This window comes from Anabaena sp. UHCC 0399 (assembly GCF_034931465.1).
In the GTDB taxonomy this organism is placed as follows: domain Bacteria; phylum Cyanobacteriota; class Cyanobacteriia; order Cyanobacteriales; family Nostocaceae; genus Trichormus; species Trichormus minutissimus.
This window is the reverse complement of record NZ_JAYGGZ010000039.1, coordinates 1-57,671: the sequence shown is the minus strand read 5'-3', so window position 1 is coordinate 57,671 and position 57,671 is coordinate 1. Positions and strand designations below refer to the sequence as shown.

The following is a 57,671-nucleotide window of genomic DNA, read 5'->3' as shown; positions in this document are numbered from 1 at the left end:
TCACTAGCTTGTGGAGAAACTTGCTGGACAAATGACTCACGGTCTTTCTTTTGACGGTTTCCCCAGCTCCAGTACGCCCCAGATTTGCCGTATTCAGGATCAGCCGTTACCATTGCTACCCTTTCGCCTGCTAATTCCTCAGAGACAAAGCCGCCGGTAATGCGTCTTTGGAAGATGGGGAATAGCTTCTGGAATAAAGGATAGTGGTTACGGAATAGTGCTGTTGTCGCTACACATCCAGGATATAGAGAACTAAAGACAATTCCTGTAGATTCATGATATCGCCGATGCAGTTCTCGCATAGTCAGAATATTGCATACTTTGCTATCTTTATAAGCTTTCACAGGTTCAAACTTCTTACCATCAGCCATTGTAATCGGATCTTGGAAGCCCTCAGCAAAACCTCTCAAATCTCCCAAGTCTGGACGGGGTGGAATTTTTCCGCCGAGTTCGTTGGGGTTATGGGTGACAGTTCCTAAAATTACGAGTCTAGGTTGGGAAGATGATTTTTTCAAATCCTCCAGCATCAAGTTACACAGCAGAAAATGACCAAGATGATTTGTGGCCATGGTTAATTCATATCCTTCTGGGCTGCGGAGTGGCTCTTTAATTAAAGGCATATAAATTGCCGCGTTGCACACCAAAGCATCCAGGGTTCTACCAGTGGCGCGAAAGTTCTGCACAAAATAACGCACACTTCCTAAAGATGCTAAGTCAATGGGAATGATGGTGTAGCTACTCTGGGGAATTCCTACGGATTGGGCAACTTTTTGGGTTTTTTCTATATCCCGGCAGGCCATGACTACGTGCCAGTTTCTATCAGCCATAGCTTTGGCGGCGTACAACCCGACCCCTGAAGATGTACCTGTAATTACAACTGTTTTGCGTGCTTCCATTCTCTTGGGACTTCTCTAACTTGCATTGCGTTTAGTTTTTTTATGATCTCATACCATGTTTGCCGTCAGCTATTTTGTTTTTGGCAGGCAAGAGGTAGGAGACAGATGGGAGGAGGTGAAAAGGTAGAAGTTAAGAGGGTTTTATCGCTTAATATTTCTTTGCATAAGTTGTTAATTTTTTTGTTTATTGTCAATTTTTAAAATTCCTCAACATATCGATACATATTTACAAAAAATTTGTACCTTGTAGAAACTTCAGAATTGACTGATTGACTACTTTCGCTGCACCAGTTGAGGCATCATGACAGCAGTTATCCAAGATTTGGAATTGGGAACTGGGAATTAATTTGTGTAATCGTTCGCCATGAGTAGCAGGAAACCAACTATCGCGATCGCCCCACAAAATTAATGTGGGACAATTGATCCTATCCAAATCCTCTTGAATTTGAGTGAGCATATTGGGTTTGTTGGCTTGCCAATGCTTAATTTCTTTGGCTGCTATTTGTAATTCTTCAGCCACTTTGACCAAAGTACCAGGAAGTTCAATAAATGGATAAGTAATCCAATAAACATCTTCTTGGGTGAGAATAGAGGGATCAAATAGCACTTTGCGCCTTTCTATGGCCATAACCTCTCGCACTAGCGGCGCAAACAAATAAGCCAAACGTAAATCGTCAATTGCTTGTAATACTTCTATTGGGGTTTGAGCAAGTATTTCCATTGCCCAATGAGGTAGACGTTCCGTAAAAATTGGGGCATTAATTACAACTAACCGTCCTACCAATTGGGGATTTTTTTGAGCTAAAGCTAGAGAAATTAATGCCCCTATTGATTCCCCCACAATGATGGCTGGTTCATCACATAATGCTTGCACAATTCTTTCTAATTCAATCACTTGATGCCCATTTTTTTCTCGCCGCAACCAAGGTTTGTCAGAAAACCCGAATCCTTTGGCATCAAAACAAATAACTCGAAAATGTTTAGATAAGGGAGCTATAGTATAACGCCAATTATAGCTCCAACTACCCATGCCATGTAATAAAAATAGTGGTCTACCTGTACCTATTTCACCATATGCAATTTGCACAGGATAACCATGAACATCACTAATAACTAGACTTTGCCGCCCTTTGGGAAAAGTTGCTTGCCACCAATCTTTCATCAATAAATGATCTCAAAAATTTTCATGCCGTTTACAGAAGTCTCATTATTATCACGGCTGAGGTTGATCAGACAATGGTAAGAATAAATTATTTATCTACACTCTACTAACGCGGAAATTTTAAGTGTTGTTCTATTAACTTAATATTGTATTCATTAGCTGTCCAAGCGAAATCAAAAATATCGCCCAAAACAGGGATACTACCGATTAAACTATCAATAAAGATATTTAGTACCATTTTACTTAAGGTTTTTTTAGGGATACCAAGTCTTGCTGCTTCCACAACAATGTAACTAGCAAGTAATAGACCTAAAACATCACCACCAACTGGTATCAATCCGATCATTGGATCTAAACCAACGGCAATTGGTGTACCGGGAACAGCAATAACTTTATCTAAAAGGCGACTCACTTGACGCAGACGCTTTAAAGTTGCGGCTTGAGCATTATAGTCAACAGAAGAAGTATGGGGCATTATCGGCCACTTGTAATTAAATTGTTCAATATTTTACTGCTATGTGGCTAGTTTGCAATGGCTGGCTGTGATATTTGTAGTGATTTTTGGCAATTACTTTTTCAATATAAACGCGGTATATCACGTCTTTACAAAAGTTAAGAGTCAATATTTTTTCCTGCCTCATTGAGCAAATTAACGTTTTTTAGGGGATTTTTAGGCAATTTGGAGCGAATATCTTCACCAACAGTCACATTTAACTGATCGCCTATTAATAAAACAGCCGCACTCATCCACAGCCACAGCATTAAAACGATTACTGTGCCGACTGCACCATAAACTTTGTTATAGTTACCAAAATTCGCGACATATTGCCGAAATAAAGCAGATAAAATAGCCCAAATCACTGCTGCAACCATTGCCCCTGGAATTATTGGTGTGCCTGATTTCCAAACGCTAGTGCCGTAGCGGTAGATAAAGCTAAATGCTGTAGCCACAATACCTAAAGCCAAAGGCCAGCGCAACAATTTCCAGATAGACAGTAAGAAAATTAAAGATGAGTTACCACTGACGACAAATCCCAAGAGTAAGTCACTGAGAAATACTAAGAAAGAAGCTAATACTAGTAGCAAAATTGTGCCTACCGTCAATCCTAATGAGATGATTTTGGCTTTCCAAAAGGGACGAGTTTTTTCTGTTGGGATTTGATGAATTTGATCAAAGGCTGTCATGGCAGTGCTTACAGCCCCTGATGCTGTCCAAAGGGCAATGACAAAACTCAAAGAAAATAACCCACTATTCTTAGAGTGGGCAATTTCTTGGCTAGCAAAGTCTTTAATCAATGTCGTTGCTTCTTCTGGCGCGACTTGACTGACTTGTTCAGCTAGTTGCTTGAAGGTGTTTTGCAACGATTCTTCTAGTAAACCAATGGCTGTGAGGACTGCCAGAATTGCCGGAAATAAAGATAACATCGCATTAAAGGCAATTTCTGAAGCCAGTCCTAAAAGTCGCCTTTTGATGGTTCTAGCAATGGTTTTTTTGAATGCACGCCAATTTAGATGCCGAAAGAAGCTGACAAAGCGAGGCTGTGGCATATCTCCAATTCGTAATTCGTAATGGACTAACGTCCCGCTACGCTAACGTAATTCGTAATTTATTAAAATGTTTCGGGTATGGTTTCTATGGGTGGTCTTCTCAGTGATTTTACCGTAAGTTTGAGTATTGCGCGGCGTTGTGGTTCTGTTCCGACTCCTAAAATTAGGCGATCGCTATTAATTTGCCACTGGGTTTTGAGGTAATCTGTAATTGCTTGCGATCGCAGTTGGGCAATCTCTTGCTCTTCCTCTAGTTCTTGGTTAACCATGACTTCTAGTTGCAAGTTAGGAAATTGCTGTAAAATTTGCCCAGCCCGATCTAACAGCTTGGCGTTATCTGGTGTCAGTGTAGACTGATCTTGCTCAAAAGATATCACTCCCAAATTAGTTGCTATTCTCTGCATACTGACTAGCGCAGACTGGTAATCTAGCTTACTCCTGACATTATCAGCCAGTAAAACCTGGGCATCTTTTTCAATATCACGTTCACTCAAATACACCAACCGAATGCGTAATGGTTCGTAGGGGATAGTAATTAGCTCATAATTAATCATCTGCGCTGGTTGGGGAAGTCGCATTTCACCCAAGGCTGACTGGACTTCTTGCAGGAAACTTGATTGTAATTGCGCGATGTTAATTACAGGTTCAGGCGGTTTTTCTTCAGGTATTGGGCGTAAAAGTTCACTAGATGCTGTGGGAATTTCAACTAACTTGAGTGTTACTAATTCAGGTACTTTTCCCAGACGCGAGGCTAACTGTTGAATAAAATTATTTTTCTCCTCTGGTGTGTATTGCTTGCTACTAAAAACCTGAAGTTGCACTGTCAATTTATTATTTTTTTCTGATGTCGAAATGTTACCAATGTAAGAGCGTGTTTCACCACTAGAGAAAGTAGCAAATTGCTGTTGCCATAGGTCTATTGCCGACCGACGAACGCGGTTTTCTTGTTGCTGTAGAGTAATTTCCTTTCTAAGTTGGTTTAGAGATTGATTGAGTGGGAACATAATCGCCCCAATTGTCATAAAAATTAGCAGTAATCTGCCAGGTAAACTGCCGATTTTTTTCAGCTTTTGGTAAGCAGGTAGTCTTTCTAAAATACCCTGCATCCAGATACTTTCTGGATGTGTATTACGCCATTCCCTAACTTTTTCTTTAACCTGAAGATTGTCAATATGCAGACTCAGGAAAACTAACATTGCAGTGAAGGTAATAGCTACTAAGTTGGTAAAAAATAGTAAACCTCCACCACTAGCTACCTGTAATCCCTTCACAGGATTAATGCTGATGGCAACACCGATACCATAACCAACAACACATAACGGTGGCATTAAAGCAACTGCGATCGCTACACCAGGAATAGAAGTGGCTACCCCCTTCGCTTCTTTGCAAATTGCTACTGAACCCACCGCACCAGAAAATAAAGCCACGAACAAATCTAAAATATTCGGTCGAGTTCTAGCCGCAATTTCACTGGTCATTTCCTTAAATGGCAGCCAAGATACCAGTAAGACAGCAAAGGCGATCGCCAGCGCACAACTCAGCAACAGATTGAGCAACGCCCGCATGGCTAAAATCACATCACCCGCAGCTAGAGCCAGTCCATTGGCTAAAATACCCCCCATCAAGGGAGAAATCAACATCGCGCCAATAATCACTGCTGGGCTATTTAAGACCAGCCCCAAAGTAGCAATACCTGCTGCAAATAGCACCTGAATCCAATAGCTGGCATCTTCTAAGCTGATTGAACTGCATATATCTAGGTATACTTGTTCTTTGCGAGCTTGACTAACTCCCAAGTTGTCTGCAAACCAGTCTCTAAACATATATGTATTAGTACGACTCAACTGATTGCATGATAATGGGCAAAATGCCCTAAAAATATGACAGCCGTAAATTATTTATTTTGCCTGCAATAGTTTATAACTGCACTAAACACAAAATAACGGGCTATGAGTCAAGACTTAACACAACAATGGTTAGCTGAAATTGAATCACTTAAACAGCAGCTAGTAGAACAACAGCGCGATCGCGATGCTGCTTGGGAAAGTGCCGAAAAATGGCGTAAACTTTATAACACGGAGGCAGAACAACGCCGCACTGATGCTGATCTGACCCGAAAAACGATCGCATCCCTCCAAATAGAAATTCAAAAACTCAAAGGTATTGATGGAGCAACATTCCCCAACTCTACTGTGATCACAGCCATTCACCAGGAACTCGCCGCCATTAAGACTGTAGAAGACTTAAAAACCAAACTAGTGGCTGTCATTCAAGAACGCGATCGCTTGATTCACGCCTTAAAAATAGAGCAAGAAAACCATGCTCAAACCCGTAAAAGCCTTACTACTGCGTTGGGTGATGCAATTGATAGTCTGGCTAAAGAACGGGCGGGATAGGGTGATAAAATCTGTACTTTCTTCTCCGTGTCTCCGTGCCTCTGTGGCTTAAGGTATTTTATTTAACTACGGAAACATAGAGGCACAGAGAAAAATTAAACTGTTACACCTTCTAATTGTTCATCTGTCAATTCATACAATTGACGTAGTTTATCTAATCTATTTGTATCAGTTTGCCAAAAACCGCGCCCATGTGCTTCTAACATTCTGCTGACAATATTACGAAAAGCTTCTGGGTTGGCTTGGCGTAATCTCTCCGCCATTTCGGGATCTAACGCATAGGTATCTGCGGCTTGCTCATATACCCAATCATCTTTAAAATCAGCAGTACCACCCCAACCAATTAATGCTGTCATACGTTGGGAAATTTCAAATGCACCGCCAGAACCTTGACTCGCCATTGCTTGCGCCCATTTGGGATTTAGCAACTTGGTGCGGTATTCCATTCTGAGTAGATCATCTAAGTTGCGGGGTGTGGTGTCTTTGGAGAAACTTTCCACAAAGCTAGTAGTAACTTTCTTTCCGCTTTGCTTTTCGGCGGCTTTTTTCAATCCGCCGGTGTTGGCGTAATATTCCTGAATATCGGTTAAACCATATTCTACAGAGTCTATTTCTTGCACGATGCGATCGCTAGTCTTTAATAACTGATTTAATACTTCTGGTCTAGCTTGGCCTTTATCTTGTCTGCCATAGCTAAACACATTGCGACTTTGCCAAGTATTTCCTAGTTCTTCCCCAGATTCCCAGTTACCATCAACTACTCTATCATTTACTAATGAACCAAAATCACCAGCCGGGTTAGAAAACAATCTCGCTGATGTATTTTCTACACCTTGCGCCTTTAAAGCTAAAGCGTGTTTTTTAATAAAATTTTGCTCTTCTGGTTCATCAGCATCAGCCGCCCTTTGGAATAAATCATCTAACAATTCGATGATATTTACAAAACTATCCCTAAAGATTCCTGATAGATTACCTAACACATCAATGCGGGGGTGTCCTACTTCTACTAAAGGTTTCAATTCATAGCGAACAATTCGCCCTGTTCCTTCTTTTACAGGTTCAGCACCCACCAATTCTAAAAGTATTCCTAACGATTCACCCTTAGTTTTAATTGCATCTAACCCCCACAATAAAACTGCTACTGTTTCGGGATATGTGCCATGTTCTTGTAAATGCTGACTGATAATTTTTTGCCCAATTTCCCGTCCCCGTTCATAAGCGGCGGGGGAAGGCATTCTATAGGGGTCTAAAGCGTGAATATTTCTCCCCGTTGGTAACACTCCCGCACCATCTCGCAATAAATCACCACCAGGTGCAGGGGGGATGAATTCACCATTTAACCCCCTTAATAAATTGGTTAACTCATCTGTAGTTTGCATCAATAAATCTGTGATTTGCTGTTTTTCTTCTGGGTCACTTGGCTGTTCACTACCAAAATAAGCTTCTAAATAAGATGCTAATTCTTCTTCGTTTGGTGGTTCACCCAATGTATGCAGCCCTGAAGAAAATAAGCGATTTTCTATTACTTGCAAATACTCATATAATTTCACCAGATAATCATCAAAAGCATGACTACTAAACATTCTGATATTTTCTGGTGTAAAGGGAATACCCAATTTTTTCGCATCTTCAAATGGGCAATCAGCATCTAAACCAGTATCGGCAATCTTTTTACAAATCCCTTCCTTTAGTACATAATTCTTTGTCTTATCTTCTCGATATTCTGCAATTAAATCCCGCAGCGATACCAATTCTTTATACAAACCAGCACGACCATAGGGGGGAACATTATGAGAAATCAACACCCCATAACCGCGACGTTTTGCTAATATCGACTCGGAAGGATTATTGGCGGCGTATATATATAAATTAGGCAAATCTCCTAATAAAATATCTGACCAAGAATAACCTGTATTTCCTAACGGTGAACCGGGCAACCATTCTACAGTACCGTGCATACCAAAGTGAACTACAGCATCAGCTTGCAGTTCATTTTGTAACCATTTATAAAAGGCTGCATATTGAGGATGAGGTGTTAAATCCCGTTCAAACATTAACCGCATGGGGTCGCCTTGTATCCCCAAAGGTGGCTGTATACCTATCCACACATTTCCTAACTGCACTCCACCAATATGGAGTTCATCACCGTAGGTTTTTATTCCGCTTCCTGTTAAAGATTTCCATTGTTTTTCGATGCGCGATGTCAGGAGATATCCTAACCATTTTTCTAGTTTCCGGGCGTTAACAGTATTCGCTGAGGAGGGAAAAGGCTGATTTATTTCCCATCGTTCCATCTCTTCATCGGCTTCTCTGACTCGGCGAATCAATTCTTCCCCATCTTCTGGGATGTCGCCGACGTTATAACCTTGGTCTTTGAGGGCGTGGAGTAATTTAATTAAACTGCGGGGGACATTCAATAATGCGGCTGTACCTACCGCACCATAACCAGGGGGGAAGCCATACAAAATAATGGCAATTTTCCTTTCTGCGGGGGGTTTTTGCCGTAATTCTACCCAATTTTTCACTCTCCCAATCAGACGCTGCATCCGTTCGGGAACTAAATAAATATCTTCCCCAACCAATCCACCCAGAGGAATAGTATCAATTGCACCGTCTAATTCTGGTAAGGCGTACAACACCACACTTTGCAAACCTCCTACACCTTGACGCGTCCAAGAGTGGATATCTTGAATTAACAAAGGTGCAGCGACGATGTAGGGGACATTTTTGGCGGTGAGGATGCGCTTGGCTACTTCTATTTGACGACCGGCTTCCATTGAACCGGCTGGGCCACCCACGAGAGGAAAGCCAATGGTGGAGACAATTGCATCTACTTTGACGGCTTCTTGGGAAAGTGAAAGGGTTTCAATATTACCTATTTTTCGTTGCTGAAGTTCGTAGTCGGTGGTCATCCAATCACGTACCGCCACATGACCTTCCACACCGTTGATAAAAATGGGTAAAGGTATCAAACCCGCTTCCTCAAAACGGCGAATCAGTTGGGGAATATAGGGTTGTTTGGTGATGACGTGTTTACGGTAGAGGAGAATGGCGGTGATTGGGGATTGGGGATTGCTTTTATTCCCTATTTTCCTCTTTTGATACCATTCTAGATATGCTTTGGGGGATTCAAAAAACCCTGGATAGTCGGGATGTAGTAAACCTATGTTGGGGGTTTCGATGGGTGGGGGGATGTCGCCGACTTTTAAATCTAAATATTTTTCTGCTAGTGTCCAAAATAATGACGCAACGTTTTCTGTCCCGCCGGCATTCCAGTAACCATAGATAATTAACCAATTGCGTAAGTCTTGGACTTTCTGGACTGGGACAAATTTCAGCAGTTTGGGGCCGATTTTTAAGAAGCTAATATAACCAGCGAGTTTGTCTTCTTCTCGTCCATTACTGAATTTATCGAGGATGAATTTAACTGGTTTGGGCATTCCTTTGGGTTTGTCACCGATCGCAAATCCACCGAGTTTGGTTAAACTCATCAGTTCTAAAGCTGACTCAAATACTAGGCGGATGGGGATTTGGGCGATGCGATCGCGCAACCACAAAACTTGGTCATAATCAAATATCAGGCTACCAAAAAACACATCCGCGCCTTGGAGTGCGGCTTCTACTTCTGGGCGAATGCTTGTAATATCGCGATCGCTAAATACTCGAATATCCAAATCAGCACAGCGAGATTTAGCCAATAAAGCGGCTTTTCTGTACAAGTCAGCGTTAAACGATTCAAAACCAGCAATCAAGACGATGCGTTTCATGCCTGTAAGCTAAGAAATATTTCTTTACTTTAAATTCTAAACTTGCTTGCAGGTTGATGGTTGAATATCTACCCAGAGAAGTTGGGCGTTTAAATGGTTTTACTATGTTCTTTCTGAGACTGTGATTGCTCAGTGGTTTTAAATTAGTGACAGTTTTTGAAGTATCATACACTTAACATTTATTTTTCTCTCAAAAAAGATATTATGTAATTAGTGCAAGGAGTGATACCACTTCACCTGATGTGTGTTACAACTTATCCTCGTAATACTTTCCTTTCAGAAGTGTTGCAGATGAAAAATGTTGCATTAAACCATGTGAATGGGTATATATCTACAAAAAAATGCTTAGATAAGCAAACTTCTAAGCGTTTTTTTGGATGAAAACTACAGCAAATTTCCACCATCACCAATCTACGCAACACCATATTCTGTATACTGTCGTTTATAAACAGGTTGCAAACCCAAAACAATATCCTCTCGTGGAACTCCCATTGCTACCAGCTCCTCTGCCGGATTTTGATCAGTTAAATTTTGCTGAAGCCAGATTTTTCCATCTTTAATATCAAAATGAATGATACATCGATAAACACGCTTTAAACCTTCCCATCCCACGTTCATCCACTGATAATGGTCGCGTTTTTCATCAAAAATCAATTGGACTTCTACCTCACTATCAGCTATATCTTCATTAGCGTAATGAGTTAATAAACTCTGCACATACTCCCGATACTTGGCTAATTTATCCATTGCACAATTACCTCATTTACAGGATCATAAACAATTAATAAAAGCTGATACCGTTGTATTGCCGCTTGTGTAAACTCAAGCTGAAAAAATGTTTGGTAAATATCGAAAGGCACAGCTAAATACAACAAGCGGTTGGGTTCAGTTGCTTCTAATGCTAATCTATAGCTTAAAAATTGACCTAACGCAGCATAAAAGTCAGTAACAGCCGAAGGATTGAGAAAACTTTTGATTTCTACAGCTATTTTCTTGCCTTGCCTTTCGGCTGCTAAAACTCGTTCTGCGCCTAAATCAATCTGAAAGTTAACGTTACCATATTTAAATTTTAATGGGTCGGCTGTAATCACCCATTGTTCTTTTTGAAGAGCTTTTTTGACGGTTTCATGAAATATATCTTTAGCAGACATCAGCGTTTCTCTACAAACCTAACTAATTATCGGTAACAAAACCTGAGAACCATCACAACTAACACTCAGCGTTATAATCTGAGCATTCATTAAACGGGTACTGCTTAAAACAGCCCCATTCCCAGAGTTCATTGCATAGGCTGGGTAACAAGCTAAACTCAAACTCAAACTCAAACAATTACCTTTTGCTATTCTTATACATATCGGTTGCAATTGTATATTTCTAGTAACCTTGTTTGTACCGTCTTGGCAATGTAAATAACCTTGCGTCACGTTGTACACGCTCCCATAAGGATATACCTGGGACAGTACAGCACATAAATCATAACTATCTTGGTCAGATTGACAACAGATTTTTACTAATACTTCCCCGGCTAGAGATAAATCTGCGGTTAAAGGTTCACTAGTGTAAGTTAACACATCAGAACGGCAATCAATTTGCGATCGCTCAAACACACCCGCCGGCATTGCTGCATGACCACCTATCGCTGGCACTGGTCGCCAAGGATCGTGGAGTAATATGTCTTGGGGACTGGGGATTGGGGACTGGGGACTGGGTATAAGGATTCCGGCATCTTCTCTGATGCTGGCTAGTCCGGTAGTTGACAAAAAGTAAGATTTCTGATTTGGTTTAGGTAAACTGGACAAATCTTGCCAAAGATTACTACCCATTTCAAACAGGCATACAGGAGACTCATCTAATAAACCTGTGTCTACACCTTTGAGAAATTGATTAAACCAACGAATCTGCATTTGATCTATTGGGCTAGTGGCTAACTTACCAAAATCAGCCGCACCAACTTTGCGTCCCCAGGGTAAATGCGCCCAAGGGCCAATTATTAAATGTTGGGGAGTATTAGCGCGGACTACCATATCTTTGTATAGGTGCAATGTACCGCGCAGATAAGTATCAAACCATCCGCCAATATGAAACATCGGCAAATCAACGCTTTGGAAGTGGCTTTTGGGTGACAGTTCTTGCCAATAAATATCGGGTTGCGGATGGGCTACCCAATCGTGATAAAAAGATTCTGGTGCAAGTTTTTGCAGAATTTCGGGATGATTTACCGGGAGATTGCGCGAGGCTGTAAGTAAAGCTTGATATGTTGATTGATCACCTCGTAACCGTGCAGTTTCTGTGGCTAATTGTATCGCCCAAGCTAAATTTGTTTGCAAACAGAATGCACCACCTTCATAAGCCCAATCTGTATATAAATCATAGCCAATCATCGCTGGGCAAATAGTTTTTAGGGCTGGTGGTTTAGCGATCGCAGCGTACAATTGAGTCATCCCCTGATAAGAAAAGCCATACATTCCCACCTGGCCATTACTCCTCGGTAGACTTGCAGCCCAATTAACGCTATCTGCACCATCAGCGATTTCATTGGCGAATAACTTAAACTCACCCTCCGAAGTACCCCGCCCCCGCACATCTTGAATCACTACAATGTAACCCTGGGCAGCGTACCAACTAGGATGAGCATAAACCACCGTAGACGCGATCGCTCTACCATAGGGTTGTCGCATTAATAATACAGGAAACTCACCTTCCTCATCAGGGCAATAGATATCTGCGTCGAGGCGTACACCGTCGCGTGTGTACATAGAGGCGATTTCTTTGGAGAGGATTTTGTACATTGTTTTCAGTCATCAAGAAAAAATTCAGCCATCATAATTGACGGCTGAATTCTTCTTCAAAATACCATCCGATTCCTCAAGAGAGTAGATCAGTTCAACCTTGTTGAACGCGACGCTCAAATTCCTCACGTGTTTTTTCTACTACAGTTAGGGCCGATGTATATATACAGGACTTACGCAACCCTAACGTATTTTCGTCATTGTGACTGTAGGGAAGCAATCTCAAGGCCTTTATTTTCGTAGCGAGTGCGTAAGTCCTAATATATTCTCATTTTCCTGCTTCAGCCAATTTAACAAACTAGCAATTTGGGCATTCCTTAAATCTAGGTCTGTCTGAAAAATAATGGAAGTCGCCATCACTTGAGCATATTGAGGTGGATGTCCTTGATCCACCAAAGCAGCAATTAGTCCCGCTAATGCGCCCTTCCGTATTGGATCAGAAGTAGCTTCTGTAGACATGATTTTTTACAAAGATGATTGCTAAAAATATCCTATGTTATCTTCCCAAAGCTTTAGTAACCGTATTATTACTTAAGTTTATTCATTCCTTTTTAAGGAAGATGTAATATATCTTTAGACAGCAAATAATACATTAAAATCAACAAAAAAAACAAAATGCAACATTAAAGCTTACATTTTTAATACAAAAACATTTTAAACGTATACAATTCAAACAATAAACTGCTGTTTTTTTGTTACATCGTTGGTATTTTTGCATTTCTTTACACTTTTCCTCCTGTCAAACTCTTTACATTACCGAAGAGCCGTGCCTAATATGAATGCAGTAAATAGCTAAAGCAAATGCCTAGCCAATACTAAAAATCAACAATGAGTTAAAGTTTAAAAATATGGCAGTCGAAAAAACCAATTCTTCCTCAAGCTTGGCTGAAGTTATTGACCGTATCTTAGATAAAGGTATCGTTGTAGATGCTTGGGTACGTGTTTCACTAGTTGGTATTGAATTGCTGGCGATTGAAGCTCGCATCGTTATCGCATCTGTTGAAACCTACCTGAAATATGCAGAAGCTGTAGGTCTAACTCAATCCGCCGCAATGCCTGCTTAAATATTAAGTAGCTTCCAGAAAATCAGTATTAATGAGTTTGTAATTCTGATATATATTCTGCTTTTATTCGTTGCTCCTGAGTTATCAAAAGAGAAAACGAAAAAAGCAGACATTCTTTAAACTGCATTTGCTGTATATCAATTATCCAGTGAATGTGGTTAATTCACGCTTTTAATAATATTCCGGAGAACCTCATGACGGCTTTAATGCAAAGAATCCGGCAAGAGCATCAGTCAATAGCTGAGGAAGTAGCTCAACTATGTAGAGACACTCATCAATTTTTGTCCACTACAACAGCAAACAGACAAGAGCAAGCTAAAATGCAAGCGCAAGAACTGCATATGTTTCACGAAGAACTTGAATACACAACTCAAGATTTTCTAGCTGAAACAGCTAAAGCAAGGGTTGCTCAAGCTCAAGCTCAATCGAAGTTTTTGCATCAGTTTCACAAAAATCTGGAGCAAACAACCCACGAATTTTTAGCAGAAACGGCAAAGGACAGAACAGAACAAGCTACAGCACAAAGGCAGAATCTGCGCCAATTCCGGCAAGATTTGTTTACTAGCGTTTTTGGCACATTTTAGTAGTAAGTCAACAATCCCAAACAATGGAGTTAATTTGTTGACCGGACTAAATAGTAAAACCCCCTAATCTTACAGTTTCAAAACTGGTCAGACCAGGGGGCAAATTCAACAATGAGTTTTAATGTAAAACTTTAGATATCTTACGCTATGACGGAATTGAATGCAAGGAGTTAATTAAACTTTAAAGTTTATTCTTCAAATTATTTTTCGTTTTTTTCTGGAAATACTATTTCTCTTCATCGTAATTTATGACTATCACCGCAAATCATAAGAAAAGAGCTGTGCTTCGTGTTCGCCCTGGTCAATTTGTAGTCACACCAGCAATTGAGCAGGTAGCAATTCGGGCATTGCGTTATCTTACATCAGGGTTTGCTATTCACTTACGCGGCCCAGCCGGTGCAGGTAAAACAACCTTAGCCATGCACTTGGCTAACTGTTTAGATAGGCCAATCATGTTGCTTTTCGGAGATGACGAATTTAAAAGCTCTGATTTGATTGGCAGTGAATCGGGTTACACCCATAAAAAGTTAACGGACAATTACATTCACAGTGTTCTAAAAGTCGAAGACGAATTTAAACAAACCTGGGTTGATTCTAGATTGACTTTAGCTTGTCGAGAAGGTTTTACCTTAGTCTATGACGAATTTAATCGTTCTAGACCTGAAGTTAATAACGTCTTGTTATCAGCTTTAGAAGAAAAAATTCTCACCCTTCCTCCCAGCAGCAATCAGCCAGAATACCTCCACGTTAATCCCGAATTTCGGGCGATTTTTACCTCCAATCCAGAAGAATACTGCGGAGTCCACTCGACTCAGGACGCTTTAATGGATAGGTTAGTAACGATTAATATGCCAGAACCGGATGAGCTAACTCAAACGGAGATATTGGTTCATAAAACTAGCATTTCTAGAGATGATGCTCAGTTAATAGTGCGGTTAGTTAGAGCATTCCGCCTGGGTACAGGTGCAGAAAAGACTTCCGGTTTGCGCTCTTGTTTGATGATTGCTAAAGTATGTGCGGAACACAATATTTTAGTATTACCAGAAAATACAGATTTTCGAGAAATTTGTGCAGATGTGCTATTCAATCGCACCAATTGGTCTGCTAGCGAAGCTACCACAATTTTCTTAGAATTACTCAATCACTTACATATACAAGCAATAGAGGAATCGCATCATAGCGTCGCCTCAGATGACGTAGTAGCGGATGATTCTTCCTTAAATCATAGACATCCTGATGTTTTGCAACAGCCAATTGAAAAAAATCCTGCGCCTTTCAAGCAGCAAGGCTTAGTGATTCACAAAAATACCATTGAAGAGTCGAATTAATCGTGACTACTACCCCATTACAGCCAACACGTCCTCAAACTAACTCCAGTCGAGTTATGCCCACATCTACGCAAGGTTCTACCTTAGCAGATATTCTCGAACGGGTTTTAGATAAAGGAATTGTGATTGCTGGTGATATTTCTATATCTATTGCCTCAACTGAACTGATACATATCCGCATTCGCCTGTTAATTTCTTCCGTTGATAAAGCGCGTGAGATGGGTATCAATTGGTGGGAAAATGACCCCTATCTCAGTAGCAAATCTCAACATTTAATTGAGGAAAACCAGCAACTTCATCAACGGCTAGAAAGTTTAGAAACACAGTTACGTTTACTCACATCTGCCAATGTAAAAGAGGCAGTTACATTAGCAGTTAATCCTGAAAATAATTGCCAGCCAATAAACGAGGCAAATGACCAATTAGTAAATGATTCCCAAGTGGACATCTAGACTCATAACTCATCATCGGCTAAACGCCGTGCTACCGCTAACATAACTCATAACTCAGCACTCAGCACATGGTTTGTACTCCAGTTGAAAATTCTTCCAACTTGCCACCTACCACTTCTAAAGCTAACAGCCAGGCGGGTTTAGTTCCTTTACTGTTAACTGTAGTAGAACTTGTACGTCAGCTGATGGAAGCACAAGTAATTCGGCGCATGGAACAGGAATGTCTGAGTGAATCTGAATTGGAGCGAGCAGCAGAAAGCTTGCAAAAGTTAGAGGAACAAGTTTTAAATTTGTGTCAGATTTTTGAGATTGACCCAGCAGACTTGAATATAAATTTAGGAGATGTTGGGACTCTTCTACCTTCACCTGGCTCTTATTATCCTGGTCAGCCGGGAACTCAACCTTCAGTCCTAGAACTACTAGACCGTCTTTTAAATACGGGAATTGTTGTAGACGGTGAAATAGATTTAGGTCTAGCTCAAATCAATCTTATTCATGCGAAGTTGCGATTAGTTTTGACTTCGCAACCAATGTAATTAACATAAGTATTTTTCATAATCATGGATTGCGGTTTTTATCTATACGGCATTTTTTCTGATTCAATCCCCGAAGAACTTGCTATTCAAGGATTGGATGCTCAACCTGTTTATAGTCAGGTCATTGATGGATTTACTTTTTTATATTCAGAGGCAAAAAAAGAAAAATATTTAGCTTCTCGTCGTAATTTAATTAGTCATGAAAAAGTCCTAGAAGAAGCAATGCAAGAAGGATTCCGAACTCTTCTTCCTTTGCGGTTTGGATTAGTAGTAAAAAATTGGGACACAGTAATTACACAACTAATCCAACCCTATAAGGATAAATTGCAAGAATTATTTCAAAAATTGAACGGGACACGAGAAGTAAGCGTCAAAATTTTTTGGGATACCAAGGCTGAATTACAAGCAATGATGGAGTCTAATCCAGACTTGAAGCAGCAGCGTGACCAAATGGAAGGGAAGACATTAAGCATGGAGGAGATAATTCATATTGGCCAGTTAATTGAAAGTAATTTAGCTGCTCGCAAGGACTCTGTAATTCAAGCCTTCTTTAATGAGCTAAAACCTCTAGCAAGTGAGGTGATAGAAAGTGACCCGATGACAGAAGAGATGATTTACAATGCTGCTTTTCTGATTCCTTGGGAAAACGAATCTCTATTTAGTGAACGAGTCGAAGCAATTGATCAAAACTTTACTGAACGCTTACGCATTCGCTACAACAACTTTACTGCACCCTATACATTTGCTCAAATTTCTGAATAGGAGTTGATAATTATGCTTGGAAAAATATTACTACTTCCAGTAATGGGGCCAATTAGTGGACTGATGTGGATTGGAGAACAAATTCAAGAGCGGACTAATACAGAATTTGATGCTCAAGAAAATCTGCATAAACAATTATTAAGCCTGCAATTATCATTTGACATGGGCGAAATTCCAGAAGATGAATTTGATGAGCAAGAAGAAGAACTTCTTTTAAAAATTCAAGCTTTGGAAGAGGAACTGCGTCTGGAGGCGGAATTAGAAGCAGAACAAGAAGAAAATGATGATTTTGTAATACAACCTGTGTTTATATCAGAATCTGAAGTGAATGACATTTACCAAGAGCAACCCCAGTTTATAGCAGAATACGAAGATAATGAAAATCTAGTCTTATCGCCTTAAGGTGATTCATTATTTAGAAGCAAGATATATTAGTTGTCAATTTGTCAATGCTTTTAGTGTCATGAAACACCAATTTTTATGTTATTGGCATTGCTCACCCTACGGTTATTGAGAATGATGGAAGATATGAGTTAAACTATTAACCCGCAAATGTGGGTTAATAGTTGTTGTTATATTGTTTAATTAAGCAAATTTTAAAAGCTTAATATTCAATATCAAAAGCTTGGTAAGTATTGGGTTCAAACACTATTTTTGTCCGCGCTATAATAATAGGCACGTGTGACTCAGGACTACGTAAATGATGAATACTTTTTTCCGTATCTTCTATCTGGATCTTGAGTGTGATCAAGCGTTGTTTCAGTAGCACAGTACGCTGCTCAATAAACTCCAACTCTTGCTTAATTCGTTGCTGTTCTGTAACTAATTTATAAAGTTCTAATTGGTGAGATGACTCAGATTTACTCCGAGGCATTGTAGTAATCTTAGGTCTGATTGCTCCGCGATTACGTATTTTCTTCATTAGAAATACCTGGATAATTGATAGCATTATAACTAAGATTTTTATAATGTAAAGATTTTAATTAGAATCAGATTTCTTGAGTTTGATGCCCAGATATACATCTGGTTAATAGAGTTAAAAACTTAAATACTTTTGTTAGGTTAGTATCATGCGATCGCAGAATTTCTACACTTACGCTTTTATCAAAAATCCTGATTTTTCTTTAAACTTGCCCCAGGGTAATATTAGTCAGCTAGTGTTGATTAATGGTGCGAATATCTCAGCCGTTGTTGAACCGGAAATATCTTTAGAGTCATACCAAAATAATGATGATCAAGTCATCAAAATGGTTTTAAATCACGATCGCGTTGTTTGTGAACTATTTCGCCAAACTACAATTTTACCTTTACGGTTTGGGACTAACTTTACTTCCCAGGAAAGCTTGCTCAATCATCTTGAGGCTCATGCTCAAGAATATCTAGAAAAACTAGAGGATATTCGAGATAAAAATGAATATGCTTTAAAACTTATTCCCCAAGTGTTTGCAGAGTCGGCAAAGGTCTCTGTGGGAAGCGGTAGAGATTATTTTTTAGCCAAAAAACAACATTATGAAACTCAAAAAAGCTTTAGTATTGCCCAAAATGAGGAAAAAGATAGCCTGATTAATCTCATCACAGAGATTTATCAATCATCTGTGATATTTCAACAACAGGCAGAAGAATTAAGGGTTTATCTTTTAGTCAGTCGTTATGATAAATCCTTACTTTTAGAACAGGTTTTATCTTGGCAACAATATTGCCCACATTGGAATTTAATTTTGGGTGAATCTCTTCCCCCTTATCACTTTATTTAATTATTAAGTTTATTATGAACCACTACGATTCACTAAATCTAGTTATGTTTAGCGGCAAAGGTGGAGTTGGTAAAACTACCATCTCTTGCAGTTTTGCTCGTGATTGGGCTAGAAGGTTTCCTCAAGAAAAAATTCGGTTAATTTCTACAGATCCGGCTCATTCTTTAGGAGATGTATTGCTCTCAGAAGTTAACGATATTGCCTCACCATTAGCTGATTTACCTAATTTGAGCATTCAAGCATTGGATGCTCAAAAGCTGTTGTTGGAATTTAAAGCCAAATATAGCTACTTTTTAGAATTATTGGTTGAGCGAGGTAGTTTAGCAGATGGGGACGATTTAGCACCAGTTTGGGATTTAGACTGGCCTGGTTTAAATGAATTAATGGGTTTACTAGAAATTCAACGCCTGCTAGCAGAAAAAGAAGTAGATCGTGTAGTTGTAGACATGGCCCCTTCTGGGCATACATTAAATTTATTGCGCTTAAAAGATTTCTTAGATGTTATTTTAAATTCTTTAGAATTGTTCCAAGAAAAGCATCGGGTCATCACGAAAACTTTTAGAGGTAGTTATACGGCTGATGAAGTCGATAACTTTTTGGTAGAAATGAAAACCCAACTAGCAGAAGGTAGATGTTTACTGCAAGATGAAACATTTACTGGTTGCTTAGTAGTGGGTATTTCTGAACCTATGTGTTTCTTAGAAACTGAACGGTTCATCAATAGTTTAGAAACCTTAGAAGTTCCTTATGCTGGTTTATTCGTCAATCGAGTGTTGGCAAATGCAGATATAGAACTAGACCGTTATGCTGAACAGCAAAATCTCATTAAGAAATATTTAGAACTTGTTGCTAATCAACCTGTTTTCATCGTTCCTCAACAGAGAGTAGAACCCTTGGGTGGGGTATCTTTAGATGCTTTAGCATCCCAAATTCAAAAAATTGAAAGTGTGGAACTTGCTCCACCACCGACGATTCAATGGCCGAATAGAGTTTTACCTAGCTTCAATAATTTTTTAAATGAAGGATGTCAATTAATCATTGTTGGGGGTAAAGGAGGGGTAGGAAAAACAACAGTAGCAGCTGCGATCGCTTGGGCTTCTGCTCAACAACATCCCCAGAAAAGAGTCCGGGTAATTTCAATAGATCCAGCCCATTCTCTAGGCGATGCTTTTGGTAAAGAGTTTGGTCATGAACCTATGTCTCTAGCATCTAATTTGAGTGGGCAAGAAATTGATGCTAATAGAGTTTTAGAACAATTCCGCTCAGATTATCTGTGGGAATTAGCAGATATGATTAGCGGCGAAGGTTCACAAACAGATACAACAGTAAATGTTGCCTACGTTCCAGAGGCGTGGCGGCAAATTATGTCTCAGGCTTTACCGGGAATCGATGAGATATTATCCCTGGTGACTGTGATGGATTTATTAGATAGTAACCAGCAAGATTTAATTATTTTAGATACAGCCCCAACGGGTCATCTGCTGAGTTTTTTAGAGATGCCATCAGCTTTAGGGGATTGGTTATCTTGGATATTTAAGCTGTGGATAAAATATCAAGATGTTTTGGGTAGAGTTGATTTTATTGGGCGATTGCGGCACTTACGCCAACAAGTTGTACAAGCACAAAAGAAACTAAAAAATTCCCAACATACTCAATTCATTGGTGTTATTCAGTCGGAAGCGGCAATTATATCTGAACACATACGTTTAACAGAATCTCTCAAAAAAATGGGTGTTCATCAGCGTTATGTGGTGCAGAATCGCTACAGTCAAGAGGTGGAAATTGATGGCAGTTTATTTCCAGAACAAACAATTATTCGCTTACCCGGATTACCTCGCTCTGTTGAACCGATCGCGCGGATTCAAGGAGCAGCAAATCTTTTATTTGAAGTTGAGAAGTTAACGGCAAATATAGTTTAAAAATTAACTGATTGTATAAATTTTTTGATGTTGATCAATAGAAATTTTAAAAGCTCACGCAGAGGCGCACCAGGCGCAAAGGGATAGTAAAAAATGAGTGAATTATTTAAGGGATTTGAGCAATTATTAGAGTTAGTAAAAACTTTAGAAGATAAAATTGAGAAGGGAGAAATTAAGACGGATGTGCAGATTAACTCTCGTTCGATGAGCAGTATTCCCCGTAGTGGGGGTATACCACGTCCTCATAATATGGGTAACGATATTGGCACAAGCCGTATCCGCACTCAACCTTCTCCTAATCCTAATGGTGGTGGTGGTGGGGGAGACGCTGAGGTTGTGCCACCACCTGCTGCAACCTCTGGTGATGCTTTAAAAGATGTGGGGGGATTGGGTGAAATCCTCAGAGAACTGAAAGAACTGATTGCTATCCCCTTAAAACGTCCTGACTTGCTGGCGAAATTGGGACTGGAAGCTACGAGGGGTGTACTATTAGTTGGTCCTCCTGGGACTGGGAAAACCCTGACGGCGCGGGCTTTGGCTGAAGAACTGGGCGTTAATTACATTGCCTTGGTGGGGCCAGAAGTTATCAGCAAATATTACGGGGAAGCGGAACAAAGACTGCGGGGTATTTTTGAGAAAGCCGCTAAGAATGCTCCCTGTATTATCTTTATTGATGAAATTGATAGTTTAGCTCCAGACCGGAGTGCGGTGGAAGGCGAAGTAGAAAAACGCCTGGTAGCCCAACTATTGAGCTTAATGGATGGTTTCTCTCACAGTCAAGGTGTGATTGTGCTGGCGGCTACAAACCGTCCCGAACATCTCGACCCAGCTTTGCGTCGTCCGGGAAGATTTGACCGGGAAGTGCAGTTTCGCGTCCCAGACATGAAAGGACGCAGAGAAATTTTGCAAATTCTCAGCCGTGCTATGCCTTTAGAGGCGACAGTTGACCTGGATGCGATCGCAGAAAGGGCGGTAGGATTTGTAGGGGCTGACTTGAAAGCTGTCTGTCAAAAGGCTGCCTACACTGCCCTCCGTCGTCAAATTCCTTCCATTGAAGGAGACATTCCAGAGAATATGACGGTTAGTCAAGCCGACTTTTTACAAGCCCTCAAGGAAATCAAACCAGCCGTCCTGCGGAGTGTGGAAGTAGAAGTTCCCCACATCGCCTGGGAAGACATTGGCGGTTTGGATAACATTAAGCAAACCCTACGGGAATCAGTGGAAGGGGCGTTACTGTATCCAGAACTTTACCTGCAAACTAAAGCTCTAGCACCCAAGGGTATCTTGTTGTGGGGGCCTCCGGGAACAGGCAAAACTTTACTAGCCAAAGCTGTTGCTTCCCAAGCCAGAGCGAATTTTATTGGTGTGAACGGCCCAGAATTACTCAGCCGTTGGGTAGGTGCGAGTGAACAGGCGGTACGCGAATTATTTGCGAAGGCGCGTCAAGCCGAACCTTGCGTAGTATTTATTGATGAAATTGATACCTTAGCCCCAGCACGGGGTAGTTTCACTGGTGATTCGGGAGTAAACGATCGCGTCGTCGGACAATTGCTAACAGAGTTGGACGGAATAGAGGTAGGTAGCACCATCTTAGTAATTGGAGCAACCAATCGACCTGATGCCCTTGACCCAGCTTTACTACGCGCCGGACGCTTAGATTTACAGATGAAGGTAGATTTACCAGATTTAGCCAGTCGATTGGCGATTCTGCAAGTTCATTGTCAAGGACGACCACTGCAAGATGTGGATTTGGCATATTGGGCAGAGATGACCAAAGACTGGAATGGTGCAGATTTAACTTTACTCAGCAATCAAGCGGCTGTAGAAGCCATCCGCCGTTTTCGCTCTGAAGGTCTGACAGATCCCACGGACATCAAAATTAGTACCGATGATTTCAATTATGCTTATCAAGTGCTAACAGAGCAGCGTGCAGCTTAGGTTTAGGGAGTAGGGTATTGAGATCAAAAGTGCTGTTAACGGAAGCGGGGCGTTTAGCCCGTGCCGTTAGCGGTAGCGCGGCGTTTAGCCGATACTGAGTGAAAAGACTGCCCACAATTGGGCGTGGCTTTTACCGTAGTGCAGAAGTACACAGTACTTCTTAAATTTACTTAGCACTCAGCACTCAGCACTTATTTTCAACCAGTCACAAGAGTGTCATAATCTGGCTTCTGGCAAGTATTAGGCTCAGTTACATTTTCTACAGAACTATTGTCAAGCATTGAAAATAATGAAGACAAAAAACCAACAGCGTAATCCTGTATTGTTTGTGCATGGCATTACCGATACAGAAGCAGTCTTTGATGAAATGGCTGTTTTTTTAGGAAAACAGGGTTGGCCTGTATATTCACTAGATTTAGTCCCAAACAATGGTGAAGTAGGTCTGGATGTATTGGCACAGCAACTAGCTAACTACATTGCGAGAAACTTTGCACCAGAACAAACCTTGGATGTAGTAGGCTTCAGTATGGGCGGAATTGTTAGCCGTTACTATATCCAACGCCTGGGAGGAATTAAGCGTGTGCAACGGTTTATTACGATTTCTTCACCGCATCATGGAACTGTTGTCGCTTATGCCTCCCGCAATCCTGGATGCTTACAAATGCGTCCTAACAGTGAATTTCTTAAAGATTTAAATGCTGATGCAGTGATGTTACAGCAGTTGAGTTTTACTTCTATTTGGACAACTTATGATTTGATGATAATTCCGGCAAATAGTTCTCAAATGCCCATAGGTAAAGAAGTAATTATCCCAGTAGCATTGCATTCATGGATGCTTACAGACTCTCGGTGCATAACCGCAGTAGCAAGAGTATTAGCAGAACCAATTAAGCCCTATCACCAATTTGAGTGTATTCATAGCTCCCAAAAATTGCCTCTGGGTGGCGATAATATTTAAATTCCATTAAATTATTAAACGGATCTTCTAAAAAGAAAGTGCTATGTTCTAGGGTAGAACTGACAAAGCGATTTTTGGGTTCTTCACGAAATAAAAGCTGTTTTTGTTGCGCCTTCTGTAACAGTTCTTCCCAGTCTGTTTCTTGGGTAAAAATTAAACCAAAGTGCCGGGGATAAATAGTGCGTTGACGCATTAAAGGTTCTTTGGTCAGATGGGCTACTAATTGATGACCATAAAGATTAAGAATGAGGGCTTGGGGGTTTTCACGACCGGGTATACAGCCTAATCCATCAACATAATATGCTTTTGCCTGAGTAAGATCAGTCACAGGGAAAGCGAGATGAAATATAGTTTGGTTCATAGTGTTAATTGAGAATTGGGTATTGGGTATTGAGAGTGTTACACTCTACCCTAAATTAATTTTATTTTTTAAGATAAATTTTTTCTCATTTTGCCTGTTTATTTCTCCTTTAACCTGTAAAGAAAATATAAACTATGCACTTTGCGGATGGGGAGGTCAAGCAACAAAAATTTCCAGCCAGATATACAGCTTGTTTTACTTCTGACTCCTGAATTATGAGTTGTGAATTCTGCTGTTAGCTCTAAAATTCGCTATTCTGGTTGATATCCGGGCAACACTACACATGGTTCATTGCTGATGTTCTCATTTATTAGCTCTGCCAATCCTTGGTTAGTAGGAGTAGGACTAAACGCCATTTTGTTGAGTTTAGTTTGGTTTGCTCCCAAAAAGCTGCTGACCCCTGCGGGAGTATTTCACGCTTGGTTACTGGGCGTATTGATTTGGGGAACTATAGGCTGGCAAGGATATGTAGTAGTGATGTTTTATTTTTTAGTGGGTTCTGGTGTGACGCGCATCGGCCTAGCGCAAAAAGAGGCAGAAGGTATTGCCGAAAAACGTTCAGGTGCGAGAGGCCCGGAAAACGTTTGGGGTTCGGCCTTGACTGCGGCGTTGTGCGCTATGGGATTCGGACTAATTAATGCTGGAATAATTTTACCTAATTCTCAGTCCCTCATCCCCAATCCCCAATCTCTACTCTTGTTGGGCTATGTGGCGAGTTTTAGTACAAAGTTGTCTGACACCTGTGCTAGTGAAGTTGGTAAAGCCTACGGTAAACGGACTTTTTTAATTACTACACTGCAACCAGTAGCGAGAGGAACAGAGGGTGCTGTGAGTTTAGAGGGGACTTTAGCGGGTGTGGTGGCTTCAATTGCGATCGCTATTTTAGGTTGGGGTGTGAGTTTAGTTTCACCGATGGGTATACTGTGGTGTGTCTTAGCAGCATTCGTTGCCACAAATTTAGAAAGTGTCATTGGTGCAACCCTGCAAGCTAAATACACTTGGCTGACAAATGAAGTAGTTAATATTGTTAACACTTTCATTGGTGCGATCGCAGCTATGCTATTCGCTTTTATCTGGGCAAGTGTGATTTAGGTAGGGGCAGAAGGCAGGAGTCTAGAATCGTTGACTCATTACTCAGCACTTTTAGTAGCATTTACCTAATTATTCTTAGACTCAATAACTCTAATTAATTGAGAGTCGCTTTTGGCTACACGCCTAAAGTTGACAATTTTGTGTATTTGCAACGAAGTAAAGCCTAAAAGTTTTGCCCAATTTCTATTTTCCAATCTTCATTCTTGCCATTACTTATTTTAGTTTATAAACTTTTAGCTATTTCACCAGGTGACTTCATGGAAACTTTATCGTTTTTGAGCATTGACGAACAGGCAATTTCTGTAGAACAAACAGTAAAATATCTGCAAACATCAGGGAAATTGTCTCAGTTTATTAGTGATGTGCTTCGTCAGTATGTAATTGAGCAAGAAATCAGCACACGGGAGGATATAGAAATCAGTTCAGCCCTGTCAGAACAGAGTGTTATTGATTTTCGACTGAAAAATCAACTAGCTGATCCTCAAGTTTTTCAGGAATGGTTGAGGAGAAATGGTACTGATTACAATACATTCCACGCTGCTATTACGTTCAACTTCAAATTAGAAAAATTAAAAGCTTTAGTGACAGAAGCAAAAATCTCTGAATACTTTATTGAACGGAAAATTTTTCTAGACCGCGTGGTACTCTCGCGGATTGTGGTGGATAGTGGAGAACTGGCAGAAGAGTTACAACTGCAAATCACCGAAGGAGGTAGTTTTGAGCAATTAGCCAAGGAATATTCCCAAGCAGACGATCGCATTGTCAACGGTATGATGGGGCCAATTAGCCGAGGCACAATGCCAGATGTATTAAGGGCTGCTATTGATGCCGCCAACCCTGGACAAGTAGTAGGCCCTATAGAACTTGATGGACGCTTTGGGTTGTTTCGCATAGAACAATTATTACCCGCGTCTTTAGATGATACGCAATTAACACAAGCACTACAAAACGAATTATTTGAACAATGGCTAGCGGAGAAAATTCAAAAGCTGACAGTCAAATTACAGATGAGTTAAAACTTCAAGATGATGAATCTCTAAGACAATACGTGCTAGCTACTATACCTTGGAATCAACCACCTCTGGATTTGCTCAATCCTGACCAAAAATCCCAATTAGAACAACGTTTAGAAACCCGTCGCTATCGACTGGGAGAGAAAATTTGGTCAAGCGAATTAGGCGGCTACCAGTTTTTAATTATTGCTGGTAAAGTCCGCCTGCGGGAAGAAGATACAGGTACACCTTTAGTAGCCTTAGAGGTGGGGGATTGGTTCGGCGATTTACAAAAAATCCCAGGGGATTATAAAGCTGTAGCGGCGACTAAAGAGGTAGTCGTAGCTTGTTGGGATACAAAACTGTGGGCAGAAATATCTAACCCAGAAATAGAAGATTATTGGTTAGGTGTGGTACAGGTGGAGAACCCAGTCATGGCCACGGAAGTACAAGTATTCCCACCCATTACACCAGAACCGACTCCAACACCTACACCGACAGCCCAAAATTATCCTTTTGTTACTAGTGGGAATACAGCAGCCGCTTGTTTAACAATGGCCGCCCAACAGTTAAATAATCCCGTGAAACTGGAATGGGTGCAACGCCAACTGCGGGGACAGAATGCCAAACAAGTTGTCGAGGCTGGCGAAAAATTAGGGTTAGTGCTGCGGCGGGTGCAAGTTAGTTGGAGTGAGTTACGACAGTTGTCATTTCCGGCTTTACTCCAATGGGAATCGCAGTCATGGGTAATAGCTTATGGTGTGAAAGGCGATCGCTTAATTATCGCTAATCCCCTCCATCCTGATAGTATTTGTGAGAGCCTGCCGCAATCAGTAGTTGAGCAAGTCTGGGATGGACGGTTGTGGCAAGTAGAACTGATATCCCAGCAAGAAAAATTCAATCTGAGTTGGTTTACTCCAGCCGTTTGGAAATATCGGAAACTTTTAGGAGAAGTCTTACTAGCTTCTTTTACCTTGCAGTTATTGGGGTTGGGGACACCACTAATTACCCAGGTGGTGATTGATAAAGTCATGGTACAGGAGAGCTTACCCACTCTCGATGTCATGGCGATCGCACTGTTATTTATCGCTTTATTTGAGTCTATACTCGGTATTCTGAGGCTATTTATCTTTACTCACACAGCCAGACGCTTAGACTTAAGTTTATCAGGACAGTTATTTCGTCATCTCATGCGCTTGCCCTTGGCTTATTTTGAGTCTAGGCGCGTCGGGGATACTGTCGCCAGAGTACAAGAACTGGAACAAATCCGCCAGTTTCTCACCGGTACAGCATTAACGGTAATTTTAGATAGCATCTTTGCTGTTGTCTATTTGGTGTTGATGTTCTACTACAACATCCCTCTCACCTTTGTAGCGTTAGCAGTCTTACCACTGTTTGCCACCTTGACGATAGTTGCAACACCAATTTTGCGTAACTGGTTAAACGAAACCTTTAACCGCAGTGCTGATAGTCAGTCATTTTTAGTAGAAACAATCACGGGTATCCATTCTGTCAAAGCTCATGCAGCCGAATCAGTAGCCCGCGATCGCTGGGAAGGCTTATTTGCTCGTTTTGTCCGTACTGGCTTTAAAGCTTCCACTACTTCTAACATTAGCAGTAATATTGGTGACTTCCTCACTAATTTTTCTTCCCTATTAATCCTCTGGTTTGGCGCGAAATTAGTTATTGATCAAAAGCTGACGGTTGGGCAACTTGTCGCCTTTCAAATGTTATCTGGTAGGGTGACAGGGCCACTGTTGCGGTTAGTGCAGTTATGGCAAAATCTGCAACAAGTTTTACTCTCAGTAGACAGAATTGGGGATATTCTCAACGTCGCCCCAGAAGCCGAAATGGGGACAGGTTTAGTCTTACCACCCCTGAAAGGAGAAGTTAGCTTTGAACAGGTATTTTTTCGTTATAAAGCTAACACTGAGCCTGTGCTGCGCGGCATTTCTTTTAATGTTGAACCAGGGCAATTTGTCGGGATTGTCGGACGCAGTGGTTCTGGTAAAAGTACCCTGTCTAAACTCTTACAAAGACTCTATCAAATAGAATCAGGACGCATTCTCATTGATGGTTTTGATATTAAGAGTGCTGATTTATCCTCACTACGGCAACAAATTGGTGTAGTTCTCCAAGAAGACTTTTTATTTAATGGTTCTATCTTGGAAAATATTACCCTAGGCAATCCCAATATTACTGCCGAACAAGTTGTAGAAGCCGCAAGAATGGCAGTAGCCCACGACTTTATTAGTCAATTGCCCTATGGTTATGAAAATAATGTTGGGGAACGGGGTACAGCCTTATCTGGAGGACAAAGACAACGCATTGCTTTGGCGAGGTTGTTTCTCTCGGAAGCACCAATTTTAGTATTAGATGAAGCTACCAGTGCTTTAGATAGTGAAACTGAGCAACAGGTACTACAAAATCTGCAAAAGATATCCGCTAACCGTACCGTATTTTTGATTGCTCACCGCTTTGCACCTCTCAAACGAGCCGATCAAATTTTAGTGTTAGAGCGAGGGGTAATTGCTGAACGTGGTACTCATCCACAATTATTGCAGCAAAAGGGTTTGTACTGGTCGCTGTATCAACGTCAGCAAGCGAATGTGTAGCAGCTTGCGTGTACAAACATCTTTGTGCTAGGTGCAAAATGTGGCTTGATCCCCCTAAATCCATGACACTTGCTTTAAGCCGGGAAACCCGTCCAACGCAGTGTCTACCCTTCAAAAGGGGGACTTTGATTCTAGTTTCCCCCTTTTTTTAGTACAGCGTAACCCCATCTACTGGACTGCTAAATAAGTTGTAAAAATTTGCGGGGGTCTAAATTATTTTCTTTTTCGGTTGGTTTGGTTTACCATCACTCTCTGGTGCTAAAGTTTTGACTAACCCAGTCATCGCCATAATCACAGTCGCAACTCCCCCCATTAAAAAGGAAGTTAAAATTGCTGCTGCAAGAATAATTTCTGTGGGACTGTAGCCGTCACGCATCCAAGCAGAGGGTTGCTCAATTGTTGGGGAAGATGTAGTAATTAACCGTGAGGTTTGGGTAGATGGCTGAGAGTTGGTAGAAGTTGTTAGAAGAATATTCATGACGTGAACCTAAGTGCGATTTACTGTTTTAATAGTATTTCTGCCCTTAAAGCCGGAGATTCCTGAGAAATAGAGATGAAGTAGAAGCAAGGTGTAAGATAAGTAGAACCAAGCAAAAATTTTCAGGCTGTGTATGCAATGGGATGAGTTTTTAAGACAAGAAGCTGCCACTCATGAGTTATCCCCAGAGCAAACAGCAGCCTTTTTAGTTCGGTTAAAAGTTGAAAACTCAGATAAAGGTGAAGCAAAAGTAGCAAGCGATATTAATATCGGTGCTGCTGCTTTCAAAAAGCGCATGACTGAGGTGTATGACAAATTTGCTCAGAGTTGTCCTGAGTTAGCCACCTCTAAACGCGGAAAGCTAGAAATATTAAAGGCTTACCTGACAAAAAAATCTAACGGTGTTCCTAATACTCGACCAATAAAAGAAATTCATCATAATATTCCCCTGGCTTTACCTGGGGAAAAGTTTGTCGGACGAGAAACGGAATTGCAAAACTTGCATCGGCTGTTGCAGGAAAATCAAGAGGTAGCAATTGCGGCTATTGCGGGGATGGGTGGAGTCGGGAAAACAGAACTCGCTTTACAATATGCTAATTCGCACCGCGTTACTTATCAAGGTGGGATTTGTTGGTTGTCTGCATTGCAGGATGTGGGGGTGAAATTGGTGGAGTTTGCTCGTGATAAGCTGCAATTAAACATTCCAGAGGATTCAGATTTACTTGGGAGAGTGCAGTATTGTCTCTCAAATTGGCATGAGGGTGAGGTTTTATTGGTAATTGATAACGTCACTAACTATCGAGATGAGGTTAGGTGTTATTTAGAATCTGTTCCTTCCCGGTTTAAGCAGTTAATTACCACACGGGAAAAATTACAGTCGCCGATAGTGCGATTAGATTTAGATGTGCTGACACCACTAGCGGCGATGCAGTTATTAAAATCTATAGTCGGTAGGGAACGACTGCGACGTGAGCCGTTAGTTGCGAAAAGACTTTGTAAATGGTTGGGATATTTGCCACTGGGTTTAGAATTAGTCGGGCGTTATTTGTTAGGTGATGAGGAATTATCCCTAAAGGATATGCTGCAAGATTTGGAAAAAGAGCGTTTGCAGCATGAGGCTTTAGACGAAGTTCCCCAAGAAATGGCTGTGAAATTGGGTGTCGCTGCTGCTTTTGAGTTGAGTTGGCGACGGTTGCGAGAAAATGCCCAACGTTTAGGCTGTGTTCTGAGTTTATTTGCTTTAGCTCCGATTCCTTGGGAATTGGTGGAGGGGGTAACAATAAATAATGAGGCGCAAAATTGGAAACAAGCCAGACGTGAGTTGTTACAGTTACATCTAATTCAGCATAAAGGTGAGGGCGTTTATCAATTGCATCCCCTGTTGCGCGAGTTTTTTAAAGATAAGCTTGAAGGTTTAGAACAGAAAGAAGAATTTAAGCATTCTGTTTGTAGAATCATGATAGCAGTTGTTCAAGATATTCCTGAAACTCCCACACTTGAGCAAATTAAGAATGTCGCCCCAGCCATACCTCACATAGCTGAAGTAGCGAACAATCTCATTCAGTATGTAAGCGATGATGATTTAATTTGGCCATTTATTGGCAATGCTCAATTTTATAAAGGCCAAGGACTATATGACAAAGCAGCACCTTGGTTTGAGCAGTGTCTAGAAATCACCAAAAAACGCTTGAGAGAAGAACATCTCAATGTCGCCACTAGTCTCAACAACCTAGCAGAACTCTACTGTTCCCAAGGCAGATACAGCGAAGCAGAAACCCTATACATCCAAGCTTTAGCACTCTGCCGTAAACTGCTAGGAGAAGAACATCCATCTGTTGCCACTAGCCTCAACAACCTAGCATTACTCTACAAATCTCAAGGCAGATACAGCGAAGCTGAACCCTTGTATATTCAAGCTTTGGCACTCAAGCGCAAACTGCTAGGAGAAAAACATCCATCTGTTGCATTTGGTCTCAACAACCTAGCGTCACTGTACCATTCCCAAGGTAGATACAGTGACGCTGAACCCTTGTACATCCAAGCTTTGGTACTCAGATGCAAGCTGGTGGGCAAAGAACATCCAGATTTCGTCCAAAGCCTCAACAACCTAGCGGAACTCTACCATTCTCAAGGCAGGTACAAAGAAGCCGAACCTCTGTACATTCAAGCTTTGGCACTATGGTGCAAGTTGCTAGGAGAAGAACATCCATCTGTCGCACTTGGTCTCAACAACCTAGCAGAACTCTACCATTCCCAAGGTAGATACAGCAAAGCCGAACCCTTATACATCGAAGCTTTAGCACTTACGCGCAGTCGGTTGGGCAACGAACATCCCCATGTCGCCGCCAGCCTCAACAACCTCGCAGAACTCTATCGTTCCCAAGGCAGAGACAGTGAAGCAGAAACCCTATACATCCAAGCTTTAGCACTCTACCGTAAACTTCTAGGAGGAGAACATCCTGATGTTGCCACTAGCCTCAACAACCTAGCTTTACTCTACCATTCACAAAGCAGATACAACGAAGCTGAACCCTTGTACATCCAAGCTTTGGTACTCTACCGCAAACTGCTAGGAGAAGAACATCCATCTGTCGCGCTTGGTCTCAACAACCTAGCGGAACTCTACCGTTGCCAAGGGAAATACAGCCAAGCCGAACCCTTGTTCATCCAAGCCTTGGTACTGAGGCGTAAACTGCTGGGTGAAGAACATCCCGATGTTGCCATTAGCCTCAACAGCCTTGCGTTTCTCTACGACTCCCAAGGCAAATACAGCGAAGCCGAAGCCTTTTTCAGCCAAGCTTTAGATATTTTAGAGCAACAACTAGGAGCAAATCATCCTCATACTGTGACTGTGCGTAAAAATTTAGCATATTTGCGTGAGCGTTTAAACTCACAACCAGAATAATCAGGTTCATTCTTGAATACGCGATGCTGGCGGCGATGCTTTTCTACATTCAAACACAAACTTTGATGTTCTCATCTCCAACTTTCGTGTTCTGAACTCGAAGTTTCCTGTTGCAAGTGAGAATGTTCGTGTTCTGAACTCGAAGTTTTATGCTCTGAACTCAAAGTTTCGTGTTTTGAACTCGAAGTTTCATGTTCTAAATTCAAAGTTTCGTGTTTCAAACGAGAACGTTCTTGTTTTGAGGTGAAATGATGGTGTTGTGAAGGCGATGCCTACGGCTGGCTACGCTTACGCTCTACCTTTTGACTCGAAGTTTCCTGTTCATTTTTAGATGATAACAAAAATCAGCGATCGCCTAATACCAATTCGTAATGTTCATGCTGCTTGGTAAACTTACACCTTAACTTTATGGTGTTTTTTTATGGGTTAAAAAATTGTTTTTGTGTTCTGCAAAGCTTTGAGACTTTCGGTTTGTTGTAAGATTCGTTCACTAATGCGATCGCACGCTAGTCTCAGCAATAATTTAGGATATGTATCTGGCTGACTAATTTTTATACAAAGTCAAGCCAGCGTTAAGATTTTTTTCAAGATTACCCATCTGAGAATATTTAAGATTTTGATATAGGAAAATAAATATAAGCATTAACAAATATCTTTTTGTAAACTTTTGTTTTAATCTTAGCTAGAAAATATCTTGATCTCCGGTATTTTCTAGCTGGATTAATTTATTAGCGATGGCATTTGTCTAATTGCTGGACTTTAACAGTTGAATTTAATAAAAATCGGAGTTTTTCATATGGCTGTTCGGAATAACCTAGTTACTAATTTATGGCAGAAAGTCAGCCAAGATTCAGTTAGTTGGGGTTCTTTGGCTCTTTGGATTAGTAGTTTAATTATACTTTTCTTAATTTTGACAAGATTTTTTCTGCCTGCATCATAAATGGTATTTTTAAATTCCTCTGACCAATTTTTAAATTTCTTTAGAAAAACCAGTATTTGACCGTTCTTGTAGATAAGCATCAAATACAGCCGCGATGTTGCGGATGGTACTTTTAAAAGTATCTAGGGATTGATAAGGCAACCCATAAATTAAATTAACTTTAACATTAGTAAATCCAGCCTTTCGTACTCAATTCATTACCTGAAATAGCATATCTTCCGGCTGAATCCGGTTAACAGCCTGCTGTACCTGAAAATTAAAGTCTTGAATCCCAAAACTGATGCGATTAAAACCCAAATCTTTCAAAGCAAAGAGGTAATCTCTGTCCAAGAACCGGGGATTGACTTTAATAGAAATTGCCGCATCATCATCAAAATCAAAACAATGATTCAAGGTGTACCAGAGAGTCTCAACTTGACGCAGAGATAAATAGTTAGGAGTACCACCACCCCAATGCAATTGTTGAACGGGGCGTTGGTGATCAATTAAAGATGCTACCTGCTGAATATCACGAATCAAGTAATTCAGATAAGGTTCAGCAAGTTTTTTATTTGGGGTAATGATGGTATTGCAACCACACAAATAACAGGCACTTTCACAAAAGGGAATATGACAATATAGCGATAGTGGCATTTTTTTGTCATTCCCGACAGCGATGGGCTACGCCCCGCCATAGGCGATCGCTACTTTAAAATCAGTTCAATTGATGGCGCGTGATGAAGCCCGCCATGCCGGATTCCTCAACAAAGCAAATTTTTGAGGCGATCGCCTACGGTGGGCAAAACGCCATCTCTACGAGACAACGCCTACTACACAGCTTTGGCGATGGGCTACGCCCCACCGTAGGCAATCGCAGTATGCTATGCTATATTAAACGTAGTCGTTATGAGTTCAGATAATTATTATGACTAATCAGACTGTAGAGAACTTAGTAATTATCGGTTCTGGGCCAGCAGGTTACACTGCGGCTATTTATGCTGGACGAGCTAATTTAAAACCTGTGGTATTTGAAGGTTTCCAAGTTGGGGGTTTACCTGGTGGTCAACTGATGACGACAACGGAAGTCGAGAATTTTCCAGGATTTCCCCAAGGGATAACAGGGCCGGAACTCATGGATAGAATGAAGGCGCAGGCGGAGCGTTGGGGGGCTGAATTATATACTGAGGATGTGATTTCAGTTGATTTGAGTCAGCGTCCTTTTACTATCCGTTCTGAAGAAAGGGAAGTCCAGGCGCACACTATAATTATTGCCACTGGTGCGACAGCTAAACGTTTGGGTTTACCCAGTGAACATCAATTCTGGAGTCGGGGAATTTCTGCTTGTGCAATTTGCGATGGTGCAACACCGATTTTCCACGGTGCAGAATTAGCTGTGGTTGGTGCTGGTGACTCGGCGGCGGAGGAGTCTATTTATTTAACTAAGTACGGCTCGAAAGTGAATTTGTTAGTACGGTCTGATAAAATGCGGGCTTCTAAAGCCATGCAAGACCGAGTGTTGAGTAATCCTAAAATCCAAGTGCATTGGAACACTGAGGCTGTAGATATATTTGGTAGCAGTCACATGGAAGGAATAACAGTTCACAATCATAAAACTGGGGAAGAAACCAAACTGCCAGCGAAGGGTTTATTCTACGCCATTGGTCACACGCCTAATACTGCTTTATTTCAGGGGCAATTGGAACTAGACGAGGTGGGTTACATTATCACTAAACATGGTTCACCAGAAACCAGTGTAGAGGGTGTATTTGCGGCTGGTGACGTGCAAGACCATGAATATCGCCAAGCAATTACGGCGGCTGGTAGTGGCTGTGCGGCGGCGTTGTTGGCGGAACGTTGGTTGTCTGCGAATGCTTTGATTCACGAGTTCCATCAACAGCAGACTATTAATAATGAGCTAGAATCTCAACCAGCACAGCAAAAAACGGAAGCGGAACAAGCGGCGGAATTTGATTTGGCTGCAACTCGCCATGAGGGGGGTTATGCTCTAAGGAAATTATTCCACGAAAGCGATCGCCTAGTCGTTGTCAAATACATCGCCCCTGGTTGTGGCCCTTGTCACACCCTCAAGCCAATTTTAAATAAAGTAGTGGATGAATTTGCAAGTAAAATCCACTTTGTAGAAATTGACATTGACAAAGACCGCGACATTGCCGAAAACGCTGGCGTCACAGGAACACCGACAATTCAAGTCTTCAAGAATAAAGAACTATTAAAGGAAGTGAAAGGTGTCAAACAAAAAAGCGAGTATCGCCAATTGATTGAAACTAATCTGTAGGAAATTCGGCATGGGGCATTAGGAAACTTCTCCCTTGTCTTCCTAATCCCCTGTCACCTGTCACCTGTCACCTGTCACCTGTCACCTGTCACCTATCACCTATCACCTGTCCATCTTGACTATCTCCCGGTGAAATCTGACTATTAGATACATTTCGCATTCTATTCATTTGAGTCAGAGCATACCTAGCTGTAGCCTGGACTTCAGAATCGGGGTCATCCAGGGCATGATTTAACATTTGGCTCATTTGTCCCATCATGTCATAAACACGGGTCAAGTCACGGATGGCATTTTGCCGTACTTTTGGACTGTCATCCTGCATGGAGACGGCTAAAGCCCGGTTGATGGGTTTGAGTGTGCGGATGTTAATTTCTGACAAAGAAGCCAAAATTAAACTGCGTTGTTGAGAATCGGCATCAATCAACAGGTTGACCAATGGTTGAATTGCTCGTGAATCACCCTGCTGACCTAAATCCCAAATGGCTTTGTGTCGCTTGCTGGGGTCTGTACTACGTAAATCTCTAATCAGTTCATCAACAATGCTGAGTTTGGTGATACGAGAAGTTGTTTCTACAGGCATTGCTGTTGTAGAAATTGATGCGCTAGCTGTGGGTGAATTTGTGAATTGAGCCGTATTTTCTTGATTAACGGGTGTCTTTGCCACTTCTTCTAAAGCTAGTGGAACTTTATCTTCTTTAGCTGGACTTAAAAATCTTATCCCTAGTTTTTGAGGTAATTTTTCTTCGTTGTTTTGCTCATACCATCTTAATAAAAACAGGATAGCCCCAATACTGCCTAAAGTTCCTAAACCCAATATTAACCACCAAATGAAATCTCTCTGGTCGGACTGGGGTTTGGTAGTGGATGGGATGGTTGAATTGGCAATCTCAGTCACAGGAGAGATGGCTAGTTGCGTTTTCCGGCCTGCAAATGCTGCTTGCAGAGTCTTTTGGGTTGTCAGGTCTGCAAAACCATCCACCCTTTTTAAACCCTTGGCTGTCTGGAATTGAACTACAGCATTTTTCGTACTTTGACCATATTTTCCATCTATCAGGTCATCATAGTACCCTAACTCCGTTAATTGAGTTTGCAGGTTCTGCACATCTAATCCTTGACTACCTGGTGTGAGAACAACTGGCTTAGTTGGTCTAGCGGAACTGACTTGTGCCAGATACCAGACTTTAGGTACTAGGTTAGTTGTGGTTGCGCTGGCGCGATTTAAGTAAAAACCCAGGCAAGAAAAATAGGTGATGATTAAAATTGAGGAGCGGTATAGCCTCATATTAAGTTCAAAATTGCAGCATGAAAGTGCTAGGGAAGTGATAGAATCTGCCTAAATGTTAACTTTTATATGGCAAATAAAGCTTGATTTTTTGTAGAAATTATGTAAATTATATTACCTTAACTAATTATTGATTTCTATTTTTTTTCTGTCTATTTTTTTTCTGTTTTAACAATAAATCGTTTATACCACAATCAGGTTGAGATAAAATCATCAAATGAAGCTTGGGGCTACTGTTAATTGAAGTATGGTAGTTGTTACCAACAGGACTGGTAGCACCCGTAGGGATATGAGAAGCTAGGCAAACATCATCCAAAATGGAATTAGGACAGCGTTTCTGATTCAGATTTTCTGACGGATACCGTTACAGGATTCAGCTGCTTTGTAGATGCTTCTGCAAGTTGTGTTTGCTGTTTATTAGCTGTTTCTCCCACCGCCAGATGTTTATTTTGCCCTGCCAAGTTATCACGCTGATTGATGAGGTAGATGCTGACTAAAGTGAGAAATACTCCTACCCACTGCAATGTACTGAGAACTTCTGAGAGTAAGAGATGACCGAATAGGAGAGCAAAGACTGGAGTGAGAAAAGTTAGAGAACTCAGACTGGTAAGGCTACCACTAGAGGCAAAGTAGAAAAATAAAGCGTAGGCGATCGCACTACCGAACACGGTAGCATAACCCAAAGCCAACCAATCAGAAGTCACAAGACTTTGCCATTGCTGAGATTCTACAACCGATGAAACGCTCCATAATGGCAAGCCGCCCAAAATCATATGCCATCCTGTAGCTGTCACTGGGTCAGTATACTTGGTCACATATCTAATTAAGACTGTTCCGACAGCCATAGACAAAGCGGCTAACAGCATCAGCCATTCACCACTAGCAAAAAGGTTTTGCCAGTTGCCGATTGTGACCTCTGAAGCAGTCCCAAATATGCTGAAAATCCACTCATCGGGTAAGCCAATTAAACTAATACCCATGACTCCCAAGCTTAACCCTAGGCATCCCCATAAACCAATACGTTCTTGAAATAGCCACAACGACAGCAACGCCACTGCCAAAGGTTGGGAATCAATCATCACTGAACCTAACCCGGCACTGGTTCTAAGTAATCCTTCGGCTAAAAATCCTTGAAATAAAGTGCCATCAACTACGCCAAATAAACCAATCCACAGCCATGCTTTCCAACCTGTAGGCTGGGGTCTACCCATAAGTGCGGCGACAATTAAAATTAACACTCCCGCCGGTAGCAACCGCAACCCCGCCATAAATAAGGGGGTGGTGTGGGGAATGACTCCTTTCATCGCTACCATCGCCGTTCCCCAGAGGAAAAAGGGTGCGATGAGTAGTAGAGGTGCGAAGGGTAGTTTAGATGCACTGAGTTTCAGTTGCATGGGTTTGCTGATGCCTTTGGTTTACAGATGCAGAGATTTCTTTAACCAATTCTACCCAATTGTGTCTTTTTGTGAAGGAAATAATACTTATGGATTAGGGAATGGCGGAATTTCGTCTTGTTTTTCTGCATTGATGACATTTTGTAACCGATGAATTTCCTGCTTTGCCTCTTTGAGCAAATCATCCCAATCATTGGGAGGATGACCACTATCAAGCATTTTCTGAAAAACTTGATAAGCATCTGTATTACTGTTATATGCTCGCTTAGAGTTCTCATCGTTAACCCAAGCAAACACAATAATTTTACTTTCCTGATGATATCGAAAAAATAGGCGGTACTGCTGAAAAAATTTTGCTCTAAACCAGTGCTTGTAATCATCACCAAGAGTAGTTCCTTGACGGTAATCACTACGGGTTGGATCTTGAGGAATAACATCAAATGCCAATCGTGCGATCGCCCCTAGACGCTTCGCGGCATTTTTCTTTTTGTAGTCTTGAGGATATTTTTCCCGTAAATATTCAACTTGCATCAAAAGTTCTTCAACCTGGTTCAGGAAAAGAGCATGAGCAAATATATTCCACCCATTAATTACTAGCGGCTGATTTAAGGACAAATCTATTCATCCTCATCTACAAGTGGTGCATCAAGATCAAAATCAACTTCAGCAACTAAGGACTGAATATGACTTACTAGATCAGTGCTAATTGCCTTTAAGTGCTGTGGATTTTTCTCAATATCTTCTGCCAGAAAATGTATAAACTTCCCAATTATTGGATCACTTTGTGTTTGATCAACACGAGAAATCACTACCTGACCGTCGGGTTGGATGGTGTAGCAGATTTTATCACGCTTATTCAAGCCAAGAGCTTTGCGAATCGGATCAGGAATTGTTGTCTGATAACGATCAGTAAGGGTAGATTCTGAACATGGGGCTAGTTTTATAGCCATAGCTACTTCTCAACCTGTTGGTTAAACTCTATTATCAAAGTAATGCAATTGCATTGTCTCGTCAAGGGTGACGTCTGACCGAAGAAAGGCAGAGATCAGAAGGGTAAATTTTTCTGAGATTCAATCAGGATATTCTCGACAGCTATCAAAATTAATGAATAGGTGCGTTAACGAAGTAACGCACCCTACTATTTAGGAGAAATGAGGAATCGCAGATTTTTCTAAATGAGCTACTAATTTCACGCCGAATTCTGCTTCAAATACTCCTTTTTTAAGGTCTAAACTCCAGAGTTCTAACGCACAGTCATCATCTGGCTTGGCTGGATAAATTAGCAAATTGAACTGCTGTAGTTGGCGATAATAATCACATTTGATTTGAGCGATCGCACCGATTTGTCGTCTATCTAATGCCACGGCTAATCTTAACAGCGCACTTAATTGACTGACGATTTGGCGATGCTCTTTACTCAACAAATTACGGTAATTTTCGTGTCTCTTTTTGGGTGGTGATTTGCGGTGATAACGGGCTAAATTGGCAATAATTTCGATCTCGGTTTCGTTGTAGCCGAGCAATTCACTATTCCGAATGAGATAGTAAGAGTGTTTATGGTGCGACGAATGACTAATATGATGACCGCAATTGTGTAAAATTGCCGCCGCCCAAAGTAATTGTCGTTCATTTGTTCCCCAATGATGGAGTTCTCCTTGGGTTTGGTCAAATAAACTTAAAGCAAAAGCTGCCACGCGATCGCTATATGCTAAATTGACCTGGTACTTACTCGCCTGCTTCAACACGCTACGCTCACGAACTGAACTTTGAAAGCGCAGTCTATCTTCAATTAAGCCGTGGCTTAACATCCAGTCAACAATTACACCTTCCCGCAAGGCTCGCCCACAGGTTGAGATAGAATCTACACCCAAAAGCATCATTGCTTCTTGTAAAACCACCGCCCCGGCTAAAATGACTTCAGATCGTTTCTCTGGCATACCGGGTATGGCTGCTATTTCGGCATTAGTCATTTTCTGCAAGCGATTTACCCATTCTTGCAAGTCTGGGAGGCTGAATTTATAGCCATTTAGGGTAGAAGGGATAGTACCCAACTTTTCCCGCGCATGAATCGCGGCGATGGTTTCAATCGTGCCAGAAGTACCAATCAATTTGGGAAATTCGCCAAACTGGAGATTGGCTAAGACTTCATCTACAGAACGTTCCAACATCCCCCGCGTGTAGGCTTGTAGGTACTGAAACTCAACATCTAAGATGGGGTCAGAACTGATTAACTCAGTAGTCAGGCGCACTGCACCGACTTTAGTGCTAGTGAGAGTACGTGGTTCGTGACTGTCGCCCAAAATGATTTCTGTAGAACCTCCGCCAATATCAATAATGATGTGAGCTTGGTTATGGAACTCCATCCCCGACAGCACACCTAAATAGATGCGTCGCGCTTCTTCTTGACCAGAAATCAAGTCAACGCATAAACCCAACTCTGATTCTACTTTGTGTAAAAAATCTTTACCGTTGGGAGCTTCCCGCACCGCACTAGTGGCGACAGCGATGATGGTTTCCGCATTAGCAGTTTTAGCGACTTTTTGGAAGCGTTCTAAAGCAGCGATCGCTTTTGCCATGATCTCTGGTTTTAACTCCCCAGTAGCAATATCGCGATCGCCCAGGCGTACAGTTTCTTTTTCTTTACCAATAATGCTAAAAGCTGGTAAAGTCGGGTCAATCCTGACTATCACCATGTGCAGGGAATTTGTCCCCATATCAATGGCCGCAATAATCCGTTGTTGCTGCTGAACTGATTGAGTATTAACACTCAAACAGTCAGCCGAAACTAAATTCAGCATCTAGTTTTCTCTCTCTATTTAAGGAAGGATGGGAAAAAATAGCGTGTCGGGGTAGTTGGCACTGATATTGGTTGCAACGTACTTATACTCAGGTTGACCGTATCGAGTCTACCCAATTTAAGTATTTTCACCCTGCTAATTACTATCTTAATGACAATTGCAGCGTCTTGAAAGTTGCGGCGAAAGATTGTGTTTTTGCTAGAAATATAACGGGAGTATGAAAGCCTCTGAGAAATTCGCCCGACGTAGGTCATCACCCCTTCCTACAAAAAATAATATCCTCTTATTTATTTTGAATTGATTCATACTCTTGTATGAGAGATTAAGTTTTAAAACACATCAGGGAGAAATTCCAGTGGTTGCACCGGCAGAACACCAGGAAAATTCGTCAATGCAAGCAATCTGGCGTGTGCTAGGGAGTTTGAGGAATTACGGATGGATTTCGCTGGGAGCTTTGATCAGTCTACTGCTCTTGACAGTTACAAATGCGGTTACTCCCCAATTATTTCGCTGGGGAATAGATCAGGGCATTGTCAAGCAAGATTTAGAGATAGTTATATACAGTGCGGCGTGGATGGTAGCAGCAGCGATCGCTCGCGGTGTATTTAATTTTGGTCAAAGTTATTTAGCAGAATCAGCTTCTCAAGGCGTTGCCTATGACCTACGCAACAAGATTTTCAGCAAGATTCAAAATCTCAGTTTTAGCTATCATGACCAGTCACAGACTTCGCAACTATTAACCCGCGTCACCAGTGATATTGAACAAATCCGCACCTTTATTGGTACTAGTTTGATTCAAGTCATCGGTGGAGTCGTGACATTAGTGGCTATTGCGGTACTTTTGCTGGTGATGAATTGGGAACTAGCACTGATTTCTCTGACAGTAGTGCCGTTATCTGCGTGGTTGATGGGGCGATTCGTTACCCGTAACGACCAAATATTTCGACAGGTACAAGAAAAACTTAGTGATCTAAATGCTGTATTGCAAGAAAATCTAATTGGCATCAGGGTAGTAAAAGCCTTCGTGCGGGAGTCGGCGGAAAAGTCTCGTTATACGAGCCTCAATGATGAGTTAGTCACGGCTAACATGAAGACAATTCGCGCCATCAGGAGTACATTTCCGTTTATCTTTTTGCTGAGTAATTTGGTGACGCTGGCGGTGTTTGGCTACGGAGGAGCGCAAGTCATGAGGGACAGCTTTTCCATTGGCGAACTAGTGGCGTTTAACTCCTATCTAGTATTGATTTTCCAACCAATTTTGCTGATAGGCTTTGCTGCACCAGCGATCGCCCAAGCTGGTGCTTCTGCTGCACGCATCTACGAGGTGGTAGATGCCACAATCGATATTCGCGATCGCCCCGATGCGATCGCCTTTGATACCTGTGGCGGCAGAATCACATTTGAAAATGTCTCCTTTCGCTATCCTGGCGCGACTACCGAAATCCTGAAGAATGTATCTTTTGAAACTAAGCCTAAAGAGCTAATTGCTGTTTTAGGGATGACTGGTTCTGGCAAAAGTACAATCATGAACTTGATTCCTCGCTTTTATGATGTCACCAAGGGAGCGATTCGTATTGATGGGCGGGATGTGCGTGATTTTACACTCAAAAGTTTGAGAACACACATTGGTATTGTATTTCAGGAAACTACATTATTTTCTGGTACTCTGCGTGAGAATATCGCCTACGCCAAACCCAAGGCAGCATTAGAAGAAATAATTGAGGTAGCCAAAACTGCCCAAATCCATGATTTTATTACCGATCTGCCGGATGGTTACGAGACAATCGTTGGTGAACGCGGCGTTGGTTTATCTGGAGGACAAAAACAACGGATTGCGATCGCTCGGACTTTACTCACCGATTATAGTATTCTGATTTTGGATGACAGTACCTCGGCTGTAGATGCCAAAACTGCTGCCGAAATTCAAGCCGCATTAGACGACATGATGCGCCAAAAAGCTTGTGTAACTTTTGTTGTGGCTCAACGCATTAGTACCGTTAAGAATGCTGATCGCATTTTTCTCATAGATAAAGGACGATTGGTAGCCCAAGGCACTCATGATGAATTAATGCAAACCAGCCCACTCTACGGTGCGATTTTAGAATCTCAAGTTAAGAAGACAGCGAAAAGTTAGAAACAAATTCTGATTTAAGTCTTTTCATCCAAAATCTAAAATCCAAAATTCTGATGAGAGGTAAAGTCCCAATGATTGCATCCGAACAGAAGGAAACGCCACAACTCTCAACCATCCGGCGTTTCTTACGATACTTGCGCCCCTTTCAAAAAGAAATTCCCATAGCACTGACATTAGTATTAATCGGTGCTTCTACCCAGGCTTTGGGGCCATTCTTACTAGGTTGGTCAGTTGATAACCTGATAACCAAGGGGAATTTGCAGGGGTTGCTGCGGCTATTAGGTCTACTAGCTTTAATCTACGGATTTGGTATCTGGGCAATCCGGGGTCAAATTATTCGTGTCGGTTGGATTATGCAGCGATTGCTGGCGCAACTGAGACAAGATATTTTTCTGAAAATCCAGAGTCTACCACTCAGCTTTTTTGACCGCAGTGAAGCTGGCGACTTAATGAGTCGGCTGCTCAATGATGTGAATACTGTCAATCAAGCTTTTGGACAAACCGTTGCTCAAATGCTAGGCAATACTTTTAGTTTGGTTGGCATTGTGATTGCGATGCTCTCAATCAACCTACAACTCGGCCTGTTAAGCAACTTAGTTGTACCATTGATGATTTTTACTACTAGCTTGTTTGCTCGGTGGGCGAGGACTAAATTTCGCGTTACACGACAAACAATTGGAAAACTTTCTGCCAAGTTAGAAGAAGATATTGGCAGTGTGCGAGAAGCACAAGCATTTAATCGTGTACATCTCAACATTGCAGAATTTGACCTGCTCAATGCGGCTAATCGTGATGCCAACGTGGAAGCAGTAGCAATTACTTCGGCCTTTTTACCGTCGATTGACTTTCTTAATACTCTAGCTACAGCAGGTGTACTAGCATACGGTGGCTATCTCGCTGTCACAGGAGGCGCGACAGTCGGTGTGGTGACATCCTTTTTACTTTATGTGCAGCAGTTTTTCCGCCCCATCCAAATCCTTAGTCAGTTTTACACCCAAGCTCAGTCAGCCTTTGCCGGACTAGAGCGAATTTTTCTGCTGTTGGATGAACCATCGCAACTCCAAGACGCACCTAATGCTACCAAAATGCCTGCTATTCAAGGTGAGGTGATATTTGAGAATGTCAAGTTTGGTTATAGCCCAGAACAATTAGTTCTTAAAGGTGTAAATTTACACGCTTATCCAGGACAGATGGTGGCATTAGTAGGGCATACTGGCTCAGGCAAAACGACAATTATTAACCTGATATTGCGTTTTTATGATGTGTCTGATGGTGGAGTAAAAATTGATGGCATTGATGTGCGTAGTGTTACCCAAGCGAGTCTACGCCGTCAGATAGGCATTGTCTTGCAAGATAATATTTTATTTAGTGGGACTGTAGCGGAAAATATTGCCTTTGGTGCGCCTTATGCTACTCAATCCGAGATTGAAGCGGCGGCACAAATGGCGAATGTGCATGAGTTTATTACCTCTCTCCCACAGGGTTACACAACTAAGTTGGGTGAAAGAGGTGCGCCTCTAAGCCAAGGACAAAGACAACTAATCAGTATTGCGCGTGCCGTGTTAATCAATCCCCGCATCTTGATTTTGGATGAAGCAACCAGTAGCATAGATACCCGTACAGAAGCACTCGTACAAGATGCGATCGCTCGTTTATTGCAAGGTCGTACTAGTTTTGTCATTGCTCACCGCCTCAGCACCGTCACCCAAGCTGATCAGGTGTTAGTAATTCAGCAAGGCCAAATTGTCGAACGGGGTACTCATGCACAACTGGTTGACCAGCAAGGTGTTTATGCCAATCTCTATGCTCTCCAGTTGGGTGCGACAACCGAGGAAGTTAATTGACAAAGTTACCAACTCAGTGCTGAGTGGTGAGTGCTGAGTGCTGAGTAACTCTGCACTACGGTAAAAGCCACGCCCAATTGTGGGCGGTCTTTTCACTCAGCACCGGCTCAACGCCCCGCTACCGCTAACGTAACTCAGCACTTTTCATCCCATTAGCAGCAATATTCCGACTGCCATATCAAAAAAAGATATTCTATGATAATTTCCAGTCCCCAATCCCCAACCCTATGTTAGAACGTAACCAAGAACCAGTCTGGCTGACGATTATCCTGCTTTTGCGGTGGCATAAACCCGAAGGACGTTTGATTTTGATGATTCCTGCACTTTGGGCAGTATTTTTGGCTGCTGCTGGTAAGCCGCCTTTAGCATTGGTGGGGGTGATTATCTTGGGTACTCTTGCCACTAGTGCGGCTGGGTGTGTGGTAAATGATTTGTGGGACAGGGATATTGATCCAGAGGTGGAAAGAACCCGCGATCGCCCCCTCGCTTCCCGTGCGTTATCTGTAAAAGTGGGGATTGGGGTGGGGATTGTCGCCTTAGCTTGTGCGGCGGTGCTGGCGTTTTATCTCAACCCCTTAAGTTTTTGGTTATCTGTGGCGGCTGTCCCGGTGATTCTGTTGTATCCTGGTGCGAAGCGAGTTTTCCCTGTACCGCAATTGGTATTATCAATCGCCTGGGGATTTGCGGTGTTAATTAGCTGGAGTGCAGTTACACAGAATATTTCTCAACCCACTTGGTTATTGTGGGGGGCTACTTTGTTGTGGACATTGGGATTTGATACAGTTTACGCCATGAGCGATCGCGAAGATGATCGCCGCATTGGTGTTAATTCCAGTGCCTTGTTTTTCGGAGATTACGCACCTGTAGCCATTGGTATATTCTTTGCGGGTGCGATCGCTTTATTAGGGTGGCTAGGTGTTGCTATTCACCTAAAATTAGCTTTTTGGATTAGTTTAACGATTGGGACTATTGGCTGGTTTTGGCAGTTTCTCCAATTAAGGAAACCAGAATTACCTAATCCTGTTTATGGGCAAATGTTCCGTCAGAACGTTTGGATTGGTTTTATTTTACTAGCTGGAATGATTATAGGTTCTTTTTAGAGCAGGTGATAGCCTACGCTGGGCGGTTAAGCGATCGCCATCAGCACTCGAAACGTCAACCGCCATCGCTCTTCTCTGATTTTTCCTTCCCCCCATTATTCTTGTGTTTTGTCAACCTACATAACCATCCCATTTTCTACAACCCTTTCCTTATCTACTTTTCCGTCATTTTAAGAAAGTTTTGGGTAATGGATAGCCTTGCAGGGAACGTAAGAGAAGCAAGCTATGGAGAGGGGTTTCAAAAATAAGTTGCACATCGCGTTATATAGCTTCTTCTAAGCAACTGAGGTACGCCCAAATCTTGTTAAACAAGGTTATTAGCTTTAAAGCTGTACTTTAGCAGGCTAGGAAATGCTATGATTAGCAGGCTTTTCGTAGCTTAAATTTAATAAAACTTCACAAAAACCGATAAACATAAATGACATCCATGCGTTGATCAGGTCATGTTATAGGTATCATTATTTGATTTAGTTGTATGAATATCTTAATGCTATCTGCCACCTTTCCCTATCCACCTACACGGGGGGGAACACAGGTGAGGACGTTTAATTTACTGAAATATCTCAGTCAAAATCATACTATTACTTTAGTAACTCAACGCGATCGCGATGTTACAGACGCAGAAATCGCCGGCTTAGAGGATTGCGTAGATCACTTAGTTGTTTTTGAGCGTCCGCCAGAGAGTAGCACAAATGGGGGAATAGTCAAGAAAATACAGCGATTGAGTCAATTCTGGCTACAGGGGACACCACCAAGTGTGCTTACCCGCTACTCCAGCGAGATGCAGGCGTGGATTGATAGGGTTGTAGAGGAGGGAAAATATGATGTGATGACCTGCGAACACAGCGTCAATGAAATTTACGTGCGATCGCATTTCCAAAAACATCTCAAAACTATAGTGAATGTTCATAGTTCTGTCTACGGTACTTGTCTCAATCAGCTAACAAGCGGTGTTTCGGAAAATGTGCTGCGAGATAAAATTAATTTGCCTCTGTTACGCCGTTATGAACAGAAATATTGCTCTAAGTTTTCCGCGATTGTAGTCACGACAGAAGAAGATAAAATCCAATTGCAGGAATTTAACTCAAAAAGTCACATTGCAGTCATTCCTAATGGTGTAGACTTCGTAACCTTTCCCTACCGCACTACTGACCCACATGGACATAAATTAGTATTTATCGGTGCAATGGATAATCTGGCAAATATGGATGCTGTCTGCTTCTTTGCTAATCAAGTATTGCCAGAAATTCAAAAATATTATCCTGATACTACTTTCGATATTGTTGGTTCTCGACCTACACAGGAAGTTTTAGCACTGCAAACTCAACCAGGAATTACCGTGACTGGACGTGTACCTTCAATGGTAGATTACCTCCACAAAGCAACTGTCTGCGTTGTCCCCATGCGGACGGGTTTTGGCATTAAAAATAAAACCTTAGAAGCCATGGCCGCAGGTGTGCCGGTCGTAGCCAGCGATCGCGGTTTAGAAGGACTGGCTGTAGATGGTGATAATATACCTTTGGCAGCATTAAGAGCCAATCAAACCGCAGAATACATTGATGCCATTAAGCAACTGTTCGAGCATCCACAACTACGGGCAGAATTATCTCACAACGGCAGACAACTGGTAGAAACAGAATTTACTTGGCAGATTGCTGGTCAGCGTTATGAGGAAGTATGTATCAAAAAATAACCCTCCAACCAACCCAATTACGCACTAGCCAAAAATAACAGCAACACTCCCCTTCCCTCCTCCCTGTCACCTGTCACCTGTATACTAAGAGCGATCGCAGCAGCGAGGCTAAAAATGAAACTGCTAACCCCTGTAATTTTGTTTTTTCTATGCCTTACCCTGATTAGTGTGCGTTCATTTGGGCAAACAACTATGACCTCACAACCGCAACTGCTGACCGACCCATTTTTGCAACTACCAACGGAAAATTCAGTCAGAGTAGTGTGGTTTACTGAGTTTACTGGTAAACAACATCAAGTCACCTATGGCGAGAATTTACAGCAAACTACCCTAGCCAGCACCACAAAACTTAGCCGCACACGGGAAGACCAAAACTCACGAGTCGCCAAGCAAACCCAAAACGGACAAGTTTATCAACAACCAGTCAAGCGCAATATCTGGCGACATGAAGCTAAGGTGACTGGGTTAACTCCTGGGGTGCGGGTTAACTATCGTGTCACCAGTATCAGAGAAGACGGTCAAAGTATCAGCAGCGATGTATTTACCCTTGCACCCACCCCCCAACCAAACACACCGCTAAAAATTCTCCTCACCTCAGACCACCAACTCAAACCCATGACCCCAGCAAATCTGCAAAAGGTTGTGGAAACTGTCGGACAAGTAGATGCAGTCTGGTTCGCTGGTGATTTAGTGAATGTCCCTGACCGCGCCTCAGAATGGTTTGATGATAATCGGGGGAATGGGTTTTTTCCTGGGTTGCAAGGTCGCGCTAGTTATGAAATGGAACACAACGGCGTGAAGACAACCTACAAAGGTGGGCAAATCATTCAACACGCACCCATGTATACTTGCATTGGCAATCATGAAGTCATGGGCAGATTAGCCAGAACTGACAGCTTAGATGGTGAATTTAATGATACGATTCCCCGTGATGTTGCCCAAAGGTTATATAGTGGTAAATCTTTAATCGATAACTCATTTAATACATTTACCTACGAAGAGATTTTGACTTTACCTCAAAGTCAAGAGGGTGGTAAAAAATATTATGCAGTTACTTTTGGAGATGTCCGCTTGGTAGTGTTGTACATTACTAATATGTGGCGGACTCCTAATTTAGATGCCTCCTATAAAGGTAGATATAAGGAAGCAGCAACAGATTTGAATCAGCCGGAAAATTGGGGTTATGGGCAGATAATTTATGAACCAATTAATAAAGGTAGTCAGCAATATAATTGGCTAGAAAAAGAACTCAATAGCCCAGACTTTCAACAAGCCAAATACAAAATTGTCATGTTTCATCACCCGCCCCATACTTTGGGTGATAACATCGTACCCCCCTACACTGAACCTTTACAAATTATTGAACGAGACACTGAAGGCAAAATTAAAGCTGTGCGTTATGAGTATCCTAAGCAATCAGATTATATAATTCGTGATGTCATCCCTTTACTAGAAGCTGCTCAAGTACAACTAGTTTTTTATGGTCATTCCCATTTATGGAATCGCTTTGTTAGTTCTAGGGGAATGCACTTTTTAGAAACATCTAATGTTGGTAACTCTTATGGTGCAGCTTGGGGTGAGAAAAAGCGAGAAGTGCCATTTGGTTATCAGGAAGATTATACTGCGATCGGCGACCCCAACGGCTTAGAACCTGTGTTACCTACAATTAATCCTTTGGTGGGTGAAGATAGTAAACCTATGCCTTATCTTGCCAGCAATGATATTACAGTTTTTAGTATCTTTGAAACAGCAACGGGTACAATTAGCAGCTATCGTTTTGATACCCGCAAGCCAGATTCGGAAGTGGTCAAATTTGATGAATTTCAGTTGCAATAACTAGCGTTTCAAAGCTCTCCCCCTGCGCCCCTGCGCTCTCTTTTATTGCTGAGTCGGTGCTGCGAACAGTTGATCAACCAATTGCAAATGCGCTTCTATCAGAGGTATACTTTTGGCAGCAAAGGCTTTCAAATCAGTATCTTGACCCAGTTGTAACAGACGACTGTTGAGGATCAATCCTTCCATGTTTCTATTGATACCAGCTTCATTAACGTATGCCTGATCAAAATTTGCGTCAGATAATTTTGATAGTTGCGTGATTAAAGCTTGATATTTAATACCCATATCCGTTGGTGGAGTAATGGCTTTTTGGGTAGCCAACTGCATTAATTCTTGATTTACAGGTGTATAGTCTTTGATCATCTGCTGGGCATATTGTTTAACTTTATCATCCTGAGACTTTTGTAATGCCAAGTTTGCCATTGCGATTTCTGCCATGCCTGCTTGAACCGCTTCTGTCATATATACTCTATCAAGTTGAGTAATTTGGGTTTGCTCTTTAATAGTCTCAGGAGGATTTTGGGTGATTATTTTAGCAGTGGCTGGTAAGTGGGAATAACTAACAACTGCGATCGCTGTACTTAATCCGACAATTCCTATCAGACTAGCAACATTTGTCTTTAATAATTTCATTTTCTTAATGATTATTATTTTCTAAATTTTGCTCTAAAATTTCAGATGGTAATAACCCTGGTCGATGAGCATCATCAGGAACGCCGTGAGGATTTAATACTCCTTTTGGTAAGTAAACTAACTCTCTAAGTGGTGTCACCATTGGGTCATTAGTAACTTTGTAAGGTAATCTCCCCATAGCCACATTATCCATATTTAATTCGTGGCGATCGTATGTACAAAGGTCGTATTCTTCAGTAAATGATATACAGTTAGTCGGGCAGTATTCCACACAGTTACCGCAGAAAATACAGACCCCAAAATCAATGCTGTAATGGTTGAGTTTTTTCTTTTTGGTGGCTTGGTCAAATTCCCAATCTACTACAGGTAGGTTAATCGGACATACCCGCACGCAAACCTCACAAGAGATACATTTATCAAATTCAAAGTGAATTCTTCCCCGGAAACGTTCGGAGGGGATCAGTTTCTCATAAGGATACTGCACAGTAATAGGACGGCGGTTCATATGGTCGAATGTTACTGATAGTCCTTGTCCTATATATCGCCCAGATTCAAATGAGGTTTGGACATAATCACTAACTTGGTTGAGAAATTTAAACATCAGTAAATTACTTTTGGTTAACCCTTTTATTTAGCACTTTAATCACTTTGAGCAATTTCAACCTCTCTCTAATGAATGGATTTACAGATAGGTTGAAAAGTAATTCTCAAGAATGATGTAGCCAGCAAATATTTTTTAAATAAATAGCAATATCCTAACTTGAACAACGTGACTACAGTCTATGCAATCAAAAGATAAATCTAGTGTAAATGCTACAAAATTAGTGTTGCGCCGGAATATGCCAAGCAACGATATGAATCAGCAAAGTATTCCAAATGAGCCAATATTTTCCCCTACAAAGGACGGATTTACTCTATTGTTGCGTAGTAGTTTTATCTTGGGATTTTTAGCCATTTTGTTTGTTGCTGCTATTTACTACGGCATTATCAATCCTTGAAAATTAGAGCTAAATTTGCAATTAGAATGGTTTATTTAAAATAAACCACCGTATCCTACGGTAAAGTAAGCGATGCTCAAAAATTATTTCGGCTGTTAATTGCTTAACAAACTAAAAAAGAGATTCATCCTAATCTCTTCCTCTGGTGAGATGGAAGTAGTAGTAGTTAATTTGTTTATTACTCCTATAGAGACGAATCCATCCCGTTATCTACAAATGTAATGTCCTAAAATCCGCCTGATTTATCTCTATAAACACCAGTTTTGCTATGAAAAACGTCAAGAATTGCTAGCTGATTAGCAATAGCAAACTAGTTGAGCAAAAAAGGATGTGATCAAAATACATGGCAGTAAAATATCCTAAATTTAGCCAGGATCTTGCTCAAGATCCAACTACGCGGCGCATCTGGTACGCAATGGCTCAAGGTAACGACTTTGAGAGCCATGATGGGATGACAGAGGAAAATTTATATCAAAAAATCTTCGCTACTCATTTCGGTCATGTAGCGATCATTTTCCTCTGGGCTTCTAGCTTATTGTTTCACGTAGCTTGGCAAGGCAACTTTGAACAGTGGATTAGAGATCCCCTACATATTCGTCCCATCGCCCATGCGATTTGGGATCCTCATTTCGGTAAACCAGCCGTAGAAGCTTTTAGTCAAGGTGGGGCTAACTACCCAGTTAACATTGCTTACTCTGGTGTCTATCATTGGTGGTACACCATTGGAATGCGAACTAACAATGATTTGTACATTGGTTCGGTGTTCCTCTTATTATTAGCAGCAGTATTTCTGTTTGCTGGTTGGTTGCATTTACAGCCCAACTTCCGTCCTAGTTTGACTTGGTTCAAGAGTGCTGAACCTCGTTTAAATCATCACTTAGCCGGTTTATTTGGTGTCAGTTCTTTGGCTTGGGCTGGTCACTTGGTTCACGTGGCGATTCCTGAATCTCGCGGGGTTCATGTTGGTTGGAATAATTTCCTGACCACCTTACCTCACCCAGCAGGGTTAGCACCATTTTGGAGTGGGAATTGGGGTGTCTATGCCCAAAATGCGGATACAGCCGGACATATCTTTGGGACTTCTCAAGGTTCGGGAACGGCGATTTTGACTTTTTTGGGTGGTTTCCATCCCCAGACAGAATCTCTGTGGTTGACTGATATGGCGCATCACCATTTAGCGATCGCAGTTATTTTTATTATCGCCGGTCATATGTACCGCACTAACTTCGGTATCGGTCACAGTATCAAAGAAATGCTAAACGCTAAAAATTTCTTTGGTATCCGCACCGAAGGTCAGTTTAACCTGCCCCACCAAGGGCTTTATGACACCTACAATAACTCCCTGCACTTCCAGTTGAGTATTCACCTGGCAGCTTTGGGAACAGCCGCTTCCTTGGTAGCGCAACATATGTACTCCCTGCCGCCTTACGCCTTCATGGCTAAGGACTACACTACCCAAGCAGCGTTATATACCCATCATCAATATATTGCTGGGTTCTTGATGATTGGGGCATTTGCCCACGCGGGGATATTCTGGGTGAGAGACTACGACCCCGAACAAAACAAAGGTAACGTACTCGATCGCGTCCTCCAGCACAAAGAAGCGATTATCTCTCACTTAAGTTGGGTGTCTTTATTCCTGGGTTTCCATACCCTGGGGTTATACGTTCACAACGATGTAGTAGTTGCCTTTGGGACACCGGAGAAGCAGATTTTGATTGAGCCAGTGTTTGCTCAATTTATCCAATCTGCTCACGGTAAACTGCTGTATGGCATGGATGCCCTGTTATCTAATCCAGATAGTATTGCGTTTACAGCCTATCCCAACCACGCCAACGTCTGGCTACCAGGGTGGTTAGATGCAATTAACGCGGGGACTAATTCCCTGTTCTTGACCATTGGCCCTGGTGATTTCTTAGTTCACCATGCGATCGCTCTCGGTCTACATACCACTACACTAATTTGTGTGAAGGGTGCATTAGATGCCCGTGGTAGTAAGCTGTTCCCTGATAAAAAAGACTTTGGCTTTAACTTCCCTTGTGATGGCCCTGGTCGTGGCGGTAGTTGTCAAAGCTCCTCTTGGCAACAAACCTTTTTCCTCGCCTTTTTCTGGATGCTGAACCTTTTGGGTTGGGTGACATTTTATTGGCATTGGAAGCATTTAGGCGTTTGGCAAGGTAATGTAGCCCAATTTAACGAAAGCTCAACATACCTCATGGGTTGGTTTCGTGATTATCTCTGGGCTAACTCTGCACAGTTAATTAACGGCTATAACCCCTACGGTACAAATAACCTCTCTGTGTGGGCGTGGATGTTCCTCTTTGGACACCTCGTTTGGGCAACCGGTTTCATGTTCTTAATTAGCTGGCGTGGTTACTGGCAAGAATTAATTGAAACCCTGGTTTGGGCGCACGAACGCACACCGTTAGCTAACTTAGTACGTTGGAAAGATAAACCTGTAGCTTTATCTATCGTCCAAGGTTGGTTAGTTGGTCTAGCACACTTCACTGTTGGCTATGTGTTGACCTATGCAGCATTCCTCATAGCCTCAACAGCCGGTAAATTCGGATAAAGTTTTCAATTTCCTCTGACCATTTTGCATCATCCCCCTTTATTGCCATTAGAGGGGGATTTTTTTATATCATAGGTGTTCGAGTGCGATGGAGTAGCGTAGCTGATCGCTCTCAAATTAATAGGACTTACGCACAAATTACGGAATAACGTTCGCGTAGCGTGCGCGTAGCGCATACCACAGAGACGCAGAGAACACAGAGAAATAAGGGTTTGAGAGAGTTTTTGCGCAGGGCGTAATTTTGTTTGGCTTAAGTCAGTGAAAGGTGTAGTAGAACTAAGTCTCCTTTAATCAGTTTCACTAGATCCGTTCTCCATCCTCAAGAGTATAGATATCTGGTTCGTCATAGAGAAAATTAAATGAATGCCCACTTTCTGCTAAATTCATTAACTTGTTGCTAGAAGGATACGGAATATTGCTAAATAATTTTTCTTCTAACCACAAACGTTCGTCTGTTGGTAAAGACAAAATTAGTTGCAATATTGATTCAACAAGTTTAGTGTTCATTATGCTTAATTTTCCTATTTAATATAAACTTCATCACCTTGACTATAAAATTTTTAGGCATAATCACCATTTGATTATCACCAGAAAGTATAACTTTAGCTGTTTATATTTTCAGTTCCTTTAGTTTCATTGTATTGCCAGCGTGTTACACCATTGTCATTTGAACTAACTAGAATATTGAACCATTCTAAACTTTCTAAATGGTCAGCAATGACTTTCTTTTGTCGCTGGGTGACTTTAAACTGTTTCATTACTTGTTCTACAGTCCATTCACCGCCACTGGTGCGTAATAAATCCCGAATGGCTGCAAGTTGTTCTTTCGATTTTTTGGGAAATGCTTTCTGTTCTATGGGTGTAATTGTGGTTTCTTCAGTTGCGGTGATACCTGCAATTGTTACCTGAGTTGTAACTTCATTGGGTGCTTGATATTCTGGACGTAGCCAACGAATTAAACCGTTACGTTCTTCTGCTGCGCGTTCAGCATTGAGGTTAACTAATCCTTCTAAAATTTCATCATTACTGATATTGTTTGACCATCCATAAGCTGCAAATACAGCCGCGTCTAGTTCATCGTGAATTTGTTTGAGAATGGAGACTAAGGCTTTATCATTATATTTTCTATCGGCATCGGTGAAGGTTTGTTTAGCACGTAATTTTTCTAAGAGGTTATACATTCCGGTAATTGTGACATCGGGATGTTGTGCTTGTACTTGTTTGCGGTGTGCGTCTAATTTTTCCCCTAAGTCCCGGATTTTTTCTTTTTGTTCTGTTGTAGCGTCAGGGAAGGGGAAGGGATTAAAGCAAACAGAATTATTATATCTTGGAGTATTACCTCCCAAATCGCCTCCCGCTTCTAATGCCCATATTACGTGTATTTTACTAGATAAAATACCTAGAAAGTAAGCATCACTCAAAGCAATCATTATAATCTCACTTTCAGATATAATATTACTGTTTAGAAACGTAAAAAACCTATGTTTTGTGGTTCTGGGAGTAGCAATATATCTATTTAAATTAAATATAGCTGGACGTATCTTAGCCCTTGGTTCTGAAAATATCCACCAATAATCCCTATATGTTTTTCTATTATTTGAATCTCTTTCAGGTTTAACTCTTTGTAAAATCCATTGATAAATAGTGGGATATCTATAAATTACCTGTTCTTTGGTTAACCCAAATAAGTCAATGATAAACCTCTCCTTTTCTAATGAAATTAAATCACGTCCATTTCTATATATTTTTATTACATCAGGTAAATTATTAATATTATAGTTTAGTATTTTTAATTCAACAGTATCCAGGATAAAACCTTGACCTGATAACATCATTCCTTTTGTAGATAATTCTTTATTGGCTTGTAAAGGAATTGTATTAGCTATATCAACACCTGATTTCAGATTGCTAAAAATATAGCCTACACTGTGATATTGTACTTCTACTCTATCGGCTGATTCTTCCGGTGTTTCTCCTTCGCCTTTAGCGACAACTATACCCATTTGAGGGATATTTCCAGTTTTCTTTGAATCATCCAATACTGCACCTGTCATAGCAACTGTTACTGCTGCACCTCCATCAACCCAAGGATGATCCGGAATAGCAAAACTTAACTTAATTGGATTCTTTTGGTTCTGATGGAAGTGAATAACTCGTCGTTGCCAAACCTGACTAATACTATTAGTTGTAATAAATCCAAATCGCTTAACTTTACCTTTCCTGACCAAATCTGCTGCTTTATGCCACCAATACATAACATAATCAACAGTATCCGGCACATCTTGATATACTTGACGTAGCGTTTCAGTATAACCATCACCTAATAATTCCCTCATCCTCGCATTCCCAATAAATGGCGGATTTGAAACAATATAATCAGCCTCAGTCCATACAGCCGGACGGGGTTTTATATAGCTATAAATTGGTATTTGGTCGGTAGAATCTGGTACATCTTCACCAGTAACAGGATGCTTTATTGTGCTTCCACCCCAACGGGTTCGCGGTTGTTGACTGGTAGAATCAATTGCAGGTTCTCTACCATCCCAAGCCAACACCGCATCTCGAAATTCAATATTATTAAACTTCTGTAAAACTGGTTCTGGTGGCGAAGTATTACCAAATTGCTTAAAGTACCATTGTAAATAACCAATCCAAATAACAAGTTCTGCAATACTAGCCGCCCTAGGATTTACCTCAATTCCTAAAAATTGTGAAACATTAACTTGCTCTAAAATATTGATTTGATATTGTCCAGTAATATCAGTTATCCGTCGTATAACTTCTGATTCTAAAGTTTTTAATAAATCTAGAGTTACATACAAAAAATTACCCGAACCACAAGCAGGGTCAAGAATTTTAATAGCTCTCAGTTTCTGCAAAAATTCTTTAATTAATTCTACTGCTTTCTTTTGCTGAGTTGCTGTTGGTTCAAGTTGATCACCTTCAACTTTCAATAATTGGTTAACTAAAATTTCTGTTTCTAACCAATCTTGGCGCAATGGTTCTATTACTACAGGACGAACTAACCTTTCCACATAAGAACGCGGCGTATAATGTGCGCCTAATTTACTGCGTTCATGAGAATCTAAAGCCCTTTCTAACAAAGTGCCAAAAATTGCCGGTTCTACCTGACTCCAATCTCTTTGGGCTGCTTGCAGTAACATTTTCAATTGCTCTTTTGGTAAATCAAATGCTTCCGTATCAGCAAATAAACTACCATTAAATTTCAAAATAGCATCAAAACCAAAAGTTCCCCCTGTATCCATTGTCTGCCATAAAGTTTCAATCTGTGACTTAAAGCTTTTTGGATTGGATATCCATCTTTCTTTTAATGCTTTAGTAAAAACTTCCCCTTTGAGAAATTGTACATCTTCAGCAAACATTGTGAAAATACAACGCATCAAAAAATTAGCAACTTTGTGAGGGTCATATTGCTGCTTTTCTAACCAGTTGGCTAATTTAGCTAAATCATTGGCTACCTCTCGCGTTACCTTTGCCCTAATTTTCTCTGGGTTACGCTTTTGAGGATCATTGAAAATATCAATAAATAGCTCAAAAATATCTACTTTTAATAAATCATCTAGCTTAATAATTTGTCTTGCACCATAACCGCCATAATTGGCACTAAATCCCATCCATAATTCCCAATGTGAACCAATATCACAAGTTAACAAGAAAGGCGGCTTTACTGGTAAATGAAGTGCATAAGCAGTGGCTTGAATAAACGCCTTTTGCATATATTGATCATAGGCTCGCGTACCTCGCTTGGGTGTGCTACCACCAGATTTTATACTCCCTTGCTTGGCTTCAAGAATAAAATGCCTTTCTTTATAAAAATCAATCCGTCCCTGCTTAATTTCTCCACTAGACTGAGGC

47 protein-coding genes and 1 pseudogene (1 of these 48 running past the window's edge) are annotated in these 57,671 nt (G+C 41.4%); 25 read left to right on the top strand and 23 right to left on the bottom strand.

The genetic code is table 11. The features are described from left to right. The 5 genes from VB693_RS19920 to VB693_RS19900 all read right to left on the bottom strand — a co-directional run. Positions 1–896: the 5' portion of a protochlorophyllide reductase gene (locus VB693_RS19920; RefSeq protein ID WP_323267767.1), read on the bottom strand. 85 nt of this gene lie to the left of the window's left edge; 896 of the gene's 981 nt are visible here — the first part of the coding sequence; its start codon is at positions 894–896; the stop codon falls past the left edge of the window. Between the two features lie 226 nt (positions 897–1,122). Next, positions 1,123–2,058 (bottom strand): alpha/beta hydrolase, encoded by a 936-nt coding sequence (locus VB693_RS19915; RefSeq protein WP_323267766.1) that lies wholly within the window; start codon positions 2,056–2,058, stop codon positions 1,123–1,125. A gap of 106 nt (positions 2,059–2,164) precedes the next feature. Next, positions 2,165–2,533 (bottom strand): DUF4112 domain-containing protein, encoded by a 369-nt coding sequence (locus tag VB693_RS19910; protein ID WP_323267765.1) that lies wholly within the window; start codon positions 2,531–2,533, stop codon positions 2,165–2,167. A 137-nt stretch (positions 2,534–2,670) separates the two neighbouring features. Continuing rightward, positions 2,671–3,606: a YihY/virulence factor BrkB family protein gene (locus VB693_RS19905; protein ID WP_323267764.1), complete on the bottom strand. Its 936-nt coding sequence runs from the start codon at positions 3,604–3,606 to the stop codon at positions 2,671–2,673. A gap of 62 nt (positions 3,607–3,668) precedes the next feature. Continuing rightward, positions 3,669–5,429, bottom strand: a complete 1,761-nt coding sequence (locus VB693_RS19900; protein ID WP_323267763.1) for a DUF389 domain-containing protein — start codon at positions 5,427–5,429, stop codon at positions 3,669–3,671. Positions 5,430–5,555: 126 nt separating this feature from the next. On the opposite strand from VB693_RS19900, the gene VB693_RS19895 reads away from it, so the two are divergent. Further along, a complete protein-coding gene (locus tag VB693_RS19895) occupies positions 5,556–6,002 on the top strand; it encodes a hypothetical protein (RefSeq protein ID WP_190695362.1) in 447 nt (148 codons plus the stop codon). A 95-nt stretch (positions 6,003–6,097) separates the two neighbouring features. On the opposite strand, the gene bchH is transcribed toward VB693_RS19895, so the two are convergent. The 5 genes from bchH to VB693_RS19870 all read right to left on the bottom strand — a co-directional run bounded on the left by bchH (position 6,098) and on the right by VB693_RS19870 (position 13,017). Beyond that, on the bottom strand, positions 6,098–9,769 hold the full coding sequence (gene bchH / locus VB693_RS19890; protein ID WP_323267762.1) for a magnesium chelatase subunit H: 3,672 nt from the start codon (positions 9,767–9,769) through the stop codon (positions 6,098–6,100). Between the two features lie 411 nt (positions 9,770–10,180). After that, positions 10,181–10,516, bottom strand: coding sequence for a XisI protein (locus VB693_RS19885; protein WP_323267761.1), 336 nt, complete (start codon positions 10,514–10,516; stop codon positions 10,181–10,183). Beyond that, positions 10,504–10,920 carry a XisH family protein gene (locus tag VB693_RS19880; protein WP_323267760.1) on the bottom strand — a complete coding sequence of 139 codons (417 nt, stop codon included), beginning with the start codon at positions 10,918–10,920 and terminating at the stop codon, positions 10,504–10,506. Before VB693_RS19880 ends, VB693_RS19885 begins: the two co-directional genes overlap by 13 nt. 18 nt (positions 10,921–10,938) lie before the next feature. Beyond that, entirely contained in the window at positions 10,939–12,558 is a 1,620-nt protein-coding gene (locus VB693_RS19875; RefSeq protein WP_323267759.1) for a CocE/NonD family hydrolase, read from the bottom strand. Between the two features lie 231 nt (positions 12,559–12,789). Then, positions 12,790–13,017 carry a hypothetical protein gene (locus VB693_RS19870; protein WP_323267758.1) on the bottom strand — a complete coding sequence of 76 codons (228 nt, stop codon included), beginning with the start codon at positions 13,015–13,017 and terminating at the stop codon, positions 12,790–12,792. 389 nt (positions 13,018–13,406) lie between these two features. On the opposite strand from VB693_RS19870, the gene gvpA reads away from it, so the two are divergent. From gvpA to VB693_RS19835, 7 genes are all read left to right on the top strand, one after another. Next, on the top strand, positions 13,407–13,622 hold the full coding sequence (gene gvpA / locus VB693_RS19865) for a gas vesicle structural protein GvpA (protein ID WP_010996411.1): 216 nt from the start codon (positions 13,407–13,409) through the stop codon (positions 13,620–13,622). Between the two features lie 194 nt (positions 13,623–13,816). Further along, complete coding sequence (gvpC, locus tag VB693_RS19860; protein ID WP_323267757.1) at positions 13,817–14,206, top strand: gas vesicle protein GvpC; 390 nt, start codon at positions 13,817–13,819, stop codon at positions 14,204–14,206. Between the two features lie 248 nt (positions 14,207–14,454). After that, the gene (gene gvpN, locus VB693_RS19855; RefSeq protein WP_323267756.1) at positions 14,455–15,534 is read left to right on the top strand and encodes a gas vesicle protein GvpN; all 1,080 of its coding nucleotides are present in this window, start codon (positions 14,455–14,457) and stop codon (positions 15,532–15,534) included. A 2-nt stretch (positions 15,535–15,536) separates the two neighbouring features. After that, positions 15,537–15,986: a gas vesicle protein gene (locus VB693_RS19850; protein ID WP_323267755.1), complete on the top strand. Its 450-nt coding sequence runs from the start codon at positions 15,537–15,539 to the stop codon at positions 15,984–15,986. A 68-nt stretch (positions 15,987–16,054) separates the two neighbouring features. Beyond that, positions 16,055–16,522, top strand: coding sequence for a gas vesicle protein K (locus VB693_RS19845; protein ID WP_323267754.1), 468 nt, complete (start codon positions 16,055–16,057; stop codon positions 16,520–16,522). A gap of 24 nt (positions 16,523–16,546) precedes the next feature. Beyond that, a complete protein-coding gene (locus VB693_RS19840; protein ID WP_323267753.1) occupies positions 16,547–17,284 on the top strand; it encodes a GvpL/GvpF family gas vesicle protein in 738 nt (245 codons plus the stop codon). Between the two features lie 12 nt (positions 17,285–17,296). Further along, positions 17,297–17,686 (top strand): gas vesicle protein GvpG, encoded by a 390-nt coding sequence (locus VB693_RS19835; protein ID WP_323267752.1) that lies wholly within the window; start codon positions 17,297–17,299, stop codon positions 17,684–17,686. 202 nt (positions 17,687–17,888) lie between these two features. Here VB693_RS19835 and VB693_RS19830 read toward each other — a convergent pair whose 3' ends face one another. Then, positions 17,889–18,206 carry a gas vesicle protein gene (locus tag VB693_RS19830; RefSeq protein WP_242039252.1) on the bottom strand — a complete coding sequence of 106 codons (318 nt, stop codon included), beginning with the start codon at positions 18,204–18,206 and terminating at the stop codon, positions 17,889–17,891. 148 nt (positions 18,207–18,354) lie between these two features. Here VB693_RS19830 and VB693_RS19825 point away from each other — a divergent pair, with 148 nt between their 5' ends. The 4 genes from VB693_RS19825 to VB693_RS19810 all read left to right on the top strand — a co-directional run bounded on the left by VB693_RS19825 (position 18,355) and on the right by VB693_RS19810 (position 23,853). Beyond that, a complete protein-coding gene (locus tag VB693_RS19825; RefSeq protein WP_323267751.1) occupies positions 18,355–19,038 on the top strand; it encodes a GvpL/GvpF family gas vesicle protein in 684 nt (227 codons plus the stop codon). A 14-nt stretch (positions 19,039–19,052) separates the two neighbouring features. Beyond that, positions 19,053–20,957, top strand: coding sequence for an ArsA family ATPase (locus VB693_RS19820; protein ID WP_323267750.1), 1,905 nt, complete (start codon positions 19,053–19,055; stop codon positions 20,955–20,957). 93 nt (positions 20,958–21,050) lie between these two features. Further along, complete coding sequence (locus VB693_RS19815; protein ID WP_323267749.1) at positions 21,051–22,895, top strand: AAA family ATPase; 1,845 nt, start codon at positions 21,051–21,053, stop codon at positions 22,893–22,895. Positions 22,896–23,184: 289 nt separating this feature from the next. After that, positions 23,185–23,853, top strand: coding sequence for a triacylglycerol lipase (locus tag VB693_RS19810; protein WP_323267748.1), 669 nt, complete (start codon positions 23,185–23,187; stop codon positions 23,851–23,853). On the opposite strand, the gene VB693_RS19805 is transcribed toward VB693_RS19810, so the two are convergent. Then, positions 23,783–24,214 carry a VOC family protein gene (locus tag VB693_RS19805; protein WP_323267747.1) on the bottom strand — a complete coding sequence of 144 codons (432 nt, stop codon included), beginning with the start codon at positions 24,212–24,214 and terminating at the stop codon, positions 23,783–23,785. The genes VB693_RS19810 and VB693_RS19805 overlap by 71 nt on opposite strands. Before the next feature lie 297 nt (positions 24,215–24,511). Here VB693_RS19805 and VB693_RS19800 point away from each other — a divergent pair, with 297 nt between their 5' ends. From VB693_RS19800 to VB693_RS19790, 3 genes are all read left to right on the top strand, one after another. Further along, complete coding sequence (locus VB693_RS19800) at positions 24,512–25,306, top strand: TIGR00297 family protein (protein ID WP_323267746.1); 795 nt, start codon at positions 24,512–24,514, stop codon at positions 25,304–25,306. A gap of 257 nt (positions 25,307–25,563) precedes the next feature. Then, positions 25,564–26,322 (top strand): peptidylprolyl isomerase, encoded by a 759-nt coding sequence (locus tag VB693_RS19795; RefSeq protein WP_323267745.1) that lies wholly within the window; start codon positions 25,564–25,566, stop codon positions 26,320–26,322. Further along, a complete protein-coding gene (locus tag VB693_RS19790) occupies positions 26,271–28,913 on the top strand; it encodes a type I secretion system permease/ATPase (RefSeq protein ID WP_323267744.1) in 2,643 nt (880 codons plus the stop codon). The genes VB693_RS19795 and VB693_RS19790 overlap by 52 nt, the downstream gene beginning before the upstream one ends. Positions 28,914–29,121: 208 nt before the next feature. On the opposite strand, the gene VB693_RS19785 is transcribed toward VB693_RS19790, so the two are convergent. After that, the gene (locus tag VB693_RS19785) at positions 29,122–29,391 is read right to left on the bottom strand and encodes a hypothetical protein (protein ID WP_323267743.1); all 270 of its coding nucleotides are present in this window, start codon (positions 29,389–29,391) and stop codon (positions 29,122–29,124) included. Positions 29,392–29,524: 133 nt separating this feature from the next. Between VB693_RS19785 and VB693_RS19780 the strand changes: the two genes are divergently transcribed. Beyond that, positions 29,525–32,296, top strand: a complete 2,772-nt coding sequence (locus VB693_RS19780; RefSeq protein WP_323267742.1) for a tetratricopeptide repeat protein — start codon at positions 29,525–29,527, stop codon at positions 32,294–32,296. A gap of 1,042 nt (positions 32,297–33,338) precedes the next feature. Here VB693_RS19780 and VB693_RS19775 read toward each other — a convergent pair. Continuing rightward, positions 33,339–33,893, bottom strand: a pseudogene (locus VB693_RS19775) (radical SAM protein); the annotation flags it as partial. Between the two features lie 71 nt (positions 33,894–33,964). On the opposite strand from VB693_RS19775, the gene VB693_RS19770 reads away from it, so the two are divergent. Both VB693_RS19770 and trxB read left to right on the top strand, forming a co-directional pair. Continuing rightward, the gene (locus tag VB693_RS19770; RefSeq protein WP_323267741.1) at positions 33,965–34,135 is read left to right on the top strand and encodes a hypothetical protein; all 171 of its coding nucleotides are present in this window, start codon (positions 33,965–33,967) and stop codon (positions 34,133–34,135) included. Between the two features lie 5 nt (positions 34,136–34,140). Next, complete coding sequence (trxB, locus tag VB693_RS19765; RefSeq protein ID WP_323267740.1) at positions 34,141–35,511, top strand: thioredoxin-disulfide reductase; 1,371 nt, start codon at positions 34,141–34,143, stop codon at positions 35,509–35,511. Between the two features lie 88 nt (positions 35,512–35,599). Here trxB and VB693_RS19760 read toward each other — a convergent pair whose 3' ends face one another. From VB693_RS19760 to VB693_RS19740, 5 genes are all read right to left on the bottom strand, one after another. Next, positions 35,600–36,793 carry a peptidoglycan-binding protein gene (locus tag VB693_RS19760; protein WP_323267739.1) on the bottom strand — a complete coding sequence of 398 codons (1,194 nt, stop codon included), beginning with the start codon at positions 36,791–36,793 and terminating at the stop codon, positions 35,600–35,602. Between the two features lie 323 nt (positions 36,794–37,116). Beyond that, positions 37,117–38,187 carry a DMT family transporter gene (locus VB693_RS19755; RefSeq protein ID WP_323267738.1) on the bottom strand — a complete coding sequence of 357 codons (1,071 nt, stop codon included), beginning with the start codon at positions 38,185–38,187 and terminating at the stop codon, positions 37,117–37,119. Between the two features lie 87 nt (positions 38,188–38,274). Then, entirely contained in the window at positions 38,275–38,802 is a 528-nt protein-coding gene (locus VB693_RS19750; RefSeq protein WP_323267737.1) for a type II toxin-antitoxin system YhaV family toxin, read from the bottom strand. A gap of 2 nt (positions 38,803–38,804) precedes the next feature. Further along, positions 38,805–39,137: a type II toxin-antitoxin system PrlF family antitoxin gene (locus VB693_RS19745; RefSeq protein ID WP_323267736.1), complete on the bottom strand. Its 333-nt coding sequence runs from the start codon at positions 39,135–39,137 to the stop codon at positions 38,805–38,807. A gap of 192 nt (positions 39,138–39,329) precedes the next feature. Beyond that, positions 39,330–40,985, bottom strand: coding sequence for a Ppx/GppA phosphatase family protein (locus tag VB693_RS19740; RefSeq protein WP_323267735.1), 1,656 nt, complete (start codon positions 40,983–40,985; stop codon positions 39,330–39,332). A 391-nt stretch (positions 40,986–41,376) separates the two neighbouring features. On the opposite strand from VB693_RS19740, the gene VB693_RS19735 reads away from it, so the two are divergent. The 5 genes from VB693_RS19735 to VB693_RS19715 all read left to right on the top strand — a co-directional run bounded on the left by VB693_RS19735 (position 41,377) and on the right by VB693_RS19715 (position 49,592). Beyond that, positions 41,377–43,119: an ABC transporter ATP-binding protein gene (locus VB693_RS19735; protein WP_323267734.1), complete on the top strand. Its 1,743-nt coding sequence runs from the start codon at positions 41,377–41,379 to the stop codon at positions 43,117–43,119. 53 nt (positions 43,120–43,172) lie between these two features. After that, positions 43,173–44,963, top strand: a complete 1,791-nt coding sequence (locus VB693_RS19730; protein ID WP_323267733.1) for an ABC transporter ATP-binding protein — start codon at positions 43,173–43,175, stop codon at positions 44,961–44,963. A gap of 227 nt (positions 44,964–45,190) precedes the next feature. Further along, a complete protein-coding gene (locus tag VB693_RS19725) occupies positions 45,191–46,063 on the top strand; it encodes a 4-hydroxybenzoate solanesyltransferase (RefSeq protein ID WP_323267732.1) in 873 nt (290 codons plus the stop codon). 475 nt (positions 46,064–46,538) lie between these two features. After that, on the top strand, positions 46,539–47,756 hold the full coding sequence (locus VB693_RS19720; RefSeq protein ID WP_323267731.1) for a glycosyltransferase family 4 protein: 1,218 nt from the start codon (positions 46,539–46,541) through the stop codon (positions 47,754–47,756). Positions 47,757–47,948: 192 nt separating this feature from the next. Then, complete coding sequence (locus VB693_RS19715; RefSeq protein ID WP_323267730.1) at positions 47,949–49,592, top strand: metallophosphoesterase family protein; 1,644 nt, start codon at positions 47,949–47,951, stop codon at positions 49,590–49,592. Between the two features lie 42 nt (positions 49,593–49,634). Here the strand turns inward: VB693_RS19715 and VB693_RS19710 are convergent, their stop codons facing one another. Next, a complete protein-coding gene (locus VB693_RS19710) occupies positions 49,635–50,225 on the bottom strand; it encodes a DUF4142 domain-containing protein (protein ID WP_323267729.1) in 591 nt (196 codons plus the stop codon). Between the two features lie 4 nt (positions 50,226–50,229). Next, the gene (gene ndhI / locus VB693_RS19705; RefSeq protein ID WP_323267728.1) at positions 50,230–50,826 is read right to left on the bottom strand and encodes an NAD(P)H-quinone oxidoreductase subunit I; all 597 of its coding nucleotides are present in this window, start codon (positions 50,824–50,826) and stop codon (positions 50,230–50,232) included. A 181-nt stretch (positions 50,827–51,007) separates the two neighbouring features. On the opposite strand from ndhI, the gene VB693_RS19700 reads away from it, so the two are divergent. Next, positions 51,008–51,223, top strand: coding sequence for a hypothetical protein (locus VB693_RS19700; RefSeq protein ID WP_323267727.1), 216 nt, complete (start codon positions 51,008–51,010; stop codon positions 51,221–51,223). 343 nt (positions 51,224–51,566) lie between these two features. Then, on the top strand, positions 51,567–53,795 hold the full coding sequence (gene psaB / locus VB693_RS19695) for a photosystem I core protein PsaB (protein WP_323267726.1): 2,229 nt from the start codon (positions 51,567–51,569) through the stop codon (positions 53,793–53,795). Between the two features lie 300 nt (positions 53,796–54,095). On the opposite strand, the gene VB693_RS19690 is transcribed toward psaB, so the two are convergent. Continuing rightward, complete coding sequence (locus tag VB693_RS19690; protein WP_323267725.1) at positions 54,096–54,302, bottom strand: hypothetical protein; 207 nt, start codon at positions 54,300–54,302, stop codon at positions 54,096–54,098. Positions 54,303–54,397: 95 nt separating this feature from the next. Continuing rightward, on the bottom strand, positions 54,398–57,671 hold a 3,274-nt coding region (locus VB693_RS19685), incomplete at its 5' end, for a class I SAM-dependent DNA methyltransferase (RefSeq protein ID WP_323267724.1).

Excerpts from the sequence above, each read along its gene's own strand:
- VB693_RS19915 (WP_323267766.1), bottom strand. The coding sequence starts at position 2,058 with ATGAAAGATTGGTGGCAAGCAACTTTTCCCAAAGGGCGGCAAAGTCTA.
- VB693_RS19910 (WP_323267765.1), bottom strand. The coding sequence starts at position 2,533 with ATGCCCCATACTTCTTCTGTTGACTATAATGCTCAAGCCGCAACTTTA.
- VB693_RS19905 (WP_323267764.1), bottom strand. The coding sequence starts at position 3,606 with ATGCCACAGCCTCGCTTTGTCAGCTTCTTTCGGCATCTAAATTGGCGT.
- VB693_RS19900 (WP_323267763.1), bottom strand. The coding sequence starts at position 5,429 with ATGTTTAGAGACTGGTTTGCAGACAACTTGGGAGTTAGTCAAGCTCGC.
- VB693_RS19895 (WP_190695362.1), top strand. The coding sequence starts at position 5,556 with ATGAGTCAAGACTTAACACAACAATGGTTAGCTGAAATTGAATCACTT.
- bchH (WP_323267762.1), bottom strand. The coding sequence starts at position 9,769 with ATGAAACGCATCGTCTTGATTGCTGGTTTTGAATCGTTTAACGCTGAC.
- VB693_RS19885 (WP_323267761.1), bottom strand. The coding sequence starts at position 10,516 with ATGGATAAATTAGCCAAGTATCGGGAGTATGTGCAGAGTTTATTAACT.
- VB693_RS19880 (WP_323267760.1), bottom strand. The coding sequence starts at position 10,920 with ATGTCTGCTAAAGATATATTTCATGAAACCGTCAAAAAAGCTCTTCAA.
- VB693_RS19875 (WP_323267759.1), bottom strand. The coding sequence starts at position 12,558 with ATGTACAAAATCCTCTCCAAAGAAATCGCCTCTATGTACACACGCGAC.
- VB693_RS19870 (WP_323267758.1), bottom strand. The coding sequence starts at position 13,017 with ATGTCTACAGAAGCTACTTCTGATCCAATACGGAAGGGCGCATTAGCG.
- gvpA (WP_010996411.1), top strand. The coding sequence starts at position 13,407 with ATGGCAGTCGAAAAAACCAATTCTTCCTCAAGCTTGGCTGAAGTTATT.
- gvpC (WP_323267757.1), top strand. The coding sequence starts at position 13,817 with ATGACGGCTTTAATGCAAAGAATCCGGCAAGAGCATCAGTCAATAGCT.
- gvpN (WP_323267756.1), top strand. The coding sequence starts at position 14,455 with ATGACTATCACCGCAAATCATAAGAAAAGAGCTGTGCTTCGTGTTCGC.
- VB693_RS19845 (WP_323267754.1), top strand. The coding sequence starts at position 16,055 with ATGGTTTGTACTCCAGTTGAAAATTCTTCCAACTTGCCACCTACCACT.
- VB693_RS19840 (WP_323267753.1), top strand. The coding sequence starts at position 16,547 with ATGGATTGCGGTTTTTATCTATACGGCATTTTTTCTGATTCAATCCCC.
- VB693_RS19835 (WP_323267752.1), top strand. The coding sequence starts at position 17,297 with ATGCTTGGAAAAATATTACTACTTCCAGTAATGGGGCCAATTAGTGGA.
- VB693_RS19830 (WP_242039252.1), bottom strand. The coding sequence starts at position 18,206 with ATGAAGAAAATACGTAATCGCGGAGCAATCAGACCTAAGATTACTACA.
- VB693_RS19825 (WP_323267751.1), top strand. The coding sequence starts at position 18,355 with ATGCGATCGCAGAATTTCTACACTTACGCTTTTATCAAAAATCCTGAT.
- VB693_RS19820 (WP_323267750.1), top strand. The coding sequence starts at position 19,053 with ATGAACCACTACGATTCACTAAATCTAGTTATGTTTAGCGGCAAAGGT.
- VB693_RS19815 (WP_323267749.1), top strand. The coding sequence starts at position 21,051 with ATGAGTGAATTATTTAAGGGATTTGAGCAATTATTAGAGTTAGTAAAA.
- VB693_RS19810 (WP_323267748.1), top strand. The coding sequence starts at position 23,185 with ATGAAGACAAAAAACCAACAGCGTAATCCTGTATTGTTTGTGCATGGC.
- VB693_RS19805 (WP_323267747.1), bottom strand. The coding sequence starts at position 24,214 with ATGAACCAAACTATATTTCATCTCGCTTTCCCTGTGACTGATCTTACT.
- VB693_RS19800 (WP_323267746.1), top strand. The coding sequence starts at position 24,512 with ATGTTCTCATTTATTAGCTCTGCCAATCCTTGGTTAGTAGGAGTAGGA.
- VB693_RS19795 (WP_323267745.1), top strand. The coding sequence starts at position 25,564 with ATGGAAACTTTATCGTTTTTGAGCATTGACGAACAGGCAATTTCTGTA.
- VB693_RS19790 (WP_323267744.1), top strand. The coding sequence starts at position 26,271 with ATGGCTAGCGGAGAAAATTCAAAAGCTGACAGTCAAATTACAGATGAG.
- VB693_RS19785 (WP_323267743.1), bottom strand. The coding sequence starts at position 29,391 with ATGAATATTCTTCTAACAACTTCTACCAACTCTCAGCCATCTACCCAA.
- VB693_RS19780 (WP_323267742.1), top strand. The coding sequence starts at position 29,525 with ATGCAATGGGATGAGTTTTTAAGACAAGAAGCTGCCACTCATGAGTTA.
- VB693_RS19770 (WP_323267741.1), top strand. The coding sequence starts at position 33,965 with ATGCCGGATTCCTCAACAAAGCAAATTTTTGAGGCGATCGCCTACGGT.
- trxB (WP_323267740.1), top strand. The coding sequence starts at position 34,141 with ATGACTAATCAGACTGTAGAGAACTTAGTAATTATCGGTTCTGGGCCA.
- VB693_RS19760 (WP_323267739.1), bottom strand. The coding sequence starts at position 36,793 with ATGAGGCTATACCGCTCCTCAATTTTAATCATCACCTATTTTTCTTGC.
- VB693_RS19755 (WP_323267738.1), bottom strand. The coding sequence starts at position 38,187 with ATGCAACTGAAACTCAGTGCATCTAAACTACCCTTCGCACCTCTACTA.
- VB693_RS19745 (WP_323267736.1), bottom strand. The coding sequence starts at position 39,137 with ATGGCTATAAAACTAGCCCCATGTTCAGAATCTACCCTTACTGATCGT.
- VB693_RS19740 (WP_323267735.1), bottom strand. The coding sequence starts at position 40,985 with ATGCTGAATTTAGTTTCGGCTGACTGTTTGAGTGTTAATACTCAATCA.
- VB693_RS19735 (WP_323267734.1), top strand. The coding sequence starts at position 41,377 with ATGCAAGCAATCTGGCGTGTGCTAGGGAGTTTGAGGAATTACGGATGG.
- VB693_RS19730 (WP_323267733.1), top strand. The coding sequence starts at position 43,173 with ATGAGAGGTAAAGTCCCAATGATTGCATCCGAACAGAAGGAAACGCCA.
- VB693_RS19725 (WP_323267732.1), top strand. The coding sequence starts at position 45,191 with ATGTTAGAACGTAACCAAGAACCAGTCTGGCTGACGATTATCCTGCTT.
- VB693_RS19720 (WP_323267731.1), top strand. The coding sequence starts at position 46,539 with ATGAATATCTTAATGCTATCTGCCACCTTTCCCTATCCACCTACACGG.
- VB693_RS19715 (WP_323267730.1), top strand. The coding sequence starts at position 47,949 with ATGACCTCACAACCGCAACTGCTGACCGACCCATTTTTGCAACTACCA.
- VB693_RS19710 (WP_323267729.1), bottom strand. The coding sequence starts at position 50,225 with ATGAAATTATTAAAGACAAATGTTGCTAGTCTGATAGGAATTGTCGGA.
- ndhI (WP_323267728.1), bottom strand. The coding sequence starts at position 50,826 with ATGTTTAAATTTCTCAACCAAGTTAGTGATTATGTCCAAACCTCATTT.
- VB693_RS19700 (WP_323267727.1), top strand. The coding sequence starts at position 51,008 with ATGCAATCAAAAGATAAATCTAGTGTAAATGCTACAAAATTAGTGTTG.
- psaB (WP_323267726.1), top strand. The coding sequence starts at position 51,567 with ATGGCAGTAAAATATCCTAAATTTAGCCAGGATCTTGCTCAAGATCCA.
- VB693_RS19690 (WP_323267725.1), bottom strand. The coding sequence starts at position 54,302 with ATGAACACTAAACTTGTTGAATCAATATTGCAACTAATTTTGTCTTTA.